This window comes from Blastococcus goldschmidtiae, assembly GCF_031845325.1.
In the GTDB taxonomy this organism is placed as follows: Bacteria; Actinomycetota; Actinomycetes; order Mycobacteriales; family Geodermatophilaceae; genus Blastococcus; species Blastococcus goldschmidtiae.
The window spans coordinates 283,414-339,606 of the sequence record NZ_JAVREI010000002.1 but is presented as its reverse complement, the minus strand read 5'-3'; the positions used below and the strand labels follow the sequence as shown (position 1 = coordinate 339,606).

Below are 56,193 nucleotides of genomic sequence, written 5' to 3'. Positions count from 1 at the left end.
ATGCCCTCGGTGATGGTGACTCCCACGCCGAGGACGAGCACGGCCACCGGGGCGACCAGCAGCGCAGCGAGGAACCAGCGAAGGCTGCGCCAGAACCAGGAGCTCGCCGTCTGTGCCAGCAGCCCGCCGGCCGAGATCGCCGAGGTTGCCGCCAGCACGATCAGGGCCGCCTCGCGGACCAGCATCAGCAGCAGGAAGCCGGCGCTGGCCGGCACCAGCAAGAAGATCGAACAGACGCCCAGGACGGTCGCGACCGTGCCGTCGACCAGATCACGGCCCACGCTGATCGACGGTTCGAAAGAAGCCATGTTGTCGATGCCCAGCAGGCTGCGCAGCAGGGCGGTGGTCAGCCCGGAGACGCCGGTGACCAGCAGCGCGGCCACGCCGACGTAGCCGGCCCAGACCAGCCCGAACTGCAGCAGACCGATCAGCAGCCGGCCGAGTGTCTCCCCGTCCCGGCGCACCGCCGCGACGCCCAGCTGCACCATGGCCATCAGCGCCGCCACGGTCGCCCCGATGCCGAAGGTCACCGGATACACCGCCGCCAGCGGTCCGTCGGCGGACAGGTCCGGGGTGGCCAAGGCATCGATCACCGAGAAGGCCAGGCCCAGTAGCCACAGGCCTGCCTCCCACAACGAGAGCATGGCGTTGACCCACACATCGGTGACCGCAGCGCCGGCGACCTCGCCGAGCACGCAGAACGGATTGAGCGGCAGGCACGACAGCACCCCGTCGTCGGCGGTCGGTTCCGCTGGAAAAGCCAGCACCGTGGAGTCGGCCGACGCCGTGGAGGCCGTCGCCACCCAGGCCAGCGCGGTCAGGACGAGAACAAGGACCAGCACACGCGGCGACACCGGCCCGCCGCGCCCTCCGAGCGAGCGCCTAGACATAGCGCAGGTCCAGGTAGCCGGCCGCGATCGCGGCCTCGGTTCCCGGCCAGACGGACGGAGCCGGGGCTGGCTCCGGCCCGGGCGCGATCAGCCAGCGGTCGCCGGTCCAGACCATGCGCTGGCAGTCGGCGATTGCGACCCGCGAGGTCTGCTCCACGGTGACGGTGAACTCGAAGTCCACGCACACCACCGCGAAGTCCGGGTCCACCGTGCCCTTGATCAGCCCCATCAGCGGGCGGACCACGATGGCCAACTGCGGCGACCCCGCGCTCGACAAGCCGGCCGCCGAGAGCATGCGCGCCATTCCGTTGACGCCCGACCACGTCTCGGGGGTGGGGCCGTCCGGTGCGGCCCACTCGGCGATGACACGACGCACGCCGTTGACCGATCCGCTCTCCATCGCGGTCACGTCGATGGCCGCCAGCTGCGCCAGCGCGCCTTCCGGCGTGCGGGGGAAGCCGGTGGGCACCTCTGCCGGACCGATGCCGGTGGGCCGTGGCAGCTCCAGGACGCCGGCGGCCTCGGTCGTCAGCGGGCCGGGCAGCGCGGCCTCCGGCTCGGCGTGCGGCATGGGAGCGGCGGCCAGTGCATCTTGCCGCGACATGTCCGTTGCCGGGGCTGCGGCCTGTGGTGTGGTGTCCGCTGGGCCAGGGTCGTCGTCGGTGAACGTTGTGATGACGGTGAGGATCAGTCCGGCCAGCACCGCGAGCGCCACCAGCGCGCTGACCACGAGAAGCGTCAGCAGCCGAGCCGGGCCCCACTCCGCCGCACCGCTCTCCTGGTGCCTCTGACGGCGGCTCATCAGGTGCACCCGCTGCCGGTGATCGAGCCGAGGATCGTCAGGATCGCGGTGTAAGTGATGGCCACCATCACCACCACTGCGATACCCATCGCCCCGTACCGGGAGGCGTGCGGATGAGAGAAGATCCGCCCCACCAGGATGGAGCCGAGTGACACCACCGCGCCGATGCCGATCAGCGCGAGCACGCCCCACTTCACCCAGGCGGTGACGTCGTCGGCGAAGGCCTGCATCCCCGGCGGCGCCTCCGGGCAGACCGCCGCGGTGATCTCCGCTGAAGCCGCAGCCGCCGGCCCGGCGCCCAGCACCAGCACCCCGGCGAGGACGAGTGCGAGGGCCGAGGCCGCGCGAAGCGCCGCGGGCGCGGTTCGGCGCCCGCTGGTCATCGGATCTCCCCTGCCCGGTCGGTCCCAGCCCGCCCCGCTCGACGCCGATGCCGGGGCTGCGGATCCTCGGCCGGCACCAGGAGCGCGGCCATCGACCGGCCAGCGGACGCCACCGGCTTCGGCAGCCGGTCACCGTTGAGTCCGGCGGTCTCCAGTCGCCGGTCGACCGGAACCCGGACCACCCGCCCCAGCGACCGCAACTCACGCAGTCGTGGTCCGCAGCTGGCCTGCACCGCCCGGGGCCAGCGCGCCGGGCCGACCGCGGCGACGACCGGCTCGTCGGCGAGGGCGGCCAGCACGTGCTCGGCCTGCCGGACCGCGGGAACCGTCACCCGGGTAACGACGACGACGTTCGCGTCCTGGAAGAGGGAACCGGGTGAGTCGAGCAGCGCGGTGGTCAGCGACCAGCCCGCATCGACCACCAGCAGCCGAGCGGTGTCGTCGGTCTTCGGGGGCGGTGGGAGCTTCCCGTCGCCTGGGCGGCGGGCGAGGCGGACCACGTCGAGTCGACCGCGCCGGCCTCGTCGCCACTCGACGCCGTCTGTGCCCAGTTCGATGGTCGATGCCGCCGTCAGCCCCGACCGGACCGGTTCGGCGCAGTCGATCAGCTGGACCCGCTGGCTCTCCGCCAGCCCTTCGGCGACCGCCAATGCGACCGTCGAGGCGCCGGCCCCGGCGTGACCGGCCACGACCAGGACGACAGGGCGGCCCACATTACCTGCCGCCCAGGAAGTCGGACCGGCATCCGACCGGTAGGTGCTGCCGGCGACCGCCGTGCCGGACACCTGGCCTGTGCAGACGACATCGTCACTGCTGACCTCGTCGAAGATCCCGGCGCGGATCGCGATCACGGCGGCGCGCAGCGCCTCAACCCTCATCGGCTGGTCACCAGAAGGACGCGCGGGATTGGCGATCGCCAGCGACGACGACGGCGCCTCACGGCTCGTTCGGCCGTTCCTCGATCCCCGACGCGGGGCGGTGGTCTGCATGCGACGACCGTTGCGCTCCAACCTCCTGTAGTTCTCCAGTCAGCTACGGCACTGAGGTCTCCTGGCAAGGTCAGGCATGTGACGGGCGCCGCGGCGGTGACGGTCGGCCGACCACTGGCGAACTACTGGAGGATTACGGGAGAACCGACATCGCGTACCGGCCGAAGCTGCGCTGCTCCGGTTCCGGTCAGGGCCGCTGGGAAGGGAGCGGCGGCGACCGCCGCGCTGCTGGGTCTGCTCGTGGCCGACGCCTGCCGGCGGTTCTCCAACGGGGGGCGGGATCGACGTGGCGTCACCGTAGACCTGATCGGCACCCTGGCCGTGTCCGCCATCGCAAGTCGAAACAACAAGCGGCCTCTCCTGACGCTGGCCCTGACCATCGCGGCGGCCGCTCTCGCCTGGATGGCCGTCTCCGCACCTGACTTCATCGAGCAGGGACTGCCCTGATCGAGGGCTTCTGAAGCCCTGACACACTCCGACACAGCGGAAGCCCGCTGGTTCCGAGGCAGCTGAAATGCCTCGGAGCCGTGCGGGCTTCCGCCTGCCGCCGCCCTGGTCGGTCAGCTGTTGTCGGTGACCGGGGCGCTGGCGGCCTCGCTCTGGATGACCCTGATGGCGTTCTGCGCCGACGCCTTGGTGGTGTACCGCTCGGTGTTGGCGATGATCTCGCCGTTGTTGCCCTTGAACCGGACGAAGAACTGCGAGCCCGACGGCTCGATCGAGATGCGCATGGTGGCCTCCTCAGCCTGGAACGCGCTGATGGCCGGGACGGCCACCAGTCACGTCTGTCGCCGACGTGGCGGATGCCGCACGAGCTACGTCACCCACCTCCTCACCGCCAGAGCGGTAAGTTCGTCGGGACACACCGTAGGCACCGTAAGGTTGTGTTGCAAGCGCTGAATACTGGTTGCAATGATAGTCTGCGTCTATGGGTGAGATGGACGAGGTCGTCACGGGCATGCGCGACGCCGGAGTGCTCGAGGGCATGCGATGGGCCTACCTTTCGGCGACCGGCCGAGTGCTCGACGACTACGCCGAGGCCACTGGTCATGACCCCGTATGGCTGGGCATCACCCGCTTCGTCCTCTATCGCGACCGGCTCGACCGGGTGTTCTCCTGCGGCAGGTACGCCGTGCCGATGGACTCCACCGCTGAGGCAGGTCGCGATGTCCTGCACGCCGAGCTCACCGCCGATGACGTCCGGACCATGCCGGACTTGGATCCAGAGCTGGTGTCCCGCGCTGATTTGAACGGCAGCCCGGGCTGGTCGTGGGGGCCGTGGCGGTGGCTGCTGGCCAGTGCCGCCGTGGGCGGCATCTTGGACCTGCACTGGGCGCAGACCAGCGCGACCAAGCAGCAGATCGCTCGCCGGGTGGAGCTTGATCCTGCGCAGGGCTCGCTGTTCGACCTGCCTGAGCTGGAGGGAGTGGCTGGGCCAGAAGGCCTGCAGCGCGCTGATGACCTGGAGACGCTGGTCATCGCCCACGCCCAGGACACGGTGAGCTTGACGGTGGAGGCGGTGCTGGGGCGGCCGAGGTTCAATGCCGGCGGTGGCAGTGCCTGGCATTGGAACTACAACGTGCTCTCCACTCCCCCCTCGGATAACCGGGGTACCCGTCTCGACCCTGCGCCTGTCGTGCCGCCGTTGGTTCCTGACGCCCCGGTTCGGCTCCGCCAGCCGGTGGCGGGCACCGCTGGCCTTCGTGCAGCGGACGACCGGTGACCCGTTCCGACGTCAGCAGATCGCTGGCTGATGCAGCGGCCACCTTCGATGGGTCCCGGCTGACACTGGCTCGACACCTTGCGGGGCTGCGCAAGAGCGACCTAGCTGGACTGATCGAGAAGAGCGCCACCGCCGTCGCTAGTTGGGAGAACGGCACCAAGGCTCCCAGCCCGGCTGCGGTCGGCCAGCTGGCCGTGAGCTTGGGCGTGGACCCTGGCTTCTTCGGCGCTCGCGCCGATGACGTCGCCCACCTGAGTGGACCTCCGCACTTCCGGTCCCTGCGATCGACCACGCAGCGGGCTCGCGATCAAGCAGCGGCCTACGGGCACTTGGCTGTGGGTGCTGCCAGCAGCCTTGAGCGGCACGTCGAGTTTCCCGACGTCGACGTGCCGCAGCTGCCCCTCACCGGCAACCATCCAGATGCCAGCGACCCGGAAGAAGCCGCGAGGATGGTCCGGCAGGCCTGGCAGCTGGAGCCCGGTCCGATCCGGCACGTGGTCCGGACAGCCGAGAACCACGGCATCTTGGTTGTCTTCAGCCGCCCCGAGGCTGCCTCGGTGGACGCCTACTCCTTCTGCAGCCGGCTACGGCCGGCGATCGTCTTGAACCCGATGAAGAACGACTATTACCGGCAACGCTTCGACGTCGCGCACGAGATCGGCCACCTGGTGATGCACGGCGATGCCGAGCCCGGCGGGCGCGCCGTGGAGAACGAAGCGCACCGGTTCGCAGCTGAGTTCCTCACCCCAGCCGACCAGATCATCGACCTGCTGCCCACCGGCATGCACCGAGGAGCCTGGCAACAGCTGGCCAAGACCAAGGAGCAGTGGGGGGTCAGCATGCAGGCCCTGCTCTACCGGGCCAGGCGACTGGGCCGGCTGAGCGAAGTCTCCTACCGCAACGCCATGACCACGGTGTCCACTCGCGGCTGGCGCCGGGACGAGCCCGGTCTGGTCAAGATCCTCGAGCAACCCTCACTGCTCGCCCGAGCCGTCGAGCTGCTGGCCGCCTCTGGTGTCGACGAGGCAGCGTTGATGGCTGAGCTGGACGTGCCGCCGGAGCTGTTCCGGACCGTCACCGCGCGCGGGCCACGGCTGGAGCTGCCGGCGACTCTGGTCGACGACACCTCCGACCCTCCCCACAACGTCGTGTCACTCTTGCGCTGAACGCCGGGAGCTCGCGGGGCTTGAGGCGCAGTCACCGCCCCAAGGCTGCGAGAGCCCTCGCGATGAGGCTGGGCCTCGAAGTGGGCCCTGGGTGAGGCGTGAAGGAGACGTGGCCTCGGTCAGCGAGCACGTCCAGGTGGTCACGGCAGATCGGGAGCTGCTCGTGGCCGCGCGCGGCCACCTTCAGCGTGTTGATCCAGGCAGTGCGTGACTCCTGGTCGCAGCCGTCGGCGCGGCACATCAAGGCGGTGGTCATGTCCGCAGTCTCGGTGCTCCGCGTTGATGACGGAGCTGAACACGCACACGTACACAGGGGTGAATTCCAGCCGGGAGCCGACCAGGACAGGTAGGGGAACCGTCCTGGCCGCCGTCAGCGGAGGGTCAGCTCCGGAGCAGGTCGACCGCCTCGGTCATGCCGTAACGGGTCTCCAGGCGGTCGAGCACGTCGTCGACGGTCCACTTTTCCCCGTTGTGCCCGGAGCGGTCGGCGATGGCCTCGACGGCGCGCAGGGAGCGCAGGGGGTCGATGCTGACGGCGTTGAGGGCGAACTCGGCCGGTGGGAGGACCTGCAGCTCGGCGGGGAGCTTGTCCGCGGGGAAGTCCTTGAGGTTGGAGGTCACGATGGCCCCGGCTTGGGCGCGGACGGCGGCCGCGGCCACGTGCTCGTCGTCCGGGTCGGGCAGGCCGAAGGTGCCTTCCAGTGGCTCCCAGCCGACGACCTCGGCGTCATCGAAGTTGGCCTGCATCTGCTCGATGAGCCGGCGGGCGCGCTGGTGGGCATCGGCCGACGGGGTTCCGCGGACAACGAGCTTCTCGGCCTCGTGGAACTCCAACTCCTCCAGGATCGCCGAGCTCCAGGCGGGCCGGTAGAGGCCCTCGATGGCCAGGGAGAGCAGGAAGTTGCGCTGCAGGCTGGGCCACAGCACCGAGGTGTCGAGCAGGGCTGTGAACACACCCGGCAGTCTCCCAGCCGGCTCCCGGTGCGGTCGGGGAGCCATCTGGGCGACCTACGCCTGGAAGGCGATCAGCGCTGGCGGCGGTTGCGGCGGCGGGCTGCAACAGCGGCCCGCGCTGTGCGTAGCTGCTCTAGCACGACGTCGGGATCCTCGTCGTCGGTCATGTCCGCCGACATGGCCTCTAGGGCCGCGTACTGGTCCTGGCGGCGCTGGGCGCGGTAGGCCAGAAGGTCGTGCAGCAGGACACGGCGGTGGGTGCCGGTCCGCTCAAAAGGGATCTTCCCCTCGTCCAGCAGCTTGATGACGGTCGGTCGACTGACGCCGAGCAGGTCGGCGGCCTGCTGGGTGGTCAGCGTCTTGGACTGCGGCGCCACGGTGACCGCGAGGCCCTGGTGCATCGCCTCGACCACCTGGCGGAGCACCCGGTAGGTCTCCTGGGGAAGTTCGACCTGCTCACCCGGGGTGGCGCCGGCCAGGAAGTACCGCGGCTCGACAGCGCCTCGGCCCGCCCCCTCGTGGGCGGCCAGGAAGTCATAGACCCGCGCGACGTCGGTGTCGGCGTCGGGCAGGTAGGTCTCTTGGCTGATCGGTACGGCAGTCATGAACTCTCCCTCAGTCGCAAATAACATAACAGAGTTGCGTTACTTGCGACTGAGGCTCACCTGTTTCACCCTTTGGGAGGGCGACCTCGACGTTCAACTCCCCGCCGGTGGCTCACAGCAGGTGACTGATCACCGGGACGGCCGCGATAGCAGAACCGATCGCACCGGTGCCGCGAGCCGTCTCGCGGGTCCGGTGACCGCTCGACCAGGGCTGGGGGCACGTCGCTCGAGGCGGCGCAGGCAGCGTGCGCCTCCTCGGAGCGTCGAGCGTTCTGCCAACCCCGAAGCTCAGCAGGAGCCCATGGACGGGTCAGTGGCGTGGACGTCTCGGTCAACATGCCGGGCAGCCTGGCACCTTCCCGTGCATAGCGTCGCGGACTGCGCACGACCTGCTCGAGGCGGCTCGGGCCGCTGGCCTGCGGCAGGCCCGGCCGGCTGGAGCTGGCCTTGATGATCGGCACTCTGGCCAGCGGTAGAACGGTGAGTACAAGCAGTTCCTACTGTCCGGTCCCCCACCGCTGCGATTCCGCGAGCGCCGCGGCGCCGGGTGGTCGGCGCGGCACCCCGTGCTTGTCCAGCATGCGACGAACCGCCGTCTGGGACCGGTCCACCAGCTCGGCGATCTGCCTCAGCGAGCGTCCGGCGGTGTACTCGGCGAGGACGAAGGCCTCCAGTTGTGCCTGCAGCCGCTGGCTAGGCACGGTACCGCTGCGGGCGGTTCCGGCGAACGCGGGCAGCGGGCGCAGGTGCGGTCGAGGCGGATACGGCATGGCTGGTGGGACACCTCCCTCGTAGTGGGTGCAGGCTGCGGCCCTTTCTCACGAGGCCCGGTCGAGGAACTGCCTGCGGGCGCGGTTGATGGTCTCCGCGGTACTCATGGGCAGGTCCATCTCGTCCTCGCCGTCGTGGATGGTCACGATCCGCGCGACGTAGGTCTCGGCTTCGGCGCGGCTGCCCTCGCGGTAGGCGACCCACATCGCGTCGAGCAGCACCTTCTCGTCGTCCGGCGCGACGAGCAGAGCGGCGGCCGAGGCGGTGCGGGCCGAAGTCAGGTCGTCGTCGGCGAGGGCAGCGGTGACGACTTGATGGGCGACGTCGCAGACGCCCGCGGTGAGCGTGAGGTCCAGGCCGTCCAGCCACTCGTAGCCCGCGGGCCGCTGGGCGAACGGCGCGCCGGACACCAGCTCGAGTGCGGCCAGCAGATCGGGCAAGCCGTCGTCGCCGCGAACCTCGGCGCGAGCGCGCAGCTGGCGGAACAGGTCGGCGTCGACGAGCACGCCGGTCAACGTGTACCGGCCGCGGTAGCCCGAGCTCAGATGCTTCTCCCCGGTCACCGGGTCGTCGCCGAGCCAGGCGCGGGCACCGGCGGTCATCCGATGCACGTAGGCGCGAACGCTGACCGGGTCGGTCTTGCCGCCGCGAGCCGGTTGCAAGGCGGTGGCGGCCTCGTCGGCGGTGGAACCGTGCGGGCGGGTGGCCAGGTAGGCGACCACCTCTTCATAGCGGCGCCGCCGCCCAGACCTGGCGACGGCGTGCTCGTCGCCGTGCGCGCGGAGGTTGACCGGTCCGAGCAGAGTCAGCCGCGGCCGGGTGCAGTCCAGCGACCACCAATCCGCCAGGTCACGGTCGAGTTGCTCGAGGTCCTCCTCGATCCGCTGACGCAGCCGGGTCGGGTGCCACTCACCTTGCGTCTTCTGACCCTTGCCATCCGCAGCCTTGGCACGGTCCTCACGCGGCACCGGCCCCAGTGCCGCGCCACCAGCAGAAGACCGGCGAGCCGGCCGTGGCTGGGGCGAGCGTTCCGGAGCGTCGCTGGGCTCCTCCGCCGTCGCGTCATCGAGCAGTGCGCCGGCGGCGTCGGTGTGGACCTGCCACGGCCGGTCCCCGTCGGATGCGGGGATGGCGTCGTCCATCGCGTCGCGCTCGAAGGCCAGCAGGGTGGCGATGTCACAAGCCTGTTGGACGGTCAGCTGTGGGGCCGGAAGGGACAGTCCGAGTGCCGAGACGAGCAGCGACCCGTCGTCGGTCAGCGTGAGCAGCCACTCGTCGCCGACCTGGGTGGACTCAACACCAAGTACCAAGGCGACCGCTGCACGCCGCTCCCGGGCTCGCAGGACGGCGGCGGTCTCGGCCAGCTCACCGCCGTCCTGCGGCTGATGAGTAGTGAGGACGATCTGAGGCATCCAGCCGTCGCCGGCTCCGGCGCGCAGTCGCCCGTCCAGCACGTCGTCGGTGTCCCGGTCGATGGCTTCGCGCAGGGCGGTGTGCAGCACGGGATCGGCGGCAGTATCCACGGGGTGGATGCGGTGCGGCGCCAGGTCGACCAGCTCCTCGCCGAAGCCGACGGTGGTGACGGTGAGCAAGTCCGACCAGCTGTTGACGGCCAGTTCCGCGGCCAAATGCCGGACGAAGTCCTCACATCGCTCGGCCGGCCCGCTGACGTGGAGCGTGCCGAGGCGTTCCAGGTCCAGCAGCCAGCGGTCTGTGCCGTCGGTGCCGATGGTGACCAGGGTCGGGTAGGGGGCCAGCCGTGCCCGGGCGACCTCGGGAGCGGCGCTGGTGTCCTGGTCGAACTGCACAGACCACCACAGGCGGGTGTCGTCGGCGGTCCACGGGTCGGGCGGAGGACGGTCGGCAGGGGCGTGCAGCCGAAGCTCGAGCCGGCCCCGGCCAAGTCGGGCGGCGACGACGTCCGGCAGCCGCGCGTCAGGATCATCGGAGATCCGGACGGCGAGGCCGCGCAAGGCCAGGTCGAGTGCGGCGTAGTCGGCCGTGCCCGCGTCGGCCGCCGAGGTCACGGCCGTATGCGTGGCCGACAGCGTCGACGGCACCGGGGCCAGCCGTCGACCGGACCGCCGACGACGTAGACGCTGGCGGCGGTGGGCAAGCCACATCGCGCCCACACCGGCGGCGAGCAGTGCGCCGCTGCCGGCGAGGACGACCGCCAGCTCCGACGGGACCTGGTCGGCCTCGGCATCGGGGGCGTCGGCTGCCGGTTGCGCTGGTTCGTCGGAGGGACTCTCCCGTGGCGGCGAGGCCTGCGGTATCGGCGATGGCGTCGCCGGCACGGGTGACTCGCTCCCCTCCGGCGGAGGCGTCGACGGCGGCGGGTCTTCGGCCGGTGCTTCAGGAGCGGCCGGCGGAGGCGTCGGGTCGGAGCCTTCCGGGCCGGCGGGCGGGAGGTCAAGGACTTGCCCGGGGCGGATCAGGTCGGGGTCGGTGAATCGGCCGCCGCCGGAAAGCGGTTCACCGGCGTTGAGGTCGAAGATCGGCTGCCAACTGCCCAGCCCGTGCTGCGCGGCGATGTCGGCGAGGGTGTCGCCGGACCGCACGGTCACCTCGGCGGCGGTCGCTCCCTGCTCGGGAGGCGTGGCGTCGGATGGGAGGACCAGGACCCAGCCGGGGCGGATCAGCGCCGGATCGGTCAGGACGGCGCCGTCGGGCTGGGGCCGGCCGCGGTTGAGCTCGAGGATCTCCTCGAACCGCGTCCAGTCCCCAAGGGAGCGGGCGGCGATACGGCCGAGGGTGTCTCGCGGCTGCACCGTGTAGGTGGGGCCGTCCCCGGCCGACTCGGCCGGCTCCGCATCCGGTGCGGAGGAAGGTATCGCTGGCGGCTCGTCGGTCGGCTGCTCCGCGACCACCGGTGGCCCGGCGAGCGCCGGAGCGGCGAGCAGGGGCGCGCCCCCGACGCCGACGACGGCGGCAACGAGCAGGCCGGCCAGCTGCTGCGGTGCCGCCAAGCCGGGCAGCCGCAGCGGTGGGAGACCGCGCAACTGGGCGGCGAGCTCGACGGCCACCGACAGGGCGAACACCGCCCACGCGGCCCAGCCGATCACCACGAGCAGGCCGAGGAAGAGAGCACCGTTGTCCGGCCCGCTCAACGCGCCCGTGACCTGCGCCCAGGAGGGCAGCTCATCGGGCAGGTAGGCGGCGCCGAGCTGCCAGAGCCCGATCGGGACACCAGCGACCGCAGCAATCAGGAGGAACAATGCGAGCAGTCGGCGCGACACGTCGAGCGCACGCGGCGTAGTGATCATGGACCCGCTCCCGCGTCCTGGTCGGTGATGAGGTCGGCGGTCCCGGAGCCCTCCACGGTCATGGTCTGAATGCCGATGAGGCCGAGGAAGGCGGTGGGCTCGGTGATCGTCGTGGTCACCGTCAAGGTGTCGCCGTCCACAACCGTCACCGCGCCATTCACGCCGTTGCGCGCCAGGTAGTCCTGCGCCGCGGCGACCGCGGCGGCCGGATCGACCCGGACATCTCCAGCGAGAGCGGCGGAGACGTCGAGGGCTTGGCCGCCGGCGCGGGCGGCTTCGTCGGCGATGGCGTTGGCGCGCTGTGTGGCGGCCACCTTGGCGCCGCCGTCGACGGCCAGGCCGATGATCAACAGCAGGCCGGGGACAAGGACGGCGAGGAAGACGCCAAGCGCCCCGCGCTCGGCATCCTGACCTCGAAGGCGCTGTCGTGGGGTCATCGTTCGCGGTAGGCATCGACGGGGCTGGTGAAGGTCGCGTCCACGGTCACTGAACCGGGCAGACCGGGTGCCAGCAGGTCGGCCATGTCGACGACGCACGTGATCGACACGGTGACGTCGCCCGACTGGCCGGGCGGCGCCTGGAAGCCGGCGGTGTCGACATCGACCGTGGTGCGCTCACACCGCAGGTCCTGAGCGGCCAGGGTCCGCTGCGCCTGCGCGCTGGCCAGCATCGTGGCGGTGGCGGGATCGCGGGCGAGGGAGGCTTCCCGGGCGGCCGCGCGAGCAGCCTCGGCGACGGCGCCCTCGGCGACCTGGGTTCGCCCGGCGACGACGGCGAAAGACAGCAGCAGAAGCAGCGCCGGCGCCAACAGCGCCAACTCGACCGACACCGACCCCCGCTCCCCTACCCGGCCGTTCATGGGGTGAGCCGTTCCACAGGGCCGACGGCGCTCTGGGTGACCGACCAGCCGGACAGGCCGGGGAAGAGGCTGAGGGAGGTGCCGGTCACGGTCACCTCGATGCTGGTCGGTGAGCCGGCCACGGTGACAGTCCTGCCGGTCAGCAAGTCGGAGGCGGCCTGGTTGAGGAAGTCCTCGGCCGCCGTCCCGGCGCGGGCGGTCGAGGCGGGCTGCACCCGCCCCTCCCGGGCGCCTTCCTGCGCAGCGCCGAGGGCGATCGAGCGGGCGTGGAACCACAGGGCCGCCTGGACCAGCGTCATGACCAGCAACAGCACGACCGGGAACGTGACCGCCAGCTCCACCGACGCCGCGCCGCGCTCCCCGGACAGCCGCCGGCGCACCACGCCGCTGGCCCGGCGGCCAGAGGCATGGCCGAGCCGGAACAGCGGTGGGGCGCCGCGTTGGCTGGCGGAGCGGACCACGGGGGTGGCTACTGGATCGAGTTTGAGCGGGAGGTGACCGCATTGGCGATCACCGCGACCAGTGCGACGGCGATGCCGATCAGCGCCACCGTGATGATCACCTGCTCCACCGACAGCGAGCCGCGTTCCGGCTCGTCGCGCAGCTCGTGGAGCCGCTCGCGCAGCGCCGCGCCGAGGGCGGTCAAGGTGGTGAGCAGCGGCATCATCGGACTCTCCTTCTGAGGGGCATGGCAGTCAGGTGGCCATCAGTCGGGCCAGGGCGGGATAGAGGAACAGCAACAGGAAGGCGATCGACAGCAGCGCAACCGGGGCGGTGAGCTTCTCGCTGGCGGTGTTGGCCGCCGCCTCCTCCTCGGCCAGCAGCTGCACCCGCATCGACTGGGCGCGGGCCCGCAGCGTCGGGGCGATCGAGGCACCCTCGACGGCGGCGACCGCGGCGATGTCGGCGACATCGGCCAGCTCGCCGACCCCGGTGTCGGCGGCCAACCGGCGCAGCCCGTCCCACGGCGGCTCCCCGGCCAGCCGGGCGGCAACCAGTGCGTCGTTGATCCGCCGAAACACCCACCCGTCGCCGAGCGCGGCGGCTCGTTCCAGGGCGATGGTTGGGCCCTCGCTGGCGTCGCGGCGCAGGCTGACCAGGTCCAGATAGGAGCACAGCGCCAGGCGCATCTGGGAGCGGGCCTCGGCGGCCTGGTCACGCACGACGAGGTCGACGACGAAGAAGAGGACGACGGCCAGCGCCAGCGATCCGGCCACCGGGATCACTACGGGCAGGCGGACGCCGACCGTTCCGAGCACGGCGGTGAGCAGCGGCACGAAGGCCGCGCCGAAGACTGCCAGGCCGACCTTGCGCGCGGCGTAGCCCTCCGGCGTCCAGCCGATCAACGCCAGCGCCTGTTCCGGCACCCCCCGCCCTGCCCCCGGCAACCGGGCGGCGGCCCAGGTACCGGCGCGGCCGGCCCCCCGTGCCCACCGGTCACCCGCCCCCGGAACCGGCCCGACCGGTGCGCGTACCGCGCGCCCGTCCAGGCGAACCAGCGCGTCGGCAAGCCGCGGCTGCTCGACCACCACGGCGGCGCGCAACAGCAGGAACACGCCAAGCCCGACGACCGCGCCGGAGCCGATCAGCAACGCCTGAGCGCCGCTCACCGGACCGGCACCTCCTCCGGGGCGAGCTCGGTCCGCCGGCCGCCGTCGCGATCGACGAGGAAGCGGGTCGACGGCACGGCCACGGTGAGCCGGCGCATCCACAGCAGACAGCTCACGATCAGCGCACAGATGACCGCCAGCACCAGCTGTCCCAACCCGGTGCCGTAGGGCGCCAGGTAGTCGCCGTTCAGCGCCGCCAGCCCGGCCGCGGCGACCGTGATCAGCAGCAGCCAGCGGGCGTTGGCGCGGGGCTTGGCGCGGTCGGCCTCGACCTTGCGGCGCATGGTGACCTCTTCGCTGAGGCTTCCCGCAAGCTCGGTCAGCACTCGCGCCAGCCCCGGCCCACGCAGCTCCGCGCCCAGCAGCAGGGCGCCGACGACCAGGTCCCCAGCGGCGTCGTCGAGATCGTCGGCGAAGGACAGCAGCGCCCGGGCTGTCGGCCAGCGCGCCCGCAGGCGCGCCGCCAGCGTGATCACCTCCACCTGAATCGGCGCGGGCGCGGTACGGGCCGAGCGGATCAGCGTCTGCTCCAGCCCACCGCCCGCGGCCAGGACGTCGGAGGTGCGGCGCACCCACTCCTGCAGCGCCTCCAGCCGCTCCACCGCGGCGTTGCCGGCGGAGAACTGCGCGAGCAGCCACGGCAGCCCGATAACCGCCAGCCCGACCAGCACCCCGCCGACCGGCCAGCCGGAGGTCAGCCACACGGCGGCCGCCGCCACGGCGGCGGCCGCCCAGAGTGCCCGCTGTCGCCGCGTCGCCGGGCGGTCGACCGACGACGCCGGACGCGGTCTGCGGCGCCGCGGCTGAGCCGGCGGCTCCGGGGCGGTGAGCGCGTGGGCGGCCAGCAGCAGGCCAGCGACCACGAGCGCTCCACACACGCCGGCCAGTAGTCCCGCGCCGCTCACCGTCGTCCTCCGACCGTGCCGGCCCACGGTCCCTGGCCGACTCGCAGCCAGCCGGGATCGAAGCCCACCCGGACGTAGTCGGCCAGGTCCACCGGATCGTGCTCGGGCACTGCCCGACCGTCGGGTCCCGGAGCGAAAACCTCGGTGACCGCCGGGCGTCCGCCCTCGCCGATGCCGTTGCACTCGACGACCTGGCTGACGAACCGCTGCCGCTCACCGCCGATCCACCGCTCGTCCACAGTGGTGATGTGCACGACCAGGTCGATCGCCGACGCACACGACCGGTACGCATGCTCCGGGGTGACCGCAGCGCGGCCACGCATGCACAGATTGGCCAGCCGCTCGAACGCGTGGTGTGCCGAGCGGGCGTGCAGGGTGCAGCACGAACCGCCCTCCCCGGCCTCCATCACCTCGATCAGCGGCCAAGCCTCCTCGCCACGGACCTCCCCCAGCCACACCCGGCTGACGTTCATCACCAACGCCTGCTCCACCAGCTCGGTCAGCGTCACCTCGCCGAGGCGGCGGCCGTCCGGGCCGCGCTCCCCGGAGCCCTCCCGGGCCTCGAACGGCACCACCCGCGGATGCCGATCGGGCAGCTCGTGCAGCAGCAGCTCGAAGTGCTTCTCGATCGTGGCCAGGTTCTCGCTCACCGGCAGCTCGTTGGCCAACGCTCGCAGCAGCAGCGTCTTGCCCGCACCCTGCGCGCCGGTGACCACGATGTTCCTCCGGGCCCGCACTGCTGCCCGTAGGAACTCCGCCAGCGGCCGGTCGATCGCCCGCAGCTCCATCAGGTCGTCGAGGTCGACGTCGCGGATCCGGTGCCGCCGGATCACCAACTGCGGACGCGGCACGGTCTCGATCACCGCCGCCAACCGAGAACCGTCCGGCAGCCGCATGGTCAGCAGCGGACTTGCCGTGGTCAGCGTCCGCTCCGAGCGGCCCAGCCGAGCGGCGATGTGCTGCAGCTGACGCACCAGGTCCTCGTCTGAGTCCGCGATCGGGTCGACCCGGACATCGCGGCCGTCGGAATAGCCGACCCACACGTTGTCGTGCCCGTGCGCTTCGATGTTCTCCACCAGCGGGTCGTCCAAGTAGGGCTGCAGCCGACCCAGCCCGAACTGGGCTGCGAACACCGCCTCGGCGATCGCCTGTTCGTCCTCCGGGGTGGGCACCGCTTGCCCGGCGCGCATCCGTTCGCGCACCAGCTCGTCGACGCCGTCCTGAACAAGGGTGCGGGCCAGCTCCTGCTGCGCCGCCGTGCTGAGCGTTGGGCGGCGCTTGAGCTCCTCGGCCAGCGCCGTCGCCGTCGACTCGTGCAGCCGGCGGACAAGCGTCCAGTCCACCGAGACCGGTGATGCGTCGAGTCCTCGAGGCACGGCCACGGCGCGGAGGATGTCGGTGGTGAGGTCAGCGGACACGGCTGCCCCCGATCGTGGTCGCCGACGCAGGCACGGGCGCCGGCGGTGGCGCCAACCGGGTTTCGTGCGCCGCGGCGAACTCGACCAAGCGGTTTGCGACCGTCCGCGCAGCCCGTAGCAGCGCTGACTGGGCGAACAGCCGACCGGCCGGCGCACCATCACTGAGCACCGACGCCGCCTTGGCATCGCGCGGCAGCGAACCGATGACCTGAACGCCGAGCGCCTCGCCGATCTCCCGCTCGCCGTACGGCTCACCCGGCCCGACTACCAGCGTCGCCACCATGCCGACGTGGCCGTCTCCTCCGCGGAGCTCGGCAATCGCCTGCGTCGCCGCACGCACGGTCCGCAGCCCCGAGCCGGTGACCAGGACCACGGCGGCAGCCCGCCGAACGACGGCGGCCGGAAAGTGCTCGGCGCGCAACCGACCGCAGTCGGCGATTGCGTCGACCGTGCCGTCCTCCACCGACGCCAACGTGGCGGCCAGGCGAGCCCAGTCCACATGTCGGGCGCCGGCGGGGTCGGCCAAGCCGGGCAGGAGTCGCGCCCGCCCCTCGGGGTCGAGCCGCAGCAGCTGGCTGTCGAGGTGTGGGGCCAGACCGCCACGCCGCGCCGCGAGCTCCAGATCGGCCAGCCCGCCGGCGGACAACTCCCCTCGGCCGTATCCCGCCAACACGTCCCCGCCGGCCGGGTCCAGCTCGGCCAGTACCACCGGCCGCGGCCAGGACAGCGCCAGCGCCAGGCCGCTAGTGGTCACCCCGGGCGCACCCTTAGCCGAACACAGCGCGATCAACACGGCAGTCGTCCCCGCCTACTCGTCGGCCACCACGACGATGGCGACCATGCCTGCAGCGGCGCGAGCAGCGACGTCCGGCCCATCGGCCACGTCAACGAGCACGTCGACCACCCGCAACCCGTCAGGCCCCGGCGGACCCGCCTGGACCACGGTCGCGTCCACCACGCCCGGAGCCCCTACCTCGGTCGCGACTGGAGCACTGCCTGCGGCCACGGGCACCAGGAGGACGTCATCGCCGGGCCGCAGCGCGGTCGCCGGCAGCTGCACCGTCGACACCCCGACCCCGACCAGTTGCTGACCGGGGGCCGGGAGGCGCTGATCGGTCAGCGCGTCGATGGTGAGCAGGGACCCCGGCGTCAGGGTGGTCGCCGCCACCATGCCAATCACCTGGTCGCGGTCGCCGTACGGAATCGGCCGCAACGCCGGATCGGCCGAGATCCTCGCCTCCACCAGGTCGGCAGCGGTGATGGCCTGCCCCCAGGGCACCTCCCGGGCGAGCGCGATCACCGAGGACGTCTGGCCCAGCGACGTCGCCAGGTAGGTCGCCCCCAGCGCTCCGAGGACCACCATGGTTAGCGCCAGCGCCAGCAGCGCCGGACGGCGTCGCCGACGCGGCGGCGGTAGCACCGGCGCCCGGGACAGCCCGTTGCCCACAGCGGAGGGGGGCGCCGCGCTGGTCCTCGGCGGCTGGGTGCGAGTCATCGGCTGCTCCCGTCCTGGTTCAGGACGTGCAGCTCGCCGACAAACAGCTCCGACGACGAGGACAGCTCCAGCGTCTCGCTGCCCGACAGTCCACCACCGGACCAGGTGACCGTCCACGTGCTCGTCGCTGTTACCGGCCACGGCCCACCGCCAGGCACGTGCCTGCTCGACGCCTCCGCATAGACGTGGCCACAGTCCGGTGATGGACCCTCGGCGCCCGGCGAGTACGGCGTCCCGGCGCCGCACACCACCGTGGTGCCATCTCCCATGTCCCAGACGATGCGGCCCACGCGGCCCACGGCAGCGACCGTGACGCCACCGGCTGACACCGACTGCCGAGTCGGCCCGAGGAACGCCTCCCCGCGCTCGGTCCACATCCACACCGGCAGGCCGACCAGCCCGCTGGTCGAGCCCGGTGGCGGCGCCATCCGGATCTCCGGCGCGCGCATCACCAGCGATGCGATCGCTTGCTCTGCCAGAACCCGCGGATCCACGGGAGGTGCAGGCGGCGCGGTGCCGTTCGCCACGAAGACGAGCATCGTGGTGAGGCCAGACCCGTCCACCCGTGGACAGACCTGCACGTACATCGCTCCGTCATCCGGAGACCTTCCACCCCAGAACATGCTGGTCGGCGCTGGCTGGGGCTCGGCCACGGTGTACGTGCACGGGTTCTGCGGTGAGGCGTCTCCGCCGGTCTCCGGTACTCCACCGGAGCTGGCACCGTCGACTACGAGGTCTGCGTCCGCAGGCTGACCGGGAGAAGTCGCCTCGACCAGGCAGATGCCGGTCTGCGCATCCTGCTTGGCGCACGCGACGGGTGCTGCCATAGCACTGCCCAACCCGCCAGGGGCCGCGAGCATCGCGGCCGCCAGCAGGACCACGCCGAACGTCCTCAGCATGGTCGGTCCGTCAGCGGGTCCAGCTGGCTGACCAGCCAAGGGGATCCAGGTTCGGCCTCGTAGCGGGTCACAGTGATGTCCCAGACGTAGCGGCGCGGGGTGCCGGGTGGCACGACCTCGCCGGTCTCCACCTTCACGACCCGCGTGCTCTGGCTGTCGTAGCAACCCGTGATTCTCACGGTCGGCCCATCGGGAGCGGCCAGCTCGACGTCGGTGACCTCCAGTTCGACGGCGGTGTCGCCTTCCTGGCGGAGGCCGATCGTTGCGTAGTCCCGCACTGCCGTGATGGCGAGCAGAGCGGCGGGGTCGCCCGAGAACCGCCGGATCTCCGGCTCCCAGTCCCTGGCGTCTGGGTCCTTCTTGGCGGCGTCAGTCACGCGCAGCATCTCGTTTACGACCGTGGTTGCGGTCTCTGCCGCCTCGTCCTCGGGAGTCGGCGCGTCGCTCGTCAGCGGAGAGGGCGACGGAGTCCGCGAAGACGAGAACGTCGTCGCGCTGGGTGAGGAGTCCGGACTGGCGTCGCTTGCCGCGCAGCCCGCGAGGGGCAGCAGTGCCAGGAGTACGCCGGCCGTCCACCGCCGCGTGGTCAACGCGGCTGCCCTCGCCGGGGCCGCAGGACGCGTTCCAGCACGAGCGTGACCCGAAAGCAGGCGGGCTCCGGGCGTCGAAGGCATGCCGGCCGCTGTCGCACTCGACTTTGTCGTGCAGGCCATGGGCACCTCCTGGGCAGTGGTGGGGGAAATTACCACCGAGATCGCCCGTGGGGGCAAGCCTTTCCTCCCGTAATCCTCCTGTTCAGCCGCCGAAAGACGCCAAGGCCGCGTGGTCGCTGCGGGAACGGCGGACGGCCGCCTCGACGCGGGCGATGTCCACACCGAGGACTTCGGCGACGGCGGCGATCACCTTGGCGGAGTCATCTACACCGGGGCGACCGTCCTCCAGGCGCACATACGTCATGACTGACAGGCCGGGAGCAGTCACCTGGTTCGTGGCGAATCCGGCCGCCAAACGGAGGGCCGCCAAGGGTGGGTCTCCTGCATCGACGTCGAGCAGGTACAACGGGTCGACGCCCAGCGCGGATGCCAACCGCGGTACGAAGCGGGGCCGCGGGCGTTCGAGTCCGGTCTCCCAGACCCGGATGCGCGCCGGGCTGGAGAGCTCCAGCTTCGTGGCCAGTTGTTCCCTCGTAAGCCCCACGGCCTCACGGGCAGCCTGCAAGCGGTCACCTCGAAGCAGTGGCCGCGCCATGGCAGCTCCCCTACGTCACCCGTTCGGCGGACACCCGCTCGTGTGACGTCGAACCCTAGCCGCAACCTCGACTCCGTCCGACGGGCCTCGTCGTGGCGCGAGACCACTTTCGTTGACCGGAGAACTACAGGAGCAATACCGGAGAACGCGCTCGGAGCGGAGCGAAGCGAGTCGAAGTCATGCGGGCGGGACCGCGCGGCCGAGCTCCGTGCGCTGTCCGTAAGGGCGTCCCACTATGACGCGCACCCGGCGAGTAGCCGCTGGCCCGTACACGAGGCTGACCTCCGGTACTTCCCCAGGAATCTTCCAGTAGCCGAAGACGCATCCGAGGCGCCGGCCTGGCTGATGACGGCAGACGGGCGGTGCTCCCGTTCACTGGAACGAGAGAACTTCTGGAGCCTCGTTCGAGACCATTGGACGGCAGGCAGCAGGCAGCAATCGCTCCAGCACGGTCCGGACCCGTGTCAGCGGGAGCGGGACAGTTCCGGAGGTAACGACATGGGCGATGCGCAACTGCTCCACGACGTGCTGGGCGCCGATCCCCTGCTGCTGACGCCGGAGGAGGCGGTGGGCCTGCTCCGGGCCGGCTGTAGGACGACCATCCGTCCAAGGCCTCCGGCAAGGGCGGAGGCCGGCCCTGCGGCGCGTCCGGTCCAGCCCGACGTCATCGCTGGTTGGGAGGGATCGCGGTGAACCTTGAGGACCTCAGAGCCAGCGGCTCCGCCGTTGTGACCGTCGCACAGGCGGCCTCGGTATTCGGTGTCGACGTCCGCACGGTGACCCGAGCCATCGAGAACGGCGAGCTGCCGGTGGTCCGGTTGGGTCGACGAGTACTCATCCCACGCCTACCCCTGTTGGCCGTCCTCGGCGTGGCCGTCGACGACGCTCTCGGAGGCCTAAACGACACCTCTGCCGGTAGCCGGTTGCCGGGAGCCGGTAGCCGGTAGCCGGTAGCCGGTAGCCGGTAGCCATGCGTCCCATAACGACCGAGCTGATCGCAACCAGGACGCCCAGCGGCAGTACCGACAACTCGCCGCCCAGCCGACAACGCGTCGTCTGCGTGGGATGGCATACCCGGGACCGAGCTGGCCGACCGGTCAGGAGTCGGGTCCGCGAAGGATCGCCTCGTGATACTCCGCGTGATACTGCCGCCCGCGCATTCAGCAGTATCTGAATGCGAATTTGGGCCGTCTCGGCGTCGCCGGTGAAGGCAAAAGCGCAGGCCAAGGCGCCAGGACGCATCTAGATGCTCAACTGCGGACAGGAGTTCAAGTCCCCCCTCGGACACCGAGTTGAACCCCCACGGCTTCTGAGTCGGTGGGGGTTCTCCCGTTCCTGGCATCGGCACTGCCACGGATGGTCTCTTGACCCGACGAGGTCGCTTGACCATAATCCTGGTCATGACGACGCACTCGCTTGCGACGGTGAAGGCCCGGTTCAGCCAGGTCATCGATGAGGTCGCCGGGACGCACGAGCGGGTCACGGTCACCCGGAACGGCAGCCCGGTCGCCGTCATCCTCGCCGTGGACGACTACGAGTCGCTGGTGGAGACCCTCGAGATCTTGTCCACCCCGGGTGCTGTCGCAGACATCCGGCAGGCGGAATCCGAGATGCGTCACGGGCACGTCCACGGAGAGGCCGACGTGCGCGCGGCTCTCGCAGCCCGTCGCGGGTGAGCCAGCCCACGACCTACCGGGTGGTCCTGTCGCCGGCAGCCAAGCGAGCGATCGAGCGGGACCTCCCGGAGGCCGTCGCCGTGGCCGTGGTCGACTTCCTGTACGGAGCGCTCGCCGCCGACCCGCATCGGGTCGGCAAGCCACTGCGATTCGAGCTCACCGGCTACTGGTCCGCGCGCCGGGGTCAGTACCGGGTCGTCTACTCCATCCACGACGACGAGGTACTGGTCCGCGTCGTCCGCATCTCGCACCGTGCCGACGCCTACGGCTGACACGCCGTCCGGCTGACGCCTGACGATCCATCGGACCTTCCGAGCGCTCCGCGGCAGGTACCGGCACGCCGACGTTTACCAGGCGATGCACGAAAGGCTCAAGGGGCGCGAGCTCGAGCTGTACGCCATGAAGTGCTGGCGCGCCCGCGGCGAGCTGGCACTCGCAGCTACACGGCTCGCGGACCCGGACACCACGGTCGCGCAGGCTCTCGTCGACGAGAGGAAGCTCGAGGCCCACCTCGTCGCCTCCTACATCGCGACGCTCGGCTACAGGCCGAGGCTCGAGTACCGGATCGGGAGGGACGGGGGCACGGATCTCGTCGCGGACATCTACGACGACCGCCGCCGCCTGATCGTCGAGGCGAAGGCCACCGTCGACGAACTGTTCCCGGCGATCGGGCAGCTGCACCGGTACCGCTACCTCGTGAACCTCGCCGCCGACCGGACGCTCGTCGACCGAGTAGCCGTACTGCTGCCCGGCGAACCGTCCCAGGACGACCTGTCATGCGCCGCGTCGATGTACCTGGATCTCGACGTGATCTGGCAGGACGGCGAAGACTTCGAGCACCGAGTGCTCAGGTGACGCACGGCGGCACGGTCATCGTTGCCACTTGGACCCCTCGGGGGACTGCTGACCGAGGTTCCGCCGGGCCGCATCTCGCCCGACTACCAGACCACCGAGCCGCGACACCCGACCGCGCCAGAGGGCGGCACTAGGCCGCCGTCAGCGTCATCGGCGACTTCGAGCTCGAGCCCGAGCCCCCGTCCAGCACGAGCGCCGCCGCCCGCGTCGGCGGCACCGCCTCAGTCTTGACGGTGCTGGCGTGGCCGAACGCGCCCGTACCCCCCACGACAGCGCGACGCCAGCCGAGCGACTGCCTCCGCCCACGATGACCTCGAGCCGTGGTCGACGGGCACCCGGCCCCGCAGTGGGACGTGCCTCCGCTCTCCGATGAGCCGTCCGGCACGTGCCGGGGCAGCCGCCGCGTCGCTGCTCGGGGACGACCGACTGCCCCGAGGGCGCTCAGCTGCTGATCGCGTTCTTCACCTTGTCGATCACGCTCTCGTGGCCGCCGGGGGCCGCGCCGATCTGCTGCATGATGCCCAGTTCGTCGGTGCTCCCCCACCGCTCGACGATCTGGCCGTTCTCGAAACGGCCGATCTGCAGGCCCCGCACCTCGATCCGCTTGCCGGTGGCGGGAACGCCCTGGAATTCCCCCTGATGCGTGCCGGTCAGCGTGTACGCGAATGCGATCTTGTCCTCATCGACCACGTTCACGAGCGGTTCGAGGTGTGCGTCCGGGAACGCCGTCGCGAGGGTGTGGAAGAAGCTGCGGTAGCCCTCGCGGCCCGGTCCCTGACCAGGGGCCGGATCGTGGTCGATCGCGTCCACGGCGAACAACGTGTCCACGAATCCGTCGATGTCGCCGCTGTTCAGCAGGGCCGCTGCCTTCTCCTGGGTCGATGTGTTCTGTTCAACGCTCATCTTTCGCCGCTACCCGCAGCCCCCCGCGCGGGAAACCAGCACGAGCCGCCGAGCGAGTGTCATGAGCTCCCGCGCCGGCACCCGGGGGCCCGCGCGGATCTGCCCCCTCCCTGGGGCCGTCCTCGTCCCGAGGCGGGTGGCCCAGGCGAGTCGGTCATGGCGCAGGATCGCCAGGCATCCGGGCTTACAGTTTGTCGCCCCTTGGAAACAAGACGCTGCAGTCAGCTTCCAAGCCCTCGAGAGGCCTGGCACCTGCCGTTCCGCTGGGTCAGCGATCCGGACGGTGAGCGGCTGGCCAAGCCGCTCGGCGCCTGGGACGACGACTCGTCGATCTTCCGCCCGGTCGTCGTGGTGGTCGCCCCGGACGGACGACAGGTCTTCCACGAGCTCTCACACGACTTCACCGACCGGACGGACGACGAACCCGTGCTGGCTGCACTCGAAGCGCTCGGCCTGGCGCCGCTGCCCGCCGCTCCGGGTTGGGCGCCTGATGTCGAGCCGCAGGCCTCGAAGCGGGCGTTCCAGCCGTCGTCGTTCATCCCGTACCTCCGCGCGATCCGGTTCAACACGATGGCGCTGAACGAACGGATGGTCGACCAGCGCGACCGCGAGCAGCTGGTCACCGAGAAGGAGATGGCCGAGTCGTTCCTCGCCGCCTTCGACGACTGGCGCGCCGAGCACCCGCCTGGCCGCTGAGCCGGAGCAGCCGTCGACCTGTCCCGCCTCGTGGCCGAGGTTTCGCGGCCTGGGTGCGCTGGTGAGGTCGTGTCGCGCGCGCCAGCCCCTCCGAGCCTCCTTCGCCGAGCGCTGACCCGCTTCCTACGGCTCCCGCGACGACGGGTGTATCCGTGTGCGTATGGAGCGTGTCGCCCCTCGGACACCGAGTTGAACCCCCACGGTCATCAGGCCGGTGGGGTTCTGCTGTTTCTCGTGTCGGCACGTCCGCTCGAGGCCTGACGGGCTACCGGTCGCGGTCGGCGATGCGTCGGGAGCATGGCCGGAGTTCATCAGTGCGGTCAGGTGCCGCCCGTCCCCTGCCCGCGTCGAGGCGGTCCCGGGCGCAATCGGGTTGGCGCCTGTGCCGCCTGGAGGCACTCCCGGCACACCGTGCGACCGGAACCATCGACGCCCGTCATGGCCCTTCGGTGGAGGTGCGCGCAGGAGGACGGCTGACTTCAGCCACCCCCGGACGACGCGGCTCCACGACCGGTGACGGCTGCGCCGGTCCCGATGACACCGCGCGGCCGCCAGGCCCGCTTCCCGCCGCCTCGAACTCTTCGAACAGGCGCTCCAGCGCCAGGCGGCCGTAGACCTGCTGCTGGGTGGCCACCCGCTGGGCGCGGCCGCGGCCGAGGAAGCTGATCATCCAGTGCAGCACGGTGGTGATGCGGCTGCTGAAGCCGACCATGTAGAAGAGGTGAACGGCCAGCCACATCACCCAGGCAAGGAAGCCCCCGAACTCGACCCTGCCGATCTGCACGACGGCGGAGAAGCGGGAGACCGTGGCCATCGAGCCCTTGTCGAGGTACCGGAACGGCCCTCGCGAGCCCTTTCCGGCGTGCCGGCGCTGGATCGCGTCCGCGGCGTACCTGCCGCCCTGGATGGCCACCTGAGCCACCCCGGGTAGTCCGTCCAACGCCGCCATGTCCCCCACGACGTGCACTTCGGGATGGCCGGGCAGCGTGAGGTCGGGCTGCACGACGATCCGCCGGGCATGGTCGATCTGCGCGCCGGACTGGTCAGCCAGGATCCGGGCGAGGGGGCTGGCTTGCACGCCGGCAGCCCAGATCGTGGTCGCGGCGTCGAACCGGTGGCCGTGGCCATCGCTGTCCTTCATCTCGATGCCGTGGGCGTCGACATCGGTGACCGTGGCGCCGAGGTGCACCTCGACGCCGATGCGGCTCAGCCGACGGCGGGCGAGGCCACCGAGCTTCTCCCCGAAGGCCGGCAGCACGCCCGGGGAGGCATCCAGCAGCACGACCCGGGCACTGGCCGGGTCGATGTGGCGGAAGTCCTCGCGCAGGGTCCGCCGCGCCAGCTCGGCGACCTGACCGGCCATCTCCACACCCGTGGGACCGGCGCCCACGACGACGAAGGTGAGCAGCCGGTCGACCTCCACCTGCGCCTCGGCCAGCTCGGCCAACTCGAAGGCCCCGAAGATCCGGCCACGCAGTTCGAGCGCGTCGTCGATGCTCTTCAGCCCGGGCGCGAACTCGGCGAACCGGTCGTTGCCGAAGTAGGACTGGCCGGCCCCGGCGGCCACGATCAGCTCGTCGTAGCCGTGCACCGTCGTGCGACCGAGGACGGTCGAGGTGACCGTGCGGGCGGTGAGGTCGATGTCGGTCACCTCGCCCAGGACGACGCGGGCATTCAGTTGGCGACGCAGGATCTCCCGGGTGGGTGCGGCGATCTCCCCCTCGGACAGGATCCCGGTCGCGACCTGGTAGAGGAGCGGCTGGAACAGGTGGTGACCGGTCGCGTCGATCAGCGTCACCTCGACGTCGGCCCGGCGCAGAGCCTTGGTGGCGAACAGGCCCCCGAATCCGGACCCGATCACCACGACCCGCGGCCGTGGGTTCGTGCGGTGCTGGTTGTTCATCGTTGCTCCACATGGCGAGTGGGATGGATGCGGGCACGGCGGGTGGGTGACCGAGCCCCGACGTCAGCCGCAGCCGAGGAGGCGAGCGCAGTGGCACGGTGCCCACGTCGGTCTGCTGGTCCGCGGTGTGTCGTGCCTGGATGACGGTAGGGAGGCCACCCGCACCGCACAGGTGCCGGCGGTAACCGGTTCCGCCCATGACTTCCGGCAGGCTGTCCGCTGGACGACGCCGACGGTCATCTGTCCCCGGCCATGACTTCCGGCACCCGCACGAGGGCCTCGCCGTCCCTACGCTCCGGCTAGGAGGTGGCAGCCATGATGTCCCGGGCCGCGGTGCGGACCATCGTCGTCGCCGCGCTGGTCTCGCTCGTCGCCGTGGGCGTGGTCGTGCTCATGGCGCAGTTCGACCACGAGTCGGGGTCCTCGCCCGCCCACCTGGCGTGGTGGTGGACGGCCTACCTGCTCTACGTGCTGGTCTTCCTCGTCATCGGCGATTGGCTACCGCGGCCGCCCGGGGTGACCGACGACGCGTTGGTCGTCGCGGCGGTCGTACTCGGCATCGCCGTCTTCATGCTGTTCCCGGACCCCGGTTGGACCGCGATCGTGCTGGTCGTCACGGCGGCGGGCGCGGCGTTCGTCTGGCCGCCGCGCGCCGTCGTCGCCGTCATCGCCCTCCAGACCGCTGCGGTGGGGCTGGCCTTCGGGATGGGTGTGGCGACGAAGGGCTGGCCGCTCTCCTTGGTGGTGCTCTCCGTGTTGGCGGACGGCAGCTTCCAGTTCTTCGCCGCGCTGCTGGTGCGGGCGGCACGCCGGGAGGCAGAGGCCCGCACGGACCTCGCCGTCGCCCACGCCGAACTGCGGGCCGCCTACACGCTGTTGGAGGTGACGAGCCGGGACGCCGAACGGCTGCGCATCTCGCGCGACCTCCACGACGTGGTCGGTCACAAGCTCACCGCACTCGTCCTGGAGCTGGAGATCGCCTCTCATCTGTTCGGCGAGGAGGAGGGCGAGCACGTGACCCGGGCCCGGGCGATCGCCAAGGATCTGCTCGGTGACGTCCGCGTGACCGTCGGTCGGATGCGGGAGAGCGGGCACGTCCTCGAGCCCGTGCTCCACTCCCTGGCACGTGACGTGCCGGGACTGCAGGTGTCCCTGCACGTGGAGGCGGGCCCGGTCGAGGGAGACCAGGCCCAGGTGGTGCTGCGCTGCGTGCAGGAGGCCATCACGAACACCTTGCGGCACTCGGGGGCGAACCACCTGCACGTGGCCGTGGTCGCCGACGCCTCGGGCATCTGCGTCGAGACACGGGACGACGGCTGGGGCACCGCGGTGATCGTTCCCGGGAACGGCTTGACCGGGATGCGGGAACGGTTCCAGGCACTCGGTGGCAGCCTGCACGTCGACTCCAGCCCCGGCCACGGCTTCACCGCAACCGGACGTCTGCCGTCGAGGATCCCCGCAGGACGGTCGACATGACCGACACGCCGGTCCGCGTCCTCCTCGTCGACGACCAGACGCTGGTGCGACAAGGCATCCGCGGCCTCCTCGCTCTCACTCCGGAGGTCGAGGTGGTCGGCGAGGGCGCCGACGGCGATGAGGCCTTGCGCCTGCTCGACGAGTGCGACGTGCAGGTCCTGCTCCTCGACCTGCGCATGCCCGGCCGCGACGGCATCGCCACGCTGGAGGCGATGCGCGAGCGCGACGTCCACATCCCCGTGCTGGTCCTGACCACGTTCGACGACGAGGAACTCGTGCTGCAGGCCCTTCGCGGCGGCGCCCGTGGCTATCTGCTCAAGGACGTCACGCTCGAGCAACTGGTGAGCGCCGTGCGGTCGCTCGCCTCGGGTGGCACGGTCCTGCAGCCGGCGCTCACCGAGCGACTCCTGCAGGCGATGGTCGAGCGGCCGGAGATCATCGAGGGCATCCAGCGGCCGGAGCCGCTCACTGCCCGTGAGCTCGACGTGTTGCGGCTCGCAGCCGCCGGGTGGTCCAACCGGGAGATCGCCCACGGGCTGCACCTGGCCGAGGGGACGGTGAAGAACCACATGTCCAGCGTCCTGCTCAAGCTGGGGGTGCGGGATCGCATCCGAGCCGTCCTTCGCGCGCTCGAACTCAGGCTCCTCGCCTAGTGGGCGGCCATCGTCATCGCCCGCGGGAGCTCGCGGACCGGCGCGCCAGCCACGCGATCGGCAGGAACAGCCAGAAGGGCGAGACCGGCATGAGGAGGGCGCCCCACAGCCCGGTCGCGACGAGGACGGTCGCCGTCGCGGGAGGCGGGCGTCCGTGCACCTTCTCGTGACCCCGCACGATCGCGCCCAACCCGATCACGACGAGTCCTGTTGTCACGTACCAGAACCCCACGCCCCTGCGTTCGGTGAGCACGGGGTCCGCGTCGACCGAGGCGATCACTCCCCCGTCCATGACACTGCGGACGGACTCGGGATAGAAGGCATGCGCGGACGCGACGTGCGCGACGCCCAGCACCACGGTCCACAGGCCCGCGCTGCGCACAGGAGGCACGCCGCCTGGCGACGGCCCCGCGTGACCGGCGGGTTCCGCCGCGGCCGTCGGGTCGAGACTGCTCACGGCAGCCGCCGACGGGCCGGTCGCGTGCCGGAGCCCGCCCGCCACGACTCGCCGCGCCGTCCTCCGGTGGAGGATCCCGACGATCGCCCAGACCCCCCGCGTGAGCACCGGCCGCCTGTAGCGCAGGACGGTCGTGAGCACCCTGCGCCCCGGTTCGGCATTGCGGCCAATCATGACCGTGTCCATCAGCCGGTCGGAGTCCTCCAGCACGACCACCGCGGCAGTGGACTCGACGATGCGGACCGAGCCGAGGCCGTCGGCGCTACCGGCGATCCGCTTGATCCAGGTCGGTGTGGCGTCCACTCCCGCGCGCACCCATTCCTCGGGCGAGCAGCGATCCGGCCCTTCGAGGCGCAGTTCGAAGGCGTCGGCGTAGTCATGACGCCGGGCGGCGGCGATCGGGTCGGTGACCCTCACGCGGCGCCCCAGGACGGGGGCCCGGCCCCGGTCGGTTCGATTCTTCATGGTGCTGTCCTCCAACACCTCGAGGTGTCTGTCTCGACTCTGGAGCGAGCGGTGGCCGGCGGCTTCCGCGGCTCTCGCCTACCGCCGTCGCCGACGCTAGGAGGCGCCAGGTGCTGACACAGGTGCGTGTGGTCACCACTTCTGGCCATGACGTCCGGCATGGCTGCCCCATGGACAGCCGAAGGCGTCTGGAGGCGTGATCCCGACTGCTGCGCTCCAGGGCGGGCTTCGGCGTAAGGCGTCCGGCTCCATGGGACGACGGGGATGCCCGTACGTGCCGCGCCTGGGCAGGACCGACTCGGGACGGGCCGGACGTCGTCCCAGCGGCCGGCCTCGACTCGTGCGTTGTCACCCCGCCGTTGCCGCGCCGGGCGAGGTCCCGGTCGGCACGCCGGGAACCGAGGAAGGTCGAACCTCCCTGGCCTCGGGGTCGGCGCCGTTGGCCGCACGGCCGCCGTCTACGGGAAGGACGGCACCGCTGATGAAGCCTGCTGCCGGGGAGAGCAGGAAGGCGACCGAGGCGGCGACCTCACGGGACGTGCCCACGCGTCCGAGGGGGTGCAGGAGCGCCATCTGCTCGTCGGCGTCCGGGTGCTCGGCCCGGTACTCCTCGTAGCGCTCGGTGGTGATCGAGCCGAGGGCGACGGCGTTGGCGCGGATGCCGTCGGGCCCGTGGTCCACAGCGACGGCGCGGGTCAGACCTTCGATGGCTGCCTTCGCCACCGCGTACGGCAGGGCGCCCCGGACGGGGCGTTGGGCCTGGTGGGAGGAGACGTTGACGATGGCTCCGGCTCGCGCGTGGGCGAGGAAGTGGTGGACCGCGGCGGAGCAACCGGTGACGGCCAGTGCCAGGTTCGCGGTGATGAGCTCGGTCACCTGCAGCGCGGAGGACGAGGTGAAGGTGGCGTCGCGGAAGATCGCGGCGTTGTTGACCCATCCGGTCAGAGGGCCGGCGGTCTCGGCCCGGCGGGCCGCCTCGGCAGTGACCTGAGGGTCGCGGGCGTCCCCGGTGACGAGCTCGACCCGCTCGTGTCGCCAGTCGAGGTGGTCGGTGACGTCGATGACCACCACGTGACCGTCTTCGGCGAGGTGTTCGGCGATGGCCCGGCCCACTCCCCGGGCGGCGCCGGTGACGACGGAGGACTGCCGGACGGTCACGTTCCCTGCCTTTCCCCGGAGCTGTCAGCTGCGGACGGTGTCGTGCCCGGCGGGCGATGCGCTAGCCGGGCGCGCCTGCGACGAGGCCGTAGGTGTGCGGGTGCCGGGCCTGCTCGCTGGCACGAGGCCGTCTCACCGTGGCCGGCGCCCGCGCGGTTGGTCCTTCAGAAGATCCTGGGTGACCTGCCATCCATGGGCAACGGGTGACCCCCTCGCTCGTCGTCGACCCTCTCCCCCGTGTTCCCGTGCACGACGCTAGGAGCGGCGCACGGCCCCCACAGGTGCCGGCAGACACCACCTGCCCACCATGACCTCCGGCATGTACGCCTCCGGACGGCGGTGGCGGGCGACCTCTCCGGGGGGCCGAACACGCGGGCAGGCCGCCGGCGGTCGTGCGGTGACCACCGGCGGTCCCTCGTCCTCGGCCGGCGGTCAGACCTCCGCCGGCTGGCGGAACAGCGCACGCAGCCGCAGCGCGATCTCCTCGCGAACCCGTGCGCCGGAGAGCACGACGTCGACCATCGTCAACGACATGTGCGTGTGCCCGCGTGCCGCGACGTGCTCGACCGGCACGTCGGCCGCGCGCAGCGCCTCGGCGTACGCGATGCCCTCGTCACGCAACGGGTCGAACTCCGCGGTGACCACGATCGCCGGCGGTAGGCCGCCCAACTCCCCACGCAGCGGGGCCGCGGTCGACTCCGTGCGTCGCTCGGGATCGCAGTAGTGGTCCCAGAACCAGCGCATGAGGGGCGCGGTCAGCACGTAGCCGTCGGCGTTCTCCTCGAACGACCCGGTGTCCATGGTCGAGTCGGTCACCGGGGTCAGCAGCAGCTGGCCGCGCACGACGGGGCCACCCTCGTTCCGCGCCCGCTGGGTGACGACGGCGACCAGGTTGCCCCCGGCGCTCCATCCTGCGACGACGAGGTGGTCGGGGATCCCGCCGAGCTCGATCGCGTGCGCGCCGACCCACTGCAGCGCCGCCCACGCGTCCTCGGCGGCGGCCGGGTAGCGCGTCTCGGGCGCGTGGCGGTAGTCCACCGACACGACGACGGCGTCGGTGCGTACGCACAGGTCACGGCACAGCGGCTCGTCGGACAGCTGGTCGCCGAGCACCCATCCACCGCCGTGGAAGTACAGGACGACGGGATGCGGCCCGGGCGAGGCGGGGCGGAACAGCCGGTACTCCAGCTCGCCGGCCGGGCCGGGCAGCACGCCGTCGACGACTTCGCCGACGTCCGGACCGGGCGGCCGCATCCCGTTGCTCATCTCCATGAACGCCCGCGCCTCCGGCGGCGACATGGACTCCAGAGGAGGCAGCCCCATCTGCGCCATGGCGTCGAGCACGAGTGCGACGTCGGGCTGGAGCCGGCGGACGACGCCGTCGTGGCACTGCTCGCCACCCGGCCCTGACAGCCGGAAGCCCAGGTAGTCCGTCGCCCGGACCTCGTCGCACGCGGCCCGGTAGTTGTCGACCCCGCCGATGTAGGGGTAGAAGACCCGCGGCTTGCCGGGCACGTTGGCGCCCATGTACCAGGAGTTCGCCGTCGGGTGCAGCGAGATCGCCGCACAGTCGGCGACGTGCTGGTTCCAGCCGTCCTCGGCCGGCGGCGTCGGCTCGATGGTCGTCATGCCCTTCGCGCGCAGGTCGACGAGGCAGTCGGTCACCCAGTCGACGTGCTGCTCGATCGAGACCGCCATGTTGGACAGCACAGAGGGGCTGCCCGGCCCGGTGAGGGCGCAGAAATTCGGGAACCCGACGGTGGTCAGCCCCAGGTAGGTCGACGGTCCATCGGCCCACTTCTCCTTCAGGGTGACCCCGTCGCGCCCGGTGACGTCGACGCCGACCAGGGCTCCGGTCATGGCGTCGAACCCGGTGGCGTAGACGATCACGTCGAACTCGTTGGACTCCGTCGCCGTGTCGATGCCCGTCTCGGTGATCGTCGTGATCGGCGTCTTGCGCAGGTCGACGAGCCGGACGTGCGGCATGTTGAACGTCGCGTGGTACCCGCTGTCCAGGCACGGCCGCTTCGTGCCGAAGTAGTGGTCCTTCGGGCACAGCGCCTCGGCGGTCTCCGGGTCGTCGACGATCGACCGGATCTTCTCCCGGACCATCTCGGCCACGATCTCGTTCGACGCCGGGTTGACGCCCTGGTCGGCGAAGACGCCGAGGATGGCGAACAGCTCGCCGGCCTCCCACGCCGCCTCGAAGCGTTCCCGTCGCACCTCCTCGGGGGCCGTCACGCCGAGGACGTCGGTGACCTCGGCCGGGACGCCGCCCCGCGACCACTTCGCCGCCGTGCGGTAGGCGTCGCGGTCGGCAGCCAGCTGGGCGAGCCGGTCGGCCGGGGCCGGACCGTTGTGCGCCGGTATGGAGAAGTTCGGCGTCCGCTGGAAGACGGTCAGCTGGGCCGCCTGCTGCGCGATCAGCGGGATCGACTGGATGCCCGAGGAGCCGGTGCCGACGACGGCGACCCGCTTGCCGGTGAGGTCGACTCCCTCGTGCGGCCACCGGCTGGTGAAGTACACCTCGCCCGCGAACCGCGGGGCGCCCTCGATGTCGGGGGCCTTCGGCACGGACAGGCAGCCGGTCGCCATCACGTAGTGACGGCAGCTGACCGTCTCACCGGTCGAGGTCCGCACCACCCAGAGCCCGGCCACGTCGTCCCAGTCGGCTCCCTCGACCCGGGTGTCGAACGTGATGTCCCGGCGGAGGTCGTAGCGGTCGGCCACGAACTGCAGATACCGCAAGATCTCGGGCTGGGTGGCGTATTTCTCCGACCAGGTCCACTCCCGCTCGAGCTCCGGGTCGAAGCTGAAGGTGTAGTCGGTGGTGGGGATGTCGCAGCGCGCGCCCGGGTACCGGTTCCAGAACCACGTGCCGCCGACGTCGCTCGCCGCCTCGAACACCCGCACGGAGAAGCCCTCCGCCCGCAGTCGGTGCAGGAGGTACAGGCCGGCGAAGCCCGCCCCCACGACGACGACGTCCACCTGCGGGCCGGCCGGGCCCGCGTTCCTGTCATCCGCAGTCACGGGCGCTCCAGAATGTGAGACGAATGTCACGTGCCGTCTCGGGCAAAGTAGCACCGCGCCGGCGGTCGCATCGTCGGGAGCGGGCATGTGGACGGGCTGCCGGAGGGGGTCGGGCCGGGGATCGAGCCTCGCCTCAGGAGCGGCTGTTCCGGCCGGTGCGCGGCCGGCAGCAACGCGCGTCCGTGGTCACGGGACCGCTGCGGTCCAGGACGTGAGCAGGGTGCGCAGAGCTGCGACCAACGGCAGCGGCTGGTCGAGCATCGGGTGGTGCCCGGCGTCGGGCAGCTCGATCACCGGGGCGCCCGCGGGGAGCAGCTGCTCGATCTGCGCCGCCATCGCGGGCGGGACCAGTCCGAACTCCGACCGGAACAGCGCCGCCCGGCAGCGCAGGTCGGGCAGCAGCTCGCGCATCAGCCGGCGCTGGCCGAACATCCGCGGGTCGAACTTCCAGCTCCAGCCGCCCTCGACCTGCCGGAGCGACTGTTCCGCGATGTGCCGGGCGATGTACGGCAGCAGCACCTCCTGGCGCGGAAGGGTGGTGAAGCGGGCGACCCCCTCCTCCAGCGTGGCGTAGACCCGCCGTGGCCGGGGCCGGCGGCGCATCCCCTCGTCCTCCGGAGGCCGGTCGTTCAGCGGCGAGTCGATGATGACCGCCCCGGCGAGCCGCTCGCCGTGCTCGACGCCTGCGGTGGCCACGGCCCAGCCGCCCATGCTGTGGCCGACCACCACGGGCGGCCCACTGATCCCGCCGGCGACCGCCGCAGCCAGCACCTCGGTGGCCCAGACGGACATGTCGTAGTGCTCGCAGTGGCCGCTGTCGCCGTGCCCGCTCAGGTCGACCGCGACCACCCGCTGCCGAGCGGCGAAGAACGGCGCGACGTGGTCCCACCAGCCGGAGTGCGCGGCGCCGCCGTGCACGAGAACCAGGCCCGGGTGTGCCTGGTCCCCCCAGCAGCGCAGGTGGATCGCGCAGCCGTCGACCTCCACGTCGAGGTGGTCCGGGGACGAGGCCAGCGCCGCCGAGAACCACCTGGGGGCGGTCGTGGCGTCCGGCGACGGGCCGTCGTTCTCCACTACGTCCTCCTCCGGTGCCGGAGGGCATGCTATTCCTGAGGATCAGGTCATCCGAGCGGCGGTGCTGGCCCTCCGCCGGCACCACCGCCCCCGGCGCTGCCGCAGCCTGACAGCACCCGACAGCAAGGAGCACCCGATGCTCGCCCTGGAGGACTCCCTGCCGGTCGTGATCGGCGGGGCGAACGTCACCCGCAAGCCGCGCACCCCCGAGGAGACGACGGAGCCCGCTGACCTGTTGGCCGCCGCGGTCCGCGCCGCGGCCGAGGACGCCGGGCTGACCGCGGCGCAGCTGGCCGAAGCGGACTCGCTCGACGTCATCAACCTGCTGTCCTGGAACTACGCCGACCCGACGGGCGCGGTCGGCTCCCGGGTCCGGATGCGCCCGTCGCGGGCTAGCTACAGCCCGATCGGCGGAGACCAGCCGACGCGGCTGCTGGCGGCCGCGGCCGCACGCGTGCAGCGGGGGCAGAGCCGGCTGGCCGTGGTCGTCGGGGGCGAGTCGCTGCGGTCACGCCGGGTGCTCGGCACCGCCGGTGTCCAGCCGGAGTGGACACCGGCCGGGCACCCGCCGGTGCCGTACGTCCCGGGGGTCGGCGTGGCGGGGCCGGCCACCGCCCACGGGCTGCGCGCCCCGGTCCAGGTCTACCCGATGTTCGAGCTGGCCCGCCGGGCGGCGCTCGATGCGACGCCGGCGCAGGGGCAGCGGCGGTCGGCGGAGATCCAGGCGGGCCTCGCGCGGGTCGCCGCCCGGGTACCCGGTGCCGCAGTGCCGTCCGCGCCGACCCCCGAGCAGATCGCGACACCGGACGCGGCCAACCGCTGGGTCTCGTACCCCTACACCAAGTACATGTGCGCCAACTCCGACGTCGACCAGTCGGCGGCCACCATCGTGACCACGTACGGACACGCGCGCGCGCTCGGCGTCAGGCCCGACCGGATGGTGTTCCTGTGGGGCGCCGCCGGCGCCACGGACACGACCGATGTCCTGGAACGCGCGACGTACGCGGACTCGGCCGCGATCGCGGCGGTGCTGCGCGACGCGGTGCAGCTCGCGGGCGGGGTACCGGACCTGCTCGAGCTCTACAGCTGCTTCCCGGTCATCCCGTGGATCGCCGCCTCGGTGCTGGACGTCCCGCCGGAGCGCGAGTTGACCGTCGCAGGCGGCCTGACCTTCTACGGCGGGCCGATCAACGCCTACATGAGCTGCGCGGCCAACGTGATGCTCGAGCGGCTGCGCGAGGCGGGGGCCGATGCGACGGGGCTGCTATACGGCAACGGTGAGTACGCCACCAAGCACCACGCCCTGGTGGTGTCCGCGGCGCCGCCGCCTGGGGGCGTCTTCGTCGAGGACGACGAGCCGTCCCGGCAGAAGGCAGTCGACGCCGCGCAGCGCCCCGGCCCGCGGCTGGAGCCGAGGCCGGACGGGGCGGCCACCATCGAGAGCTACACGGTGCTGCCCGGACCGGACGGCGAGCTGGCCCGCGCGGTGGTGATCGGCCGGCTCGGCGACGGAGCGCGCTTCGTGGCCGGGGTGGCCGACGACGCGGAGTCGCTCCCGGTGCTGACGAGTCCGGACCGGCATGCGGTCGGGCTGCGGGGGACGGTGCGACACGACACGACGTCGGGACTGAACACCTTTGCGCCGGCGGGCTAGCTCCCGGTCGCGCTCGCGGATGTCCCGTCACCGGGCCGGCCTGGCACCGGCGTGTTGTAGCTCGGCCCCCCACGTGCTGAAGTGAGGGCGTGACACGCCTGCGCCAGCTCGTGCTCGCCGCACACGACCGCGCGCCGGTCGAGCAGGCGCTGCAGGAGCTCCTCGCAGCCACCGCACCGCACCATGACCCCGGCGTCGGGCGGTTCGGCCTCACCAACGCTGTCCTCGCTGCGGGCTGCGACTTCGTCGAAGTCGTGTCGCCCTCGACGCCCGGCACGGCGGCCGGTCGGTGGCTGGCGCGGAACGGCGGCGACGGCGGCTACATGCTCATGATCGACGGACCGCCGACGCTCACGGCGCACGACCGTCACACGGGTCTCGGCGTGCGTGAAGTGCACCGGGTCGAGTTGCCCGACGTCGTCGACGTGCACCTGCATCCCAGGGACACGGGTGGCGTGCTCCTGGCGCTGGACTCCGTCGACCCGGCCGGGTCCTGGCGATGGGCGGGTCCGGCCTGGACCGGGAGCAGCCCCACGTGCGCCGGTGGGCTGCGCGAGGTCACCATCATGGTCCCCGACCCGGGCGAGGTGGCCCGACGCTGGGCGGCGCTGCTCGACATCACGGCAGTCGGCAGCGACTGCCGCCTGCCTCTCGACGACGGCCGCCAGCACCTGTCCTTCGTCGCCGGCGCAGGCGACGTCGCCGCCGTGACCGCGGCGCGGCTGGCGTTGCCCGGCGTCGAGCATCGCGCAGCCGTCGTCGGCGGAGTGCGCTTCGACATCGTCCCGCTGGAGGAGACGTGACAGACATCGAGACCGGAACCGACCACCTGCTCGCCCGCGTCGAGAACGGCGTCGCCGTGCTCACCATGAACCGCCCGGAGCGCCGGAACGCCCTGTCCGAGCAGATGATCGGCGCTCTCGGCACCACGCTCGCGCAGGTGGAGGCGGATGACGCGGTCGGTGCCGTGGTGCTCACCGGGGCAGGTGGCGCGTTCTGTGCGGGCGGTGACGTGAAGGGCTTCGCCGAGCGCTCGCCCGGCGCGCCCGAGGCGTCGAAGGAGCTGCTGCAGCGCGCGAACCAGCGCGCCACCAGCGGGCGCCTGTGGCGGATGCCCAAGCCCACCATCGCGGTGCTCCCCGGGGCCGCTGCGGGAGCGGGCCTGTCGATGGCGCTGGCGTGCGACCTGCGCTACGCGGCGTCGTCCGCCGTGCTGACCACCGCCTTCGCCCGCGTCGCGCTCGCCGGCGACTACGGCAGCGCGTGGTTCCTCGTGCGCCTCGTGGGGCCGGCGCGCGCGCGGGAGCTGCTGTACCTCTCCCCGCGGCTGTCGGCGGACGACGCCCTGCGGCTGGGACTGGTCAACGCCGTGATTCCGCCGGACGCCCTCGAGCGAGAGGCGATGGCGGTGGCGCACCGGTTGGCGGACGGGCCGCGCACGGCGCTGGCGTCGATGAAGCAGAACGTCGCGCTCGCGCTGACCACTCCACTCGACGACTACATGGACGTCGAGGTCACCCACCACCTCGCGACCTTCGCGACGGATGACCACGCCGAAGCCGCGCGCGCCTTCGTCGACAAGCGTGACCCCGTCTTCGGCGCTCGCGAGTCCGGTCCCAGGTAGGCGACGGCGGGCTCGCCGGCCGGGGACCGCAACGGGCTCCCGTTCCTGCGCCCGGTCGCCCACCGTCGGGCGGCGACCCTTCCGCGGCCGTGGACGGATGCGCCACCCGCGTCCGGCCGACTCAGTCGGAGTCGCGCGACCTGCGCGCCATCGCCGACCTGCGCCGGCCGGCGACTGCGTACACGGCCACGACGGCGATCACACCGGCACCCATCCCGCACAGCGTCCAGCGCAACCCGATCAGGTCGGCGAGCAGCCCGAGCGGCAGTGCTGCGATGCCGAAGGCGCCGAAGCTGAGCATGACCAGGCCCTGCACCCGCCCGTGGAACTCCGTATCCGCCAGGTGGAGCAGCTGCGACTGGTTGCTGGTCTGGAAGGCGAGCATCGCCGCGCCGACGGCGAGGAGCACGACCACCGCGACGTAGGCGGTCGGCGCGATCGCGAGCGAGCACAGGGCCACGCCGAAGAGGGCGCCCGCCCCCACGAAGACCCGCCTGCGCCGCACCCACGAGCCGCGCCGCCCCAGGAGCACACCGGCCGCGACTCCGCCGACCGCGGAGGTCGCGGACAGAACGCCGTAGCCGACGGAACCGAGGCCGAACAGGTCGCTGGCGATGGTCGGCATGAACGCCAGGTACGGCATCCCCAGCATCGTGACGCCGATGCCGCACCACACCAGGGCGTTGAGCTCCCTGTGCCGGTGGACGTAGCGCACCCCGTCGGCCAGCTCCCCCAGCGGGGACCGGCCGGAAGGCTCTCCCGGCCGCCCGGGCGGAAGGGCGGCGGTGAGGAGCACCCCGACGACCGCCAGGCCAGCGCTGATCAGGAAGATCGCCTCGATGCCCCAGGTCACCGCACCGATGACCACCCCGGCCAGCGCGGGACCGACCACCCTGTTCACCTCGGCGTTGACCAGCAGCAGCGAGACGGCCTGGGGCATCGACCCGCGCGGGACGAGCTCGGCGAGGAAGGCCATCCGGGCGGGGCCGAACAGCGCGAAACCCACGGCCTGCAGCACGCTGGCGCACAGCAGCATCCAGTAGGCGATGACGTCGAAGACGACGGCCAGCCCGACCCCTGCGCTCGACACCGCCAGCAGGAGCACCGAGAGCTGCAGCACCAGCCGCTTGGGCAACCGGTCGGCGGCCACCCCACCCCAGGGGGTCGCCAGCAGGAGGGCCACTCCGAACGCCAGCAGGATCCCGCCCAGCGCCGCGTTCGACCCGGTCAGCTCGAAGGCGAGCCAGCCGCGGGCGATCGCCTGCGCCATGACACCGAGGAAGACCGCGACGGCGTTGAGGTAGAGGACGAGGAAGCCGCCGATCCGCAGGATCGCCATGGCGCCGAGCGGCGGGGTCTCGGGCGGGACCGAGAGGGCGCTGTCCCCGGGCACCGGGACGGCTGGAACCGGCACCTCGGACAGCGGACCCGGCTCCGACGCGGCCGGTGTCCATCCCGTCCCCTCGCGCTGTGCGTCGATGGGTCGGACGGCTTTCCCGCTCATGTCCCCCCTCGTCCGGCCCCATGCGGAGCAGGGCGACCGTCCAGCACCACACCCGAGCAAACGGGCGCGCTCTCGACCTTGCCACACCGGGCGCCCGACGACGGAGGATGTGCCGTCACCCCGAGACGTGTGCGTATGTGGTGTGGCGGACCACGGACACCGGATGGAATCCACCGTCGTTCCGGTCCCAGGGCTCATCTCGGCCGTCGGGGCGGCCCCCGCGCTCGAGTCCGACGGCGCAGCCGCGGCTGGTTGGACCGCGGTTCTCGCAGGCTTCGTACTGTCGTTCTTCTCCGCGCTCGGGCCGTGGCTGAGCCGGGTCCACGCCACAGCTCAGCGAACCAAGGCGTCCGCCTGACAGGGTTCACGTCACGGACGCGCACGTAGCGTGTGGCCCCAGGGCGGTCGGCGGCAGCCAGGTGACGGCACCAGCAGGACGGAGATCTTCCATGTGGGCACAGACGCTCAGCGGCCCCTTCCGGTTCGAGCAGGTCGAGATCGCTGCCCCTGACCCGGCCGCGCTTCCCCCGCGGCACGTGCTGCTGGCGACCCGTGCCGGTGCGATCTGCGGCAGTGACCTGCCCAACTTCCGTGGCGGGCTGTGGCCGCACCCGGCCGCCGAGGACGGCTGGGGCGCCACGCGGGCGCCGGGCTTCCCCATGCACGAGATCGTCGGTGAGGTCGTCGCCAGCCGGCACCCCGACCACTCCCCCGGTGACCTCGTCGTCGGCTGGGCGTCGATGTTCGACGGCATCGCCGAGCTGGTGGTCACCGACGGCGACGGCCTGGCCGGCTACGACACCACGCTGCCGGCCACCACCGCCGTCATGCTGCAGCCGCTGGCCTGCGTGCTCTACGCCGTCGAGCAGCTCGGCGACGTCTCGGGGCAGTCGGTCGCGGTGATCGGTCAGGGCCCGATCGGGCTGCTGTTCAGCCACGTCCTCAAGGCCCGGGGCGCGGCCCGCGTCACCGGCGTGGACCCGGTGGACCGCGGCGACGTCGCGTCGGTCTTCGGTGTCGACGAGGTGGTCACCGCGCGCGCCGAGCGGTGGGCCGGGCGGCTCTCCGACGCCGACCGGCCGAAGGTGGTGGTAGAGGCGGTGGGCCACCAGATCTCGACACTGCAGCCGGCGCTGGACGCGGTCGCGTACGCCGGCCAGGTCTTCTACTTCGGCATTCCGGACGACCCGATCTACCCCTTCGACATGCTGACCTTCCTGCGGAAGAACCTGACCCTGCGCTCGGGCGTGGCCCTGGAGCGGCGACGGGTGCTGGCGGACGCCGACACCTACCTGGCGGAGCACCCGGAGCTACGGGAGTCCTACGTCACCCACGTGCACCCCGTCGCCGACGTGCAGGCCGCCTTCAGCACCGCGATCGCCCCCCGCCCCGGGCAGCTGAAGATCGCGGTCGACATGACGTGACGTGGTCGTGAGCGGTCGGCAGAGGTGTCTCCCGGGTCGCCGACCACGTACTGATCCCGGTCGAGGACCCGTGCTCCCCGGGCCGCACGCGGCGTGCGCTGCTCCTGATCGCCGACATCGGCGGCTGCACGCAGTACATGCAGTTCCACCGCAGGATGCTCGGGCACGCGGAAGCGGCCACCAGACGCCCGCTCGACAAGATCGTCGGCGCCGCGCGGGCTTCGAGCTGATCGGGATGGAGGGCGACGCGACCCGGATCGGGGCCAGGGGCCGCGCTGACCGGTGAGGCGGGGACGACGCCCGCCACCGGTTCGTCATCGACGTGACCACGGCGGTGACGCCGCCTCCGGAGCCACGGCGTCAGCGGTAGACGACGTCGACGCTGCGGAAGGCACCGAGCTCGTGATCGGCGACGAAGTGCTCGTGGTCGGCACGCACCCGGGCGACGGCCTCGTCGGCGAAGCGCAGCAGGTCGTCGACGAACAGGTCGTGGCCACCGATCGCCTCCATGATCGCGGGCTCGACGTCGTAGTCGATGAGGCCGTTCTCGTCGGACATCGCATGGGTGTGGGCCAGCACGCGACCGCAGATGGCGGCGTACTCCTTCCACTCCCCCACCGACAGCGAGCCCAGGCTCATGTCGTCGCGGAACGGTGCCCGCTCCCGCACCATCAGGCTGTGGCCGTCGAAGTCGACGCTGCCGTAGAAGACGTCCCCGTTGACCAGGTGCACCCGCTGGGCGTGCCGGATCCGGTCCCCCTGCCGGTCCACCTCGAAGCCCGAGGGCGGCACCAGGCCGGCCAGCGCCGACCGGCGCGCCCGCTTGAACTCCAGCAGCAGGTCGTCGGTGCCGTCGGCGCGCGGCCCCTCGATGAGCACGAAGTACCGGGCCAGGCCCAGCGACGCCGTCCCGGCGCCCTTCCGCTCGGCGACGTCCTTCACCCGCATCGCGCCCGCACGGGCGGGGACGGCGACGTCGTTCTCGCGCACGTAGCGGTCGACCAGGTCCTGGAACTCAGCTCGCCTGCTGCTGACCGGGACGAGCTCCTCGTCGGTGCGGAAGCCGGTCCCGTGCTCGTCCAGCAACGTCTCGGCCAGCCATTCCGCGCGGCCGCGCTCCATGACGCCGCTGATGAGCTCGGCGATCATCGGTGGGGCGTTGTCCAGCCGCAGCTGCTCGTCCTGCTCGGTCCCATCGGTGGCATAGGCGGCGATGCCCTCGATGTAGCCGCGGACGAACCGCTGCGCGATGGCGCGCTGCTTCTTCCGCTCGAGACCGGACTTCTCGGCCGCTCCCAGCATGAAGCCGACGACCCCCCGCTTCAGGTCCCAGGTGAACGGCGCGTAGAAGGCGTCGTCGAAGTCGTTGACCCCGAACACGGGCACGTTGTCCGCACTCGGCATGACGCCGAAGTTGCCCGGATGGACGTCGCCGAGCGCCAGCACGGTGGGCATCCGGGCGTCCTCGCCGAGGATGTCCCGGTAGAAGAGCAGGTTCGTGCCGCGGAAGAAGTGGAAGACCGAGCCGGCGAGCTTGTCGAACTTCGCCCGCGCCTCGACGTCGCTGGTGGCGATGCGGGTCTCGTGGTCCTCGCGCACCGTCTCGCGGACGTGCATGCGCCGGTCGTTGCCGGACAGCATCCGCGGCAACAGGACCATCTCCCCCCGCGCGCGGGCCTCGGCGAGCTCCCGGAAGGCCTCCACCCGGGACCCCACCGGGGCCCTGCCGTCGCGCCTGATCACGCCGTCGTCCTCCGGTTGGTCGCCGTCCCCCCTGTGCCCCCCGTCCCCGTCCGACGGTCCGAGCTCGCGCAGGCTCGACACCAGCTGCGCCTTGCTCATCGCGGAGCGCCCGCGGATGTCGGCGGCCCGTGCACGCTCGAGCAGGTCGGTCCGGCTGGTGCTCTCCAGGCTGTCTGACTGCATCCAGCGCCCCTACCCGACGGGCGGCGGGCCACGGTGCTCCCGCCGTTACGACCTCGTGACACCTGCCGACCTGCACCGGGCCGGCGGTCGGGCGACCCCGATCGGCCGGCTCCAGCACGGGGACGACGTCGGTCATCGGCTTCGTCTCGAGGGGGCTCGCCGGTGCCCGGTGGGCGCCCACCACCGCGCGGTGGGTCCCCGACGCGAGCGGCTGTCCCTCCGGGAGAACGGATCCGGGTCGAGCGGCCGGCCGCTGCTGTGTCACGCTCAAGGTCCGTCCGACCGGATCCGCGTCGTCGCTGCGCTTCTCGGCACGCTCCCGGTGAGGACCGCCCTGCCGCACGGACACGCTGAGAGGGACACCTGATGCAACGCGCTGAGCCAACGGAGCTGTTCGACCTACGCATGAGCGAGGAGGCCCGACCGCTCTACGACCGCGTCGTCCGGTTCCTCGAGGACGTCGTCGCGCCGATGCAGGAGGAGTTCCACCGGCTCGGCGAGGGACGCGCCGACCGGTGGTCCTACGCGCCGGGTCAGCTGGAGGCGCTCGAGGGCGCCAAGAACAAGGCCAAGGAGGAAGGCCTCTGGAACTTCTTCCTGCCCAACTCCGAGGTCGGCGGCCTGACCAACCTCGACTACGCCTACATCGCCGTCGAGCTCGGCAAGTACCCGCTCGGGTCCGAGTCGCTCAACTGCTCCGCCCCCGACACCGGCAACATGGAGGTGCTCGAGCGCGTCGGGACGCCCGAGCAGAAGGCCCGGTGGCTCGAGCCCCTCCTCAACGGCGAGATCCGCTCCGCCTTCGCCATGACCGAGCCCGACGTGGGCAGCTCCGACGCCAAGAACGTCCGGCTCCAGGCGGTGCGCGACGGTGACGACTACGTACTCAACGGCGAGAAGTACTACATCTCCGGTGCCGGCGACCCGCGCTGCAAGATCATGATCGTCATGTGCCAGACCAACCCCGAGGCGCCTGTACACCAGCAGCAGTCGCAGATCCTCGTGCCGATGGACACCCCGGGTGTCCAGGTGCTCGAGCCGATGGAGGTCTTCGGCCGCGACGACGCCCCGCACGGCCACATGCGCATCCGGTTCACCGACGTGCGCGTGCCGGTCTCCAACATCCTCCTGGGCGAGGGCCGTGGGTTCGAGATCAGCCAGGTCCGCCTGGGGCCCGGGCGCATCCACCACTGCATGCGCGCCATCGGCCAGGGCGAGAAGGCGCTGGAGCTGATGGTCCGCCGGGGCAAGTTCCGGGAAGCGTTCGGCAAGCCGATCCTGAACCTCGGCAAGAACATGGAGACGGTCTCGCGGGCGCGCATCGAGCTCGATGCCTGCAAGCTCATGGTGCTGAAGGCGGCCAAGGCGATGGACGTGCTCGGCAACGCCCAGGCCCGGGTCTACGTCTCGGCGGTGAAGGCGATGGTCCCGGAGAAGGTGTGCCAGATCATCGACCAGGCCATCCAGATCCACGGCGCCACCGGGGTGTCCCAGTGGACGCCGCTGGCCGGCATGTACGCCAGCCAGCGCACGCTCCGCCTGGCCGACGGGCCCGACGAGGTGCACCACTTCGTCGTCGCGCGCCACGAGGCCGGTCGCTACAACGAGCCCGCTCCCGGTCGCGCCGAGGCCCGCGGCGAGGGCGTCTTCGCCGGTCCCTGATCGGGCGGAGCACCTTCCGGGCGCACCGACGACAGGGGCCCGGTCACCGCCGGTGGCCGGGCCCCTGTCATCGTCGGAGCGGGGAAGGCCCACCAGGCGGCGGCCGGGCCGGCTGCCTACCGTGGCGGGATGTTCTTCCTCTTCGGCTTCGGCACCAAGCACAAGGACCTGGGCCCGGGGGAAGTCCGCACCTGCCCGAACTGCGGCAACACCACGACCTGGGCGCGGGTACGGACGGCGAAACAGTTCACCGTCTTCTTCATCCCGATCGCCCGGTGGGGACGACGACAGCTGGAGATCTGCGGCATCTGCGGCACGGCCGTCGAGGTCTGAACAGGACCGCCCGCCGCTCCGACCGGTCGACGGTCGCCCGCCCGTCCCGCCGGCGACTCGACGGGCGCGGAACCCTAGGCTTCCGCGCGTGCCGGCCTACACCGATCTGGCGCTGTACGCGGACAGCACGCACAACGCCGGACGGCTGCGCGAGGCGGCGCAGCAGCTCGGCCTGACCGTCCTGGACCTGCCTCGGAACCCCGCGGAGCTCCGTCTCCGCCCACGTCCGGGGCTGGCCTGGCGGGCGCCGCTGGGACTCGTCGCCGCGCTCATCGCCCGCGGGGCACCCATCCGGCTCACGGCCGCCGGACCGCAGTGGTTCGCGTCCCTCCCGCCCGAGCTCCTGGGACGGCGGGTGGCCGTCGTGGACGCCGCAGCTGTCGCGGCCGGGCACGTTCCGTTCCCCGTCCGCATGGTCAAGCTCGCCGACGCCAAAGCCTCCGGGTTCTCGGCGACGAGGACCGCCGGGACCGCGGCAGCGGCCGCTGCCGTCCACGAGGCCGCGCTCCCGCCGCCGGCCCGCCTGCTCGTCGCCGACCGGTGGCTGGACTGCGACAGCGAGTACCGCGTCTTCTGCATCGGCCGACGGGCGGTCGCCTGCTCCCCCTACGTCGTCGAGGGAGAGGCGTGGGGCCCGCTGCTGCACCGCCACCGGGCCAGCTTCCACGACCACGCGGCGGCCTTCGCCGCCGAACTGCTCTCGGGCCTGCCCGACGCGCGCGTCCCTCCGGCCTGCGTCCTCGACGTCGCCCGGCTCGCCGACGGCAGGCTCGTCGTGCTCGAGACGAACACCACCTGGGGTGCCGGCCTGTACGGCTGCGACCCCGGGCAGGTCCTTCGCGCGGTGCTCGCCGCGAACGACTCCGCGGACGACACATGGCTCTGGGCGCCCGACCCGGCTCTGGTCCGACGGGCAGCCGACCAGCCGGAGCCGGCCACGGCCCTCCGCAGGGAGGCGCCGACACAGCGGTGAGCACGACACCGGTCATGCCCGTCGCGACCGCAGTTCGTCGACATGACCGTGGAGGTGCCCCGCGAGACCGGGTCGGACGCGCCGCGCGCGACCTGGCGGCTCAACGGCACGCTGCGGATCACGACCGCCGAGAACGCCAGCCGGGGATGACGGGTCCGCACGGCCCCCTGAACCTGACCGGCGAGCTCTCCCTCGAGGTCGACGGGGTCGGCGTGCAGGTGCACGCCGACGGCGCGGACGTGCGGATCGTCGCCGAGGACGTGGGCGACTTCGTGGCCCGGGTGCGGGAGGCGGCGACCGCGCGCAGCGGCGTGGCCCCCGGCCGCCGGGACCTGGGCGGGCTGGCCGAAGCCCTGGCCGAGGCCGGCATCACGGCGCACCTGGCCTCCCCCACCCGCCCGGTCGCCGTCGCCGGTGCGGGCGTCCACTCACCCGCCGGAGGGCTCCTGCTGGGCACGCGACTGGTGCGTCCGCGTGCCGCCGTGGTCGTGCTCGCCGTCGGCGGCGGCCGCCGGCTGCTCGTCGCGGGCGCGTCGGTGCTGGCCCTCGGCCTGGTCCTCGCGCGCCGCCGCAGGTAGGACGGCGCGGCCGGTCATCGGGACGCGGTCGGGATCCCCGACCCGGCCGTCGCTGGGCCGACCCAACCGAAGATGACCTACGCGGCGTGGACCGAGATCGCCACCGTCCTGCTCGTGGGCGTGCACCGGACCGTCCGCGACCTCCACGTCGACGATGCGCTGCTCGCCGAGTGGGCCCGCTCGCAGCCGGACCTCGCCGGCCGGCACGCCGCGGCGGTGGAGGCGGCCCGGAACAAGGGCTGGCGCTGGGAGGAGGAGATGCCGCAGATCGCGCAGCCCTTCACCGCGGCGGGCAAGCCGGCAGGTTTCGCCGATGCGGCCGCCGAGCAGTTCGGCCGGTGGCCCCGGCCGACGGACGGCTGAGCGGTCGACGCGCGCTGTCGGCGCTGCTGCTGGCCCGGCCGATCGCCATCCTCCTGTCACCGGCGCGCATCAACCTGCCCGTGGTCGAGCGGGCCGTCGCCCCATGGTTCGGCCGAAGGGCTTCGCGTTCGCGGTGCCTCGGCGTCGTCCGCACCCGGGTGGCGACGGTCGCCCGAGATGCCGGGCGGACGGCGGGGTGCCACCGTCACCTGGACCGTGCCGAACTCCTGGATGAGGCGGAGGAGCTCCCGTGGAACTGCCGCGCCTGCTGCTCGAGGGCTCCGTGCTGCTCATGGTGGCGGTGGTACTCGAACCGGTCGCCCGGCGGGTCGGGATCCCGCTGAGCGTCATCCTGGTGGTCGTCGGCTTCGTGGCCTCCGCAGCAGGCCTCGCCCCGCAGATCGCCCAGCTCGAGGGCGAGGCCTTCGAGCAGGTGGTGATCTTCCTGTTCCTGCCGCTGCTGGTCTTCGCCGCCGCGCTGGGGATCGATCTGCGCGCCTTCGTCCGGAACCTGGGGGCGATCCTGGCGCTGGCGGTCCCGGCCTTCCTCGTCTCCGCGGTCCTCGTCGGTGTCACCCTCCACTGGGCGCTCGGCACGGCGCTGGTGGTCGCGTTCCTCTTCGGGGCCCTGATCTCGGCCACCGATCCCGTGGCGGTCGTCGCCGTGTTCCGCGAGGTCGGCGTGCCACGGCGGCTGCTGACCCTGGTGGAAGGCGAGAGCCTGCTCAACGACGGCGTCGCGATCGTGCTGTTCGCCGTCCTCGTCGATGCGGCGCTCGGCGGGTCGGTGGGCGTCGCCGCCGGGATGGTGGAGTTCGTCGTCGTCTTCGGTGGCGGAGCCGGGTTCGGGATCGTCCTGGGCTGTGCTGCTTCCCTGGCGCTGCCGTGGCTGGGCCGGCTGCCGGCCGTCGGGCTCTCGCTCGCCGTCGCCTACGGGTCCTTCGTCCTCGCCGACGTCGTCCTGGGGTTCTCCGGGGTCATGGCCACCGCGGCGGCCGGGATGGTGCTGGCCGGGTACGCCCCGAGCCGCGCGTCGGCCGAGGTGCGGGAGATGTGGGAGCAGACGTGGGAGGCGCTGGACTACGTCGCCAACGCGCTGCTCTTCCTGCTGATCGGCCTGGTGATCGGGCCGAGCGGACTGCTGGATGACCTCGGTCCGATCGTCCTGGCGGCGGCGGTCGTGCTGGTGGCGCGTGCCCTCGCCGTCGTTCCGGTGGTGTGGCTGCTCGAGCGGCTGGCCCACATCCCCAGGCTGGGCTGGCGCAACGAAGCCGTGCTGATCTGGGGCGGGCTCCGCGGCGGGGTGGCGCTGGCGCTCGCCCTCGCGCTCCCGGAGGAACTGGCCGAGCGCGAGCTCCTCGTGACCCTGACCGGAGGCGTCGTGCTGGCCACGCTGCTGCTCAACGCCACCACGATCCGCTGGCTGGTCGCGCGCCTGGGGCTCGCCACCCCCTCACTCGCCGACCGCTACCTGGTGGCCATCGCACGGGTCTCGGCCACCGAGTCGGCGCAACGGGAGATGACCGACCTGGGGCTGGGCGCCGATCCACGGACGAGCGAACGGTTCGCGGAAATGGTGCGGTCGGCACGTCAGGAGGTGGCCGACCTCGACGTCGACCCGGGGCAGGAGTACCGCATCGTGGTCGGCCGCGGGCTGCACGTCGAGCGCCGCACCTACCAGCTGCTGAGCGACGAGGGCCTGCTGCCGCCCGCGGTGACGCGCACCCTGCTGCACGAGGTGGACGACGAGATCGACGATCTCTCCCTGCACGGCGAGGACTACCGGCTGGGGACGACGCGCCGATCGCGGTCCGGGCGCGCCGAGCAGGTCGGTCGCCGTCTCCTGGGCCGGCTGCCCGGACCGGCCGGCAGCGATCCCGGCGAGCTCGCGTACGCGGAAGCCACCGCCCGTCGGCTCGCGGCGCGACGCACGTCCGAAGCGCTGGACGTCTTCGACCACCTGCCCTCGGTTCGGCAGGAGACCGTCGACGAGGCCCGGCGGACGTTCGCCGCCTGGGAGCAGCGGGCGATCGCGGAGCTGGACGAGATCGATGCCCGCTCCGAGCCGGACGCCGCCCGCCTCCGTGCACGCCAGGTCGAGACGCTCGCCGACGCGGCCGCCGGCCGTGCCCTGGCCGAGCTGGTCGACTCGGGGCTGCTGCCCGAGCAGGCACTGAGGACGACCGGCACCGCGCAGGCCGATCGCCCCACCGAGGTCTGACCCGGGTCGACGCCAGGAGCCGGACTCCGTCCCGACCGGTGAGCGGCGATCACCCCCGACCGGACACCGACGCCCGCTCCTCCACCGCCAGGCGGTCGGCGAACAGCGGCGGCAGGTAGCGCAGCATCAGGGCCGACCACACCACGTGCGTGAGCACGGGCGCCTGGATCCCGCCGGTGATCCTGCGCTGCACGGCGAACAGCAGCCCCATCGGGACGCTGGCCAGCACGAGTGCAGGGTTGCGGGTGGTCGTGGTGGCCAGGCCGTACACCGCGGTCGACACCAGTACCGGCCGGTCCGCGCCCGCCGCCGCGTAGAGAGCACCGCGGAAGAACACCTCCTCCGCCAGGCCGTTGGCCAGCGTGGTGGTCAGCACCAGCGGGTTGGACCCCTGGTCGGCGTAGCGGAGCACCGAGCCGATCGCCCGCTCCAGCACCGGGATCCGCCGGGCGACCAGCGCCGCGGCGTAGAAGGCCCCGAAGGCCCCGACCCCGGAGACGACCGGAGTGAGCAGCGGCCGGCGCAGCCGGTCGCCGGGCCCGAACATCCGCCCCAGGTGCAGCGGCCCGGACGCCAGACCGCCGGCCACCCAGGTGCCGGCGACCCCGAGGGTCAGCCCGTAGAACCGCGGCGACCCCGGTGGCGTCGACAGCGACACCCCCAGCAGCGACGCCCCGGTGACCGCGGTGGCGGCGGTGACCCGCCGGCGTCGCCGGAAGGCCGCGTCGCTCTCCCAGTGGTCACGCGGCACGCGCCGGAGCAGCGGCCCGGCCGCCCGCTGGATCCGGGCCGAGAGCATCGTGCGGCCGCGGGTCACCGCCGCGCTCCGCGGCTGAGCCACCCGCCGCGCCGGTCCCCCGACTGCTGCCGGCGCTCCCGCGCCCGCTCGACCAGGGCGGTCATCACCATCTCGTCGTAGTCCATCGGCTCGAAGGGCACGACCGAGCGGATGGCGTCGTCGGTGACGACCACCTCGTTGGTCATGGAGTCGATGAGCGAGCGGCCGGTGTCCAGGTCGACGTCGGTGACGAGCGCCAGCCAGCGCGAGGACAGCTGCGGGTTGAGCAGCGGCACGGGGACGACGAACATGTGCCGGTTCTGGATCTCGGCGACGCGGCTCATCATCTGCAGGTAGGTGAGCACCTCCGGGCCGCCCACCTCGAAGACCCGCCCGGTGGCCTCGGGTGCGTCGAGGACGCCGACCAGGTACCGCACGACGTCGGCGACCGCGATCGGCTGCGTCCGCGTGCTGACCCACCGCGGGGTCACCATGGCCGGCAGGTGCGCCACGAGCTGGCGGGTCATCTCCCACGACACCCCGCCGTGGCCGACCACGATGCCGGCACGCAGGACCGTCACCGGCACACCAGTGGAGCCCAGGAGCTTCTCGACCTCGCGGCGGCTGCGCAGGTGCTTCGACAGCTGGTCGCCGTCCCGGCCCAGACCCCCGAGGTAGACGATCCGGTGGATCCCGGCCGCGGCCGCGGCGCGGGCGAAGGTGCGCGCCGCCTCGGCGTCCTTGCGCTCGAAGTCCGGGTCGTCGAGGGAGTGGACCAGGTAGTAGGCGACCTCGCAGCCCTCGAGGGCCGCCCGCAGCGAGTTCTCGTCCCCGACGTCCCCGGCGACGGGGGTGCCCGGCCCCTCGTAGCTCTCCGGCCGGCGGGTCATCGCCCGGACCTCGTGCCCTGCTTCCACGAGCGCGGCCGCCAGCCGGCTGCCCACGAACCCCGACGCGCCGGTGACCAGGATTCTCACCGGCCCAGGGTGACCCGGCCGGGCAGGAACCGCGACCCGTGCCACCGCCGTGCGGCGGCTGCGGATCAGTCGGGAGCGGGTCCGACGGTCAGGCGGACGGTCTCCGGCAGTGCCTGCAGCGCGGCCACCAGGCCCGGGGGCAGCGGGGCGCTGACGTCGGTGACCGCGTAGCCCAGCCCCCCGCGCGTGGCCAGCACCTGCCCGTCCACGTTCAGGCCGTGCTCGCCGACCAGTGCGTCGGCGCGCGCCAGGACGCCGGGCTCGTTGCGGTGCAGCAACGCGAACCGGGCCGCCGAGGAGCCGTGCAGGACGACGGTGGGCAGGTTCACGCTCAGCGTCGTCGTGCCCGAGCGGCTGTAGTCGACCAGCTTGCCGGCGACGAAGCGTCCGATGTCGTACTGCGCCTCCTGGGTCGACCCCCCGACGTGCGGGGTGAGGACGACGTTGGGCAGGCCGCGGAGGACCGAGTCGAAGGGGTCGCCCTGCTCACGCGGCTCCTCCGGGAAGACGTCGACAGCGGCGCCGGCGATGTGGCCGCTCAGGACGTTGTCCCGCAACGCCTCGTGGTCGACGACGAACCCGCGGGAGAGATTGAGGAACAGGCTGCGCGGGCGCATGCGGGCGAACTGCTCGGCCCCGAACAACCCGGCGTTGCCACCGCGACCGTCCACGTGCAGCGTGACGGCCTCCGCCCGCTCGAGCAGCTCCTCCAGGGTGTTGCAGCGCTCCGCGTTGCCCAGGGCGAGCTTGTCCTCGAGGTCGTAGTAGACGACCCGCATGCCCAGCGCCTCGGCCAGCACCGACAGCTGACTGCCGATGTTCCCGTAGCCCACGATGCCCAGGGTGCGCCCGCGGATCTCGTGGCTGCCGGTCGCGGACTTGTCCCAGGTCCCGGCGTGCAGCGCCCGGTCCCGGTCCACCAGCCGCCGGGCCAGGATGATGATCTCGGCGAGCGCCATCTCCACCACGCTGCGGGTGTTCGAGTACGGGGCGTTGAACACCGCCACACCCGCGGCAGCCGCCGCGGTCAGGTCGATCTGGTTGGTGCCGATGCAGAAGGCCCCGACCGCGCACAGGTCCGGACGACGACGCAGGACGTCGGCGGTCACCTGGGTCTTGGACCGGATGCCGAGCACGTCGACCCCGTCGAGCGCCTCGACCAGGTCGGCCTCGTCCAGCGCCCCCCGGCGCGACTCCACCTCGAAACCGGCGGCGCGGAGGGCGTCGGCCGCCACCTGGTCGATGTTCTCCAGCAGCAGGGCTCTGGGCACGTTCAGGGACCTCCTCGACCACGGGACCAGCGGCGGTCCCGGGCACAGGCAGTATCCCGGCACCGGTATCCGGCGCTGCACGGCGGCCGGTTGAGGGACGACCGCCGGCTCTCGGAGCCGGTGCCGTCACGGACGCGCCAGGCCCCGGCGCACCTCGTCCAGGGCCTGCGCCAGGCCCACCCGCGGCGACCAGCCCCACCCGTGGGCGCGGTCGGTGCGCAGCTGCCCGGTCCACGCCGGCTCGTCGGTCCACTCGGGGTCGACGCCGAGCGCGTCGGTCACCGTGCCGAGGTAGTCGCCCCAGGTGGCGGGCTCGCCCGCCACGATGACCGGCGTCGCCCGTCCGGCCGCCGGACCGCGCTGCGCGTCGTCGGCGGTGGCGACGGCGCCCGTGGCGACGTCCGCGATGAACTCGGCCAGGTCGTCGACGTGCACCCAGGACCAGGTCTGCGCCGGGTTCGCCCGGCGGTCGCCGTCCCGGACGGCACGCGGCCGGAGCGTGTTCCAGACCGAGGTGTCACCGGCGCCGACGATCGCCGGCGGGCGGACCAGCACGGTCGTGAGCCCGTCGATCTGCGCGAGCGCGGCGTCGGTGGCGTTCTTGGTGTCGGGGTAGGCGCCGCTCCCCTCGGGCAGGAGGGCGCCGTCCTCGGCGACGTCGCCGACCCCGGTCGAGCGGTCGTACACGCCGGCCGTGGACACGTGCACGAGCCGGGCGACGCCGGCGTCCCGCGCCGCGCGGGCGATGACCGGCGTGCCCTCGACCCCCACCCGGTGCTGCGCCTCCCGGGACGAGCCCATCGGGTGCACCGTCGTGACGACCGCATCGGCGCCCCGGGTCACCGCGCGGGCGATGCTCTCGTCGGCGAAGTCGCCGACGTGCTCGGTGACCCCCTCGAGCGGGGGCGCGCTGCCTGCCCGGCGGACGACGGCACGCACCTGCGCCGACCGGGCGGCCAGGGCGCGGCACACCGCGGTGCCCACCAGCCCGTTCGCACCGGTCACCACGACGACGGACGAGGGAGTGGCCATGCGGTCCACCCTGCCAGCGACCACGCGACGGCGCCCGGTGCGCGGGCACGTCGCCGCGGGTCAGCCGCCCGCGGCCAGCCGCCGGCCCATCTGCTCGTGCACGGCCTGGATCCCCTGCAGGGGACGCAGCATCACGCGGAACTCGACGATCCGGCCCGCGTCGTCGCACCAGATGATGTCCACGCCGTTCACGTACCTGCCCTCCACCGTGGTCTCGAACTCGAGCACGGCCGTGTCACCGGACAGGACCTCCTTCGTGTACCGGAAGGCGCCGCCTGGCTCACCCGCCAGCGCCCGGCTCGCCGCCTCGAGGTACTGCGTCGTCACGGCCTTCCCGCGCTGCGGTGTGTAGACCACCGGCGAGAAGAAGACGACGTCGTCGGCGAGCAGCCCGTCCAGGCCGCCGGGGAGCTCACCGTCCATGTACCGGTGCCAGCGGGCGATCACGTCGTCGATCACAGTGTCTCCTCGGTCGTGCCGGGCGGGGGTTCCCGGCCCCGACCTTCGGGGCAGCGGCGGTTGGGCGCAAGCAGGGTGACGCTCGCCAGGAATGCCCGCCCGATGACGGCGATGACACACAACTGTCGGTGTCCTGCCATCGGACTTCGCCGTCGCCGTCGGTACGAAGGGGGTGCGCTCGGAACGGACCTCGGGGCGCTCGTACGTCCACCCGCCGGACCCGCCGGCACGGACTCGCGGTTCGCGCGCCCATCAGGTCAGGAGTGAGCACATGAGAGAACATCCGCGACTGGGGACAGGCGTCTGGAAGCGGACGCTGGCCTCCGCCGGCTTCGTGGGTCTCCTCCTCGGCACCGCTGCCTGCGGTGGCGGCGACGGCGGCGACGGTGGCGGCACGCCGCAGGCCGTCGGGCAGGACGACTTCTCCGAGCAGGGTGACCCGGTCACCGGCGGCACCATCGAGGTGGGCCTGGAAGCGGAGACCAACAGCTGGCTGCCCGGCGAGGGAACCTTCGGCAACCCGGGCACCTCGGTGGCGTACGCGATCTACGACCCGTTGGTCAAGCGGACCGAGGAGGGCGATCTCAAGCCCTACCTGGCGGAGTCGATCGAGCCCAACGAGGACTTCACCCAGTGGACGCTGAAGCTCCGGCCGGACGTCCAGTTCCACGACGGCACCCCGCTCGACGCCCAGGCGCTCAAGACGATCTGGGACGAGTACCTCACCGTTCCGACGTCGAACGTGGCGGCATCGCTGTCCGACGTGACCTCGATGGAGGTCGTGGACGACCTGACGGTCCGGTACAACCTGGCCGACACCAACGCGGCGTTCCCCGACGTGCTCACGCAGTCGCCGGGGTGGCCGTTCTCGCCGACGGCGGCGGCAGCGGCCGGTGAGGATGCGGGGGCCAACCCGGTGGGCACCGGTCCGTTCGAGTTCGTCAGCTGGCAGCGCGACAACGACCTCGTGGTCGAGCGGAACGACGACTACTGGCAGGAGGGCCTGCCCTACCTGGACGGGATCACCTTCCGGCCGATCCCCGACGAGGACACCCGGCTGGCCAGTCTGCAGAGCGGTGACATCCAGGCCATGCAGTCCCTGCGCCAGAGCACCATCGCCCGGGCCCGCGACCTGGACGGCGTGGACAACTACGAGTACCTGGGCAACAACAGCGGTGGTTCGCTGATCAACACCACCAAGCCGCCGTTCGACGACCCCCGGGTGCGGCAGGCCCTCGGGCACGCGGTCAACCAGGAGGCCCTCATCGAGGTCCTCGGCGGCACGGGCCTGACCCCGGAGGCCACCCAGTACTTCAGCCCGGACAGCCCCTTCTACTCCGAGGACGCTGCGGAGGCCTTCCCGGACTACGACCCGGAGCGGGCGCAGGAGCTCTACGACGAGTACATCAACGACCCGCAGCGCTCCGACGGGCAGCCGGTCGGCTCCCCGATCTCCTTCACCTACGCCTGCCCGCCCGACCCGAGCCTCAACGAGCTGTCCCAGCTCTACCAGTCCTTCTGGAACGGGATCGGCATGGACGTCGACCTCACCACCGTCGAGCAGGCCGCCCACATCCAGAACGCCATCGCGCGGGACTACGACGTGCAGTGCTTCCGGTTCAGCTCCGAGGAGGACCCGTACTACATCCTCAAGGACGCGTTCACCCCGGGCGCGCTGAACTTCACCGGTTACACCAGCGCGGTGATCGACGAGAACCTGGAGATCCTGCGGTCCACGACGGACCTGGAGGAGCGCCAGGCGGCGGTCGAGGAGATCAGCCTGGACGTCTCGGAGAACGTGCCGAACCTCTTCACCGGCTACACCCTCACCGACATCGCGGTGCAGGACGAGGTGAAGAACGTCGGCGGCTGGGAGTTCCCCGACGGCACACCGGGCAACGGTGTCCCCGGTGCGACGGCCATGTGGGGCCACGTCTGGCTGGCCGAGTAGCCACCACCCGCACAGCACCACCACCCGCACAGCACCACCACCCGCACAGAGCGACGGCCCGGGCGAGCGATCGCCCGGGCCGTCGCGCGCCGTGGTCCGGCCGCGGCCCCCGTCCTGATCAGGCGGCCGGGGCGGGCTCCACGATGCCTGCGAGGACGTAGGGCTCGTCGTCCCACTCCTCGAGCTCCTCCTCGGGTAGCTCCGCGCCCAGCTCCTCCTCGACCGCGGCCAGGTCGAACTCCTCGTGCGGCACGCCGGCGACCACGACCTCCGCACCGGGGGCGAGATCGATGACGGGCTCCTCCACGATGACCAGCGTCGGCTCGACGTCGTCCCCGTCGGGGGCGGTGATGGTGAAGGCGACCGGCGAGATGACCTGGTCGACGGCTGCCTCGAGGGTGACCTCCTGGCCCTCGTAGCCCGCGATGTCGTCGCGGAAGTCCTCGCCGTACTCGCCGTCGTAGGGGTCCTGCAGGTCGTCGGGACCCCGCACGTCCGGCGCGTCGCTGCCCGTTCCGGCGTCGACCGTGTCCTCGGAGCACGCCGGGAGCGCGGCCACGGCGGCGGCGAGCAGCACTGCGATGGTCGGACGTCGTCCCGCGGGTCGTCGCGGCGAAAGGCTCGGCATGGCGCTGTCTCCTCGTGTGCGATGAGCGGACCCGGGCCCACGACGGACGCCGCGGCCCGGCCCGGGCGTGCCCGCCCGGGCCGGACCGGCAACCCGGGCACCGGCTCTGTCACGGGAACGACATCCGGTGCACCCTTCCCCGCTCCCGCCGGCTTCCTCCCCTCCCCTGGCTGCGCGAGCCGGCGCCGTCCGTCCATGACGGCTGTGCGTCGATCCGGGGACCTTCCGGCGACGATCCGCGTCGTCGCCCGGAGGCGGGTAAGCCGCCCGGGTGCCTTCACTTCCCTCCGCCGACCGCGGCGACGCCGCCACCGGCGCCGACGGACCGCCGGCTGTCTGGCTGCACGCCCCGTCCGCCGCGGACGCGGCGGACACCGGCGCCAAGGCGGCCGCCCTCGCGACGGCGGCCGGCGCCGGGTTGCCCATCGTGCGCGGCTTCGCGATCACCACCGCGGCCTGCGAGCGGATCGCGGAGGGCGGCGGCCTGCCCGAGAAGGTCACCGAGG

At 72.1% G+C, this 56,193-nt stretch carries 57 protein-coding genes (2 of these 57 cut by a window edge); 22 read left to right on the top strand and 35 right to left on the bottom strand.

Going from position 1 to position 56,193, the window contains the following annotated elements:
• The 4 genes in view from RM425_RS06375 to RM425_RS06360 are tightly spaced (at most 28 nt apart) and all read right to left on the bottom strand, a layout consistent with a single transcriptional unit that may run on beyond the window.
• A protein-coding gene (locus RM425_RS06375; RefSeq protein ID WP_311344345.1) for a hypothetical protein crosses the window boundary here: on the bottom strand, positions 1-854 show its 5' portion. It extends 715 nt beyond the left edge of the window; the window shows 854 of its 1,569 coding nt (coding positions 1-854); it begins with the start codon at positions 852-854; its stop codon lies off the left edge, out of view.
• A gap of 28 nt (positions 855-882) precedes the next feature.
• A complete protein-coding gene (locus RM425_RS06370) occupies positions 883-1,692 on the bottom strand; it encodes a hypothetical protein (RefSeq protein ID WP_311344344.1) in 810 nt (269 codons plus the stop codon).
• Complete coding sequence (locus tag RM425_RS06365; protein ID WP_311344343.1) at positions 1,692-2,075, bottom strand: hypothetical protein; 384 nt, start codon at positions 2,073-2,075, stop codon at positions 1,692-1,694. Before RM425_RS06365 ends, RM425_RS06370 begins: the two co-directional genes overlap by 1 nt.
• Complete coding sequence (locus tag RM425_RS06360; protein WP_311344342.1) at positions 2,072-2,953, bottom strand: hypothetical protein; 882 nt, start codon at positions 2,951-2,953, stop codon at positions 2,072-2,074. Before RM425_RS06360 ends, RM425_RS06365 begins: the two co-directional genes overlap by 4 nt.
• 351 nt (positions 2,954-3,304) lie before the next feature.
• On the opposite strand from RM425_RS06360, the gene RM425_RS06355 reads away from it, so the two are divergent.
• On the top strand, positions 3,305-3,511 hold the full coding sequence (locus RM425_RS06355) for a hypothetical protein (RefSeq protein WP_311344341.1): 207 nt from the start codon (positions 3,305-3,307) through the stop codon (positions 3,509-3,511).
• A gap of 113 nt (positions 3,512-3,624) precedes the next feature.
• Here RM425_RS06355 and RM425_RS06350 read toward each other — a convergent pair whose 3' ends face one another.
• Complete coding sequence (locus RM425_RS06350; RefSeq protein WP_311344340.1) at positions 3,625-3,795, bottom strand: YegP family protein; 171 nt, start codon at positions 3,793-3,795, stop codon at positions 3,625-3,627.
• 197 nt (positions 3,796-3,992) lie between these two features.
• Between RM425_RS06350 and RM425_RS06345 the strand changes: the two genes are divergently transcribed.
• Together RM425_RS06345 and RM425_RS06340 are read left to right on the top strand one after the other, a co-directional pair.
• Positions 3,993-4,787, top strand: a complete 795-nt coding sequence (locus RM425_RS06345; protein WP_311344339.1) for a hypothetical protein — start codon at positions 3,993-3,995, stop codon at positions 4,785-4,787.
• Positions 4,784-5,953, top strand: coding sequence for a helix-turn-helix domain-containing protein (locus RM425_RS06340; RefSeq protein WP_311344338.1), 1,170 nt, complete (start codon positions 4,784-4,786; stop codon positions 5,951-5,953). The genes RM425_RS06345 and RM425_RS06340 overlap by 4 nt, the downstream gene beginning before the upstream one ends.
• A 381-nt stretch (positions 5,954-6,334) precedes the next feature.
• Here the strand turns inward: RM425_RS06340 and RM425_RS06335 are convergent, their stop codons facing one another.
• The 16 genes from RM425_RS06335 to RM425_RS06260 form a co-directional block, all read right to left on the bottom strand.
• A complete protein-coding gene (locus tag RM425_RS06335; RefSeq protein ID WP_311344337.1) occupies positions 6,335-6,907 on the bottom strand; it encodes a PIN domain-containing protein in 573 nt (190 codons plus the stop codon).
• A gap of 71 nt (positions 6,908-6,978) precedes the next feature.
• Positions 6,979-7,512 carry a helix-turn-helix domain-containing protein gene (locus RM425_RS06330; RefSeq protein ID WP_311344336.1) on the bottom strand — a complete coding sequence of 178 codons (534 nt, stop codon included), beginning with the start codon at positions 7,510-7,512 and terminating at the stop codon, positions 6,979-6,981.
• Between the two features lie 497 nt (positions 7,513-8,009).
• A complete protein-coding gene (locus tag RM425_RS06325) occupies positions 8,010-8,282 on the bottom strand; it encodes a helix-turn-helix domain-containing protein (protein ID WP_311344335.1) in 273 nt (90 codons plus the stop codon).
• A gap of 48 nt (positions 8,283-8,330) precedes the next feature.
• On the bottom strand, positions 8,331-11,549 hold the full coding sequence (locus tag RM425_RS06320) for a LysM domain-containing protein (protein WP_311344334.1): 3,219 nt from the start codon (positions 11,547-11,549) through the stop codon (positions 8,331-8,333).
• Positions 11,546-11,986: a TadE/TadG family type IV pilus assembly protein gene (locus RM425_RS06315; protein WP_311344333.1), complete on the bottom strand. Its 441-nt coding sequence runs from the start codon at positions 11,984-11,986 to the stop codon at positions 11,546-11,548. Before RM425_RS06315 ends, RM425_RS06320 begins: the two co-directional genes overlap by 4 nt.
• A complete protein-coding gene (locus RM425_RS06310; RefSeq protein ID WP_091929635.1) occupies positions 11,983-12,408 on the bottom strand; it encodes a TadE/TadG family type IV pilus assembly protein in 426 nt (141 codons plus the stop codon). Before RM425_RS06310 ends, RM425_RS06315 begins: the two co-directional genes overlap by 4 nt.
• Positions 12,405-12,869, bottom strand: coding sequence for a TadE/TadG family type IV pilus assembly protein (locus RM425_RS06305; RefSeq protein WP_311344332.1), 465 nt, complete (start codon positions 12,867-12,869; stop codon positions 12,405-12,407). The genes RM425_RS06310 and RM425_RS06305 overlap by 4 nt, the downstream gene beginning before the upstream one ends.
• 8 nt (positions 12,870-12,877) lie before the next feature.
• Positions 12,878-13,075 (bottom strand): hypothetical protein, encoded by a 198-nt coding sequence (locus RM425_RS06300; protein WP_091929634.1) that lies wholly within the window; start codon positions 13,073-13,075, stop codon positions 12,878-12,880.
• 28 nt (positions 13,076-13,103) lie between these two features.
• Entirely contained in the window at positions 13,104-14,018 is a 915-nt protein-coding gene (locus RM425_RS06295; protein ID WP_311344331.1) for a type II secretion system F family protein, read from the bottom strand.
• The gene (locus RM425_RS06290; RefSeq protein WP_311344330.1) at positions 14,015-14,881 is read right to left on the bottom strand and encodes a type II secretion system F family protein; all 867 of its coding nucleotides are present in this window, start codon (positions 14,879-14,881) and stop codon (positions 14,015-14,017) included. The genes RM425_RS06295 and RM425_RS06290 overlap by 4 nt, the downstream gene beginning before the upstream one ends.
• Before the next feature lie 38 nt (positions 14,882-14,919).
• Positions 14,920-16,341, bottom strand: coding sequence for a CpaF family protein (locus RM425_RS06285; protein ID WP_311344329.1), 1,422 nt, complete (start codon positions 16,339-16,341; stop codon positions 14,920-14,922).
• Entirely contained in the window at positions 16,331-17,134 is an 804-nt protein-coding gene (locus RM425_RS06280; RefSeq protein ID WP_311344328.1) for a hypothetical protein, read from the bottom strand. Before RM425_RS06280 ends, RM425_RS06285 begins: the two co-directional genes overlap by 11 nt.
• Before the next feature lie 15 nt (positions 17,135-17,149).
• On the bottom strand, positions 17,150-17,836 hold the full coding sequence (locus tag RM425_RS06275; RefSeq protein ID WP_311344327.1) for an SAF domain-containing protein: 687 nt from the start codon (positions 17,834-17,836) through the stop codon (positions 17,150-17,152).
• On the bottom strand, positions 17,833-18,735 hold the full coding sequence (locus RM425_RS06270) for an ATP/GTP-binding protein (RefSeq protein WP_311344326.1): 903 nt from the start codon (positions 18,733-18,735) through the stop codon (positions 17,833-17,835). The genes RM425_RS06275 and RM425_RS06270 overlap by 4 nt, the downstream gene beginning before the upstream one ends.
• Entirely contained in the window at positions 18,729-19,325 is a 597-nt protein-coding gene (locus RM425_RS06265; RefSeq protein ID WP_311344325.1) for a hypothetical protein, read from the bottom strand. Before RM425_RS06265 ends, RM425_RS06270 begins: the two co-directional genes overlap by 7 nt.
• Positions 19,326-19,530: 205 nt before the next feature.
• Complete coding sequence (locus tag RM425_RS06260; RefSeq protein ID WP_091929628.1) at positions 19,531-19,983, bottom strand: helix-turn-helix domain-containing protein; 453 nt, start codon at positions 19,981-19,983, stop codon at positions 19,531-19,533.
• Between the two features lie 689 nt (positions 19,984-20,672).
• Between RM425_RS06260 and RM425_RS21615 the strand changes: the two genes are divergently transcribed.
• From RM425_RS21615 to RM425_RS06245, 4 genes are all read left to right on the top strand, one after another.
• Entirely contained in the window at positions 20,673-20,930 is a 258-nt protein-coding gene (locus RM425_RS21615) for a helix-turn-helix domain-containing protein (protein ID WP_396137028.1), read from the top strand.
• Between the two features lie 435 nt (positions 20,931-21,365).
• Positions 21,366-21,659, top strand: a complete 294-nt coding sequence (locus RM425_RS06255) for a type II toxin-antitoxin system Phd/YefM family antitoxin (RefSeq protein ID WP_311344324.1) — start codon at positions 21,366-21,368, stop codon at positions 21,657-21,659.
• Entirely contained in the window at positions 21,656-21,931 is a 276-nt protein-coding gene (locus RM425_RS06250; protein ID WP_311344323.1) for a type II toxin-antitoxin system RelE family toxin, read from the top strand. The genes RM425_RS06255 and RM425_RS06250 overlap by 4 nt, the downstream gene beginning before the upstream one ends.
• Positions 21,932-22,016: 85 nt before the next feature.
• Positions 22,017-22,514: a hypothetical protein gene (locus RM425_RS06245; protein WP_311344322.1), complete on the top strand. Its 498-nt coding sequence runs from the start codon at positions 22,017-22,019 to the stop codon at positions 22,512-22,514.
• A 441-nt stretch (positions 22,515-22,955) separates the two neighbouring features.
• Here the strand turns inward: RM425_RS06245 and RM425_RS06240 are convergent, their stop codons facing one another.
• Positions 22,956-23,417 (bottom strand): ester cyclase, encoded by a 462-nt coding sequence (locus RM425_RS06240; protein WP_311344321.1) that lies wholly within the window; start codon positions 23,415-23,417, stop codon positions 22,956-22,958.
• Positions 23,418-23,618: 201 nt separating this feature from the next.
• Here RM425_RS06240 and RM425_RS06235 point away from each other — a divergent pair, with 201 nt between their 5' ends.
• Positions 23,619-24,113, top strand: coding sequence for a hypothetical protein (locus tag RM425_RS06235; RefSeq protein ID WP_311344320.1), 495 nt, complete (start codon positions 23,619-23,621; stop codon positions 24,111-24,113).
• A 436-nt stretch (positions 24,114-24,549) separates the two neighbouring features.
• Here the strand turns inward: RM425_RS06235 and RM425_RS06230 are convergent, their stop codons facing one another.
• Entirely contained in the window at positions 24,550-26,016 is a 1,467-nt protein-coding gene (locus tag RM425_RS06230) for an NAD(P)/FAD-dependent oxidoreductase (RefSeq protein WP_311344319.1), read from the bottom strand.
• A 315-nt stretch (positions 26,017-26,331) separates the two neighbouring features.
• Between RM425_RS06230 and RM425_RS06225 the strand changes: the two genes are divergently transcribed.
• Both RM425_RS06225 and RM425_RS06220 read left to right on the top strand, forming a co-directional pair.
• The gene (locus RM425_RS06225; protein WP_311344318.1) at positions 26,332-27,492 is read left to right on the top strand and encodes a sensor histidine kinase; all 1,161 of its coding nucleotides are present in this window, start codon (positions 26,332-26,334) and stop codon (positions 27,490-27,492) included.
• Positions 27,489-28,145, top strand: a complete 657-nt coding sequence (locus RM425_RS06220; RefSeq protein WP_311344317.1) for a response regulator transcription factor — start codon at positions 27,489-27,491, stop codon at positions 28,143-28,145. Before RM425_RS06225 ends, RM425_RS06220 begins: the two co-directional genes overlap by 4 nt.
• 13 nt (positions 28,146-28,158) lie before the next feature.
• On the opposite strand, the gene RM425_RS06215 is transcribed toward RM425_RS06220, so the two are convergent.
• The 4 genes from RM425_RS06215 to RM425_RS06200 form a co-directional block, all read right to left on the bottom strand.
• Positions 28,159-29,067 (bottom strand): DUF6463 family protein, encoded by a 909-nt coding sequence (locus tag RM425_RS06215; protein ID WP_311344316.1) that lies wholly within the window; start codon positions 29,065-29,067, stop codon positions 28,159-28,161.
• Positions 29,068-29,415: 348 nt separating this feature from the next.
• Positions 29,416-30,225 carry an SDR family NAD(P)-dependent oxidoreductase gene (locus RM425_RS06210; protein ID WP_311344315.1) on the bottom strand — a complete coding sequence of 270 codons (810 nt, stop codon included), beginning with the start codon at positions 30,223-30,225 and terminating at the stop codon, positions 29,416-29,418.
• Positions 30,226-30,657: 432 nt separating this feature from the next.
• A complete protein-coding gene (locus RM425_RS06205; RefSeq protein ID WP_311344314.1) occupies positions 30,658-33,255 on the bottom strand; it encodes a flavin-containing monooxygenase in 2,598 nt (865 codons plus the stop codon).
• 186 nt (positions 33,256-33,441) lie between these two features.
• Complete coding sequence (locus RM425_RS06200) at positions 33,442-34,329, bottom strand: alpha/beta fold hydrolase (RefSeq protein ID WP_311344313.1); 888 nt, start codon at positions 34,327-34,329, stop codon at positions 33,442-33,444.
• Positions 34,330-34,465: 136 nt separating this feature from the next.
• Here RM425_RS06200 and RM425_RS06195 point away from each other — a divergent pair, with 136 nt between their 5' ends.
• The 3 genes from RM425_RS06195 to RM425_RS06185 all read left to right on the top strand — a co-directional run bounded on the left by RM425_RS06195 (position 34,466) and on the right by RM425_RS06185 (position 37,607).
• On the top strand, positions 34,466-35,983 hold the full coding sequence (locus tag RM425_RS06195) for a hypothetical protein (protein ID WP_311344312.1): 1,518 nt from the start codon (positions 34,466-34,468) through the stop codon (positions 35,981-35,983).
• Between the two features lie 89 nt (positions 35,984-36,072).
• Positions 36,073-36,786, top strand: coding sequence for a VOC family protein (locus RM425_RS06190; RefSeq protein ID WP_311344311.1), 714 nt, complete (start codon positions 36,073-36,075; stop codon positions 36,784-36,786).
• Positions 36,783-37,607, top strand: a complete 825-nt coding sequence (locus tag RM425_RS06185; protein ID WP_311344310.1) for an enoyl-CoA hydratase — start codon at positions 36,783-36,785, stop codon at positions 37,605-37,607. Before RM425_RS06190 ends, RM425_RS06185 begins: the two co-directional genes overlap by 4 nt.
• A gap of 121 nt (positions 37,608-37,728) precedes the next feature.
• On the opposite strand, the gene RM425_RS06180 is transcribed toward RM425_RS06185, so the two are convergent.
• On the bottom strand, positions 37,729-39,111 hold the full coding sequence (locus RM425_RS06180) for an MFS transporter (protein ID WP_311344309.1): 1,383 nt from the start codon (positions 39,109-39,111) through the stop codon (positions 37,729-37,731).
• Positions 39,112-39,560: 449 nt separating this feature from the next.
• Here RM425_RS06180 and RM425_RS06175 point away from each other — a divergent pair, with 449 nt between their 5' ends.
• The gene (locus RM425_RS06175; protein WP_311344308.1) at positions 39,561-40,535 is read left to right on the top strand and encodes a zinc-binding dehydrogenase; all 975 of its coding nucleotides are present in this window, start codon (positions 39,561-39,563) and stop codon (positions 40,533-40,535) included.
• A gap of 360 nt (positions 40,536-40,895) precedes the next feature.
• On the opposite strand, the gene RM425_RS06170 is transcribed toward RM425_RS06175, so the two are convergent.
• A complete protein-coding gene (locus RM425_RS06170) occupies positions 40,896-42,461 on the bottom strand; it encodes a DUF2252 domain-containing protein (protein ID WP_311344307.1) in 1,566 nt (521 codons plus the stop codon).
• A gap of 366 nt (positions 42,462-42,827) precedes the next feature.
• Between RM425_RS06170 and RM425_RS06165 the strand changes: the two genes are divergently transcribed.
• From RM425_RS06165 to RM425_RS06140, 6 genes are all read left to right on the top strand, one after another.
• Entirely contained in the window at positions 42,828-44,123 is a 1,296-nt protein-coding gene (locus RM425_RS06165; protein ID WP_311344306.1) for an acyl-CoA dehydrogenase family protein, read from the top strand.
• Positions 44,124-44,252: 129 nt separating this feature from the next.
• Positions 44,253-44,456, top strand: coding sequence for a zinc-ribbon domain-containing protein (locus RM425_RS06160; protein WP_311344305.1), 204 nt, complete (start codon positions 44,253-44,255; stop codon positions 44,454-44,456).
• 88 nt (positions 44,457-44,544) lie between these two features.
• Positions 44,545-45,429: an ATP-grasp domain-containing protein gene (locus tag RM425_RS06155; RefSeq protein ID WP_311344304.1), complete on the top strand. Its 885-nt coding sequence runs from the start codon at positions 44,545-44,547 to the stop codon at positions 45,427-45,429.
• A 146-nt stretch (positions 45,430-45,575) separates the two neighbouring features.
• On the top strand, positions 45,576-46,007 hold the full coding sequence (locus tag RM425_RS06150) for a hypothetical protein (protein WP_311344303.1): 432 nt from the start codon (positions 45,576-45,578) through the stop codon (positions 46,005-46,007).
• 72 nt (positions 46,008-46,079) lie between these two features.
• On the top strand, positions 46,080-46,370 hold the full coding sequence (locus tag RM425_RS06145; RefSeq protein ID WP_311344302.1) for a DUF1932 domain-containing protein: 291 nt from the start codon (positions 46,080-46,082) through the stop codon (positions 46,368-46,370).
• Positions 46,371-46,620: 250 nt separating this feature from the next.
• Positions 46,621-48,591 (top strand): cation:proton antiporter, encoded by a 1,971-nt coding sequence (locus RM425_RS06140; protein WP_311344301.1) that lies wholly within the window; start codon positions 46,621-46,623, stop codon positions 48,589-48,591.
• Between the two features lie 49 nt (positions 48,592-48,640).
• On the opposite strand, the gene RM425_RS06135 is transcribed toward RM425_RS06140, so the two are convergent.
• From RM425_RS06135 to RM425_RS06115, 5 genes are all read right to left on the bottom strand, one after another.
• Positions 48,641-49,408 carry a CPBP family intramembrane glutamic endopeptidase gene (locus tag RM425_RS06135; RefSeq protein ID WP_311344300.1) on the bottom strand — a complete coding sequence of 256 codons (768 nt, stop codon included), beginning with the start codon at positions 49,406-49,408 and terminating at the stop codon, positions 48,641-48,643.
• Complete coding sequence (locus RM425_RS06130) at positions 49,405-50,346, bottom strand: NAD(P)H-binding protein (protein ID WP_311344299.1); 942 nt, start codon at positions 50,344-50,346, stop codon at positions 49,405-49,407. Before RM425_RS06130 ends, RM425_RS06135 begins: the two co-directional genes overlap by 4 nt.
• Before the next feature lie 65 nt (positions 50,347-50,411).
• Entirely contained in the window at positions 50,412-51,617 is a 1,206-nt protein-coding gene (gene serA, locus RM425_RS06125) for a phosphoglycerate dehydrogenase (RefSeq protein WP_311344298.1), read from the bottom strand.
• Between the two features lie 126 nt (positions 51,618-51,743).
• Positions 51,744-52,649, bottom strand: coding sequence for an NAD-dependent epimerase/dehydratase family protein (locus RM425_RS06120; RefSeq protein WP_311344297.1), 906 nt, complete (start codon positions 52,647-52,649; stop codon positions 51,744-51,746).
• Between the two features lie 60 nt (positions 52,650-52,709).
• The gene (locus RM425_RS06115; protein ID WP_311344296.1) at positions 52,710-53,108 is read right to left on the bottom strand and encodes a nuclear transport factor 2 family protein; all 399 of its coding nucleotides are present in this window, start codon (positions 53,106-53,108) and stop codon (positions 52,710-52,712) included.
• Between the two features lie 271 nt (positions 53,109-53,379).
• Between RM425_RS06115 and RM425_RS06110 the strand changes: the two genes are divergently transcribed.
• The gene (locus RM425_RS06110) at positions 53,380-55,059 is read left to right on the top strand and encodes an ABC transporter substrate-binding protein (RefSeq protein ID WP_311344295.1); all 1,680 of its coding nucleotides are present in this window, start codon (positions 53,380-53,382) and stop codon (positions 55,057-55,059) included.
• A 118-nt stretch (positions 55,060-55,177) separates the two neighbouring features.
• Here RM425_RS06110 and RM425_RS06105 read toward each other — a convergent pair whose 3' ends face one another.
• A complete protein-coding gene (locus tag RM425_RS06105) occupies positions 55,178-55,687 on the bottom strand; it encodes a hypothetical protein (protein ID WP_311344294.1) in 510 nt (169 codons plus the stop codon).
• A 271-nt stretch (positions 55,688-55,958) separates the two neighbouring features.
• Here RM425_RS06105 and RM425_RS06100 point away from each other — a divergent pair, with 271 nt between their 5' ends.
• Positions 55,959-56,193: the 5' portion of a PEP/pyruvate-binding domain-containing protein gene (locus tag RM425_RS06100; protein ID WP_311344293.1), read on the top strand. 1,829 nt of this gene lie beyond the right edge of the window; the window shows 235 of its 2,064 coding nt (coding positions 1-235); it begins with the start codon at positions 55,959-55,961; its stop codon lies off the right edge, out of view.

Excerpts from the sequence above, each read along its gene's own strand:
- RM425_RS06370 (WP_311344344.1), bottom strand. The coding sequence starts at position 1,692 with ATGAGCCGCCGTCAGAGGCACCAGGAGAGCGGTGCGGCGGAGTGGGGC.
- RM425_RS06365 (WP_311344343.1), bottom strand. The coding sequence starts at position 2,075 with ATGACCAGCGGGCGCCGAACCGCGCCCGCGGCGCTTCGCGCGGCCTCG.
- RM425_RS06360 (WP_311344342.1), bottom strand. The coding sequence starts at position 2,953 with ATGAGGGTTGAGGCGCTGCGCGCCGCCGTGATCGCGATCCGCGCCGGG.
- RM425_RS06350 (WP_311344340.1), bottom strand. The coding sequence starts at position 3,795 with ATGCGCATCTCGATCGAGCCGTCGGGCTCGCAGTTCTTCGTCCGGTTC.
- RM425_RS06345 (WP_311344339.1), top strand. The coding sequence starts at position 3,993 with ATGGGTGAGATGGACGAGGTCGTCACGGGCATGCGCGACGCCGGAGTG.
- RM425_RS06330 (WP_311344336.1), bottom strand. The coding sequence starts at position 7,512 with ATGACTGCCGTACCGATCAGCCAAGAGACCTACCTGCCCGACGCCGAC.
- RM425_RS06325 (WP_311344335.1), bottom strand. The coding sequence starts at position 8,282 with ATGCCGTATCCGCCTCGACCGCACCTGCGCCCGCTGCCCGCGTTCGCC.
- RM425_RS06320 (WP_311344334.1), bottom strand. The coding sequence starts at position 11,549 with ATGATCACTACGCCGCGTGCGCTCGACGTGTCGCGCCGACTGCTCGCA.
- RM425_RS06315 (WP_311344333.1), bottom strand. The coding sequence starts at position 11,986 with ATGACCCCACGACAGCGCCTTCGAGGTCAGGATGCCGAGCGCGGGGCG.
- RM425_RS06310 (WP_091929635.1), bottom strand. The coding sequence starts at position 12,408 with ATGAACGGCCGGGTAGGGGAGCGGGGGTCGGTGTCGGTCGAGTTGGCG.
- RM425_RS06300 (WP_091929634.1), bottom strand. The coding sequence starts at position 13,075 with ATGATGCCGCTGCTCACCACCTTGACCGCCCTCGGCGCGGCGCTGCGC.
- RM425_RS06275 (WP_311344327.1), bottom strand. The coding sequence starts at position 17,836 with ATGACTCGCACCCAGCCGCCGAGGACCAGCGCGGCGCCCCCCTCCGCT.
- RM425_RS06270 (WP_311344326.1), bottom strand. The coding sequence starts at position 18,735 with ATGCTGAGGACGTTCGGCGTGGTCCTGCTGGCGGCCGCGATGCTCGCG.
- RM425_RS06260 (WP_091929628.1), bottom strand. The coding sequence starts at position 19,983 with ATGGCGCGGCCACTGCTTCGAGGTGACCGCTTGCAGGCTGCCCGTGAG.
- RM425_RS06245 (WP_311344322.1), top strand. The coding sequence starts at position 22,017 with ATGCACGAAAGGCTCAAGGGGCGCGAGCTCGAGCTGTACGCCATGAAG.
- RM425_RS06240 (WP_311344321.1), bottom strand. The coding sequence starts at position 23,417 with ATGAGCGTTGAACAGAACACATCGACCCAGGAGAAGGCAGCGGCCCTG.
- RM425_RS06230 (WP_311344319.1), bottom strand. The coding sequence starts at position 26,016 with ATGAACAACCAGCACCGCACGAACCCACGGCCGCGGGTCGTGGTGATC.
- RM425_RS06225 (WP_311344318.1), top strand. The coding sequence starts at position 26,332 with ATGATGTCCCGGGCCGCGGTGCGGACCATCGTCGTCGCCGCGCTGGTC.
- RM425_RS06220 (WP_311344317.1), top strand. The coding sequence starts at position 27,489 with ATGACCGACACGCCGGTCCGCGTCCTCCTCGTCGACGACCAGACGCTG.
- RM425_RS06215 (WP_311344316.1), bottom strand. The coding sequence starts at position 29,067 with ATGAAGAATCGAACCGACCGGGGCCGGGCCCCCGTCCTGGGGCGCCGC.
- RM425_RS06195 (WP_311344312.1), top strand. The coding sequence starts at position 34,466 with ATGCTCGCCCTGGAGGACTCCCTGCCGGTCGTGATCGGCGGGGCGAAC.
- RM425_RS06180 (WP_311344309.1), bottom strand. The coding sequence starts at position 39,111 with ATGAGCGGGAAAGCCGTCCGACCCATCGACGCACAGCGCGAGGGGACG.
- RM425_RS06175 (WP_311344308.1), top strand. The coding sequence starts at position 39,561 with ATGTGGGCACAGACGCTCAGCGGCCCCTTCCGGTTCGAGCAGGTCGAG.
- RM425_RS06170 (WP_311344307.1), bottom strand. The coding sequence starts at position 42,461 with ATGCAGTCAGACAGCCTGGAGAGCACCAGCCGGACCGACCTGCTCGAG.
- RM425_RS06165 (WP_311344306.1), top strand. The coding sequence starts at position 42,828 with ATGCAACGCGCTGAGCCAACGGAGCTGTTCGACCTACGCATGAGCGAG.
- RM425_RS06160 (WP_311344305.1), top strand. The coding sequence starts at position 44,253 with ATGTTCTTCCTCTTCGGCTTCGGCACCAAGCACAAGGACCTGGGCCCG.
- RM425_RS06150 (WP_311344303.1), top strand. The coding sequence starts at position 45,576 with ATGACGGGTCCGCACGGCCCCCTGAACCTGACCGGCGAGCTCTCCCTC.
- RM425_RS06145 (WP_311344302.1), top strand. The coding sequence starts at position 46,080 with ATGACCTACGCGGCGTGGACCGAGATCGCCACCGTCCTGCTCGTGGGC.
- RM425_RS06120 (WP_311344297.1), bottom strand. The coding sequence starts at position 52,649 with ATGGCCACTCCCTCGTCCGTCGTCGTGGTGACCGGTGCGAACGGGCTG.
- RM425_RS06110 (WP_311344295.1), top strand. The coding sequence starts at position 53,380 with ATGAGAGAACATCCGCGACTGGGGACAGGCGTCTGGAAGCGGACGCTG.
- RM425_RS06105 (WP_311344294.1), bottom strand. The coding sequence starts at position 55,687 with ATGCCGAGCCTTTCGCCGCGACGACCCGCGGGACGACGTCCGACCATC.